This is a genomic window from Nocardia alni, from assembly GCF_019038435.1.
Lineage (GTDB): Bacteria > Actinomycetota > Actinomycetes > Mycobacteriales > Mycobacteriaceae > Nocardia > Nocardia alni.
This window is the reverse complement of sequence record NZ_JAGPOX010000015.1, coordinates 1-57,671: the sequence shown is the minus strand read 5'-3', so window position 1 is coordinate 57,671 and position 57,671 is coordinate 1. Positions and strand designations below refer to the sequence as shown.

53 protein-coding genes, 2 pseudogenes and 1 riboswitch (1 of these 56 running past the window's edge) are annotated in these 57,671 nt (G+C 66.3%); of the genes and pseudogenes, 33 read left to right on the top strand and 22 right to left on the bottom strand.

Annotated elements, in window-relative coordinates; all coding sequences use genetic code 11:
• From JZ791_RS08700 to purU, 3 genes are all read left to right on the top strand, one after another.
• Positions 1–142, top strand: partial view of a hypothetical protein gene (locus JZ791_RS08700; protein WP_216893682.1) — the 3' end only. The gene continues 1,217 nt to the left of window position 1, outside the view; only the last 142 of its 1,359 coding nucleotides appear in the window; its start codon lies beyond the left edge, outside the window; its stop codon occupies positions 140–142.
• 83 nt (positions 143–225) lie between these two features.
• Positions 226–1,122 (top strand): methylenetetrahydrofolate reductase, encoded by an 897-nt coding sequence (locus tag JZ791_RS08695; protein ID WP_216893681.1) that lies wholly within the window; start codon positions 226–228, stop codon positions 1,120–1,122.
• Positions 1,101–1,988 carry a formyltetrahydrofolate deformylase gene (gene purU, locus JZ791_RS08690; RefSeq protein WP_216893712.1) on the top strand — a complete coding sequence of 296 codons (888 nt, stop codon included), beginning with the start codon at positions 1,101–1,103 and terminating at the stop codon, positions 1,986–1,988. Before JZ791_RS08695 ends, purU begins: the two co-directional genes overlap by 22 nt.
• An 18-nt stretch (positions 1,989–2,006) precedes the next feature.
• Here purU and nicT read toward each other — a convergent pair whose 3' ends face one another.
• From nicT to JZ791_RS08675, 3 genes are all read right to left on the bottom strand, one after another.
• Positions 2,007–3,131: a Nickel transporter NicT gene (gene nicT / locus JZ791_RS08685; RefSeq protein ID WP_308162847.1), complete on the bottom strand. Its 1,125-nt coding sequence runs from the start codon at positions 3,129–3,131 to the stop codon at positions 2,007–2,009.
• A 61-nt stretch (positions 3,132–3,192) separates the two neighbouring features.
• Positions 3,193–3,336, bottom strand: a riboswitch (adenosylcobalamin (AdoCbl) riboswitch).
• A gap of 117 nt (positions 3,337–3,453) precedes the next feature.
• Positions 3,454–4,689 carry an amidohydrolase family protein gene (locus JZ791_RS08680; RefSeq protein WP_216893680.1) on the bottom strand — a complete coding sequence of 412 codons (1,236 nt, stop codon included), beginning with the start codon at positions 4,687–4,689 and terminating at the stop codon, positions 3,454–3,456.
• A 257-nt stretch (positions 4,690–4,946) separates the two neighbouring features.
• Positions 4,947–5,564 (bottom strand): TetR/AcrR family transcriptional regulator, encoded by a 618-nt coding sequence (locus tag JZ791_RS08675; protein WP_216893679.1) that lies wholly within the window; start codon positions 5,562–5,564, stop codon positions 4,947–4,949.
• A 219-nt stretch (positions 5,565–5,783) separates the two neighbouring features.
• Here JZ791_RS08675 and JZ791_RS08670 point away from each other — a divergent pair, with 219 nt between their 5' ends.
• Positions 5,784–6,389, top strand: coding sequence for an NUDIX hydrolase (locus JZ791_RS08670; protein ID WP_216893678.1), 606 nt, complete (start codon positions 5,784–5,786; stop codon positions 6,387–6,389).
• Positions 6,390–6,463: 74 nt separating this feature from the next.
• Here the strand turns inward: JZ791_RS08670 and JZ791_RS08665 are convergent, their stop codons facing one another.
• From JZ791_RS08665 to JZ791_RS08645, 5 genes and pseudogenes are all read right to left on the bottom strand, one after another.
• On the bottom strand, positions 6,464–7,675 hold the full coding sequence (locus tag JZ791_RS08665; protein ID WP_216893677.1) for an acetyl-CoA C-acetyltransferase: 1,212 nt from the start codon (positions 7,673–7,675) through the stop codon (positions 6,464–6,466).
• 38 nt (positions 7,676–7,713) lie between these two features.
• Positions 7,714–8,910: an acyl-CoA dehydrogenase family protein gene (locus JZ791_RS08660; RefSeq protein ID WP_216893676.1), complete on the bottom strand. Its 1,197-nt coding sequence runs from the start codon at positions 8,908–8,910 to the stop codon at positions 7,714–7,716.
• Positions 8,911–9,030: 120 nt separating this feature from the next.
• A pseudogene (locus JZ791_RS08655) lies at positions 9,031–9,320 on the bottom strand (LLM class flavin-dependent oxidoreductase); the annotation flags it as partial.
• Positions 9,321–9,515: 195 nt separating this feature from the next.
• Positions 9,516–10,397 (bottom strand): acyl-CoA thioesterase, encoded by an 882-nt coding sequence (locus JZ791_RS08650; protein WP_216893675.1) that lies wholly within the window; start codon positions 10,395–10,397, stop codon positions 9,516–9,518.
• Positions 10,398–10,663: 266 nt separating this feature from the next.
• Entirely contained in the window at positions 10,664–11,404 is a 741-nt protein-coding gene (locus JZ791_RS08645; protein WP_216893674.1) for a TetR/AcrR family transcriptional regulator, read from the bottom strand.
• 436 nt (positions 11,405–11,840) lie between these two features.
• Between JZ791_RS08645 and JZ791_RS08640 the strand changes: the two genes are divergently transcribed.
• The 7 genes from JZ791_RS08640 (at position 11,841) to JZ791_RS08610 (ending at position 18,951) form a co-directional block, all read left to right on the top strand.
• Positions 11,841–13,049 (top strand): CaiB/BaiF CoA transferase family protein, encoded by a 1,209-nt coding sequence (locus JZ791_RS08640; RefSeq protein WP_216893673.1) that lies wholly within the window; start codon positions 11,841–11,843, stop codon positions 13,047–13,049.
• 67 nt (positions 13,050–13,116) lie between these two features.
• Positions 13,117–14,475, top strand: a complete 1,359-nt coding sequence (locus JZ791_RS08635; RefSeq protein WP_308162846.1) for a cytochrome P450 — start codon at positions 13,117–13,119, stop codon at positions 14,473–14,475.
• Between the two features lie 40 nt (positions 14,476–14,515).
• Positions 14,516–15,649 (top strand): acyl-CoA dehydrogenase family protein, encoded by a 1,134-nt coding sequence (locus JZ791_RS08630; RefSeq protein WP_216893672.1) that lies wholly within the window; start codon positions 14,516–14,518, stop codon positions 15,647–15,649.
• Positions 15,646–16,899: an acyl-CoA dehydrogenase family protein gene (locus JZ791_RS08625; protein WP_216893671.1), complete on the top strand. Its 1,254-nt coding sequence runs from the start codon at positions 15,646–15,648 to the stop codon at positions 16,897–16,899. Before JZ791_RS08630 ends, JZ791_RS08625 begins: the two co-directional genes overlap by 4 nt.
• A 20-nt stretch (positions 16,900–16,919) precedes the next feature.
• On the top strand, positions 16,920–17,351 hold the full coding sequence (locus tag JZ791_RS08620; protein WP_216893670.1) for a Zn-ribbon domain-containing OB-fold protein: 432 nt from the start codon (positions 16,920–16,922) through the stop codon (positions 17,349–17,351).
• Between the two features lie 2 nt (positions 17,352–17,353).
• Positions 17,354–18,559, top strand: a complete 1,206-nt coding sequence (locus tag JZ791_RS08615) for a thiolase family protein (RefSeq protein WP_216893669.1) — start codon at positions 17,354–17,356, stop codon at positions 18,557–18,559.
• 242 nt (positions 18,560–18,801) lie between these two features.
• Positions 18,802–18,951, top strand: coding sequence for a hypothetical protein (locus JZ791_RS08610; protein ID WP_216893668.1), 150 nt, complete (start codon positions 18,802–18,804; stop codon positions 18,949–18,951).
• A 224-nt stretch (positions 18,952–19,175) separates the two neighbouring features.
• Here JZ791_RS08610 and JZ791_RS08605 read toward each other — a convergent pair whose 3' ends face one another.
• Positions 19,176–19,349, bottom strand: a complete 174-nt coding sequence (locus tag JZ791_RS08605) for a hypothetical protein (protein WP_216893667.1) — start codon at positions 19,347–19,349, stop codon at positions 19,176–19,178.
• Between the two features lie 227 nt (positions 19,350–19,576).
• Between JZ791_RS08605 and JZ791_RS08600 the strand changes: the two genes are divergently transcribed.
• Positions 19,577–19,780 carry a cold-shock protein gene (locus JZ791_RS08600; protein WP_216893666.1) on the top strand — a complete coding sequence of 68 codons (204 nt, stop codon included), beginning with the start codon at positions 19,577–19,579 and terminating at the stop codon, positions 19,778–19,780.
• A gap of 738 nt (positions 19,781–20,518) precedes the next feature.
• Here JZ791_RS08600 and JZ791_RS08595 read toward each other — a convergent pair.
• Together JZ791_RS08595 and JZ791_RS08590 are read right to left on the bottom strand one after the other, a co-directional pair.
• A complete protein-coding gene (locus JZ791_RS08595; RefSeq protein ID WP_216893665.1) occupies positions 20,519–20,875 on the bottom strand; it encodes a histone-like nucleoid-structuring protein Lsr2 in 357 nt (118 codons plus the stop codon).
• A gap of 590 nt (positions 20,876–21,465) precedes the next feature.
• The gene (locus JZ791_RS08590) at positions 21,466–22,104 is read right to left on the bottom strand and encodes an amidohydrolase family protein (protein WP_216893664.1); all 639 of its coding nucleotides are present in this window, start codon (positions 22,102–22,104) and stop codon (positions 21,466–21,468) included.
• A gap of 234 nt (positions 22,105–22,338) precedes the next feature.
• On the opposite strand from JZ791_RS08590, the gene JZ791_RS08585 reads away from it, so the two are divergent.
• Positions 22,339–22,725 carry a MerR family transcriptional regulator gene (locus JZ791_RS08585; RefSeq protein WP_216893663.1) on the top strand — a complete coding sequence of 129 codons (387 nt, stop codon included), beginning with the start codon at positions 22,339–22,341 and terminating at the stop codon, positions 22,723–22,725.
• Positions 22,726–22,733: 8 nt separating this feature from the next.
• Here the strand turns inward: JZ791_RS08585 and JZ791_RS08580 are convergent, their stop codons facing one another.
• Positions 22,734–23,495 carry an SDR family oxidoreductase gene (locus JZ791_RS08580; RefSeq protein ID WP_216893662.1) on the bottom strand — a complete coding sequence of 254 codons (762 nt, stop codon included), beginning with the start codon at positions 23,493–23,495 and terminating at the stop codon, positions 22,734–22,736.
• A 56-nt stretch (positions 23,496–23,551) separates the two neighbouring features.
• Here JZ791_RS08580 and JZ791_RS08575 point away from each other — a divergent pair, with 56 nt between their 5' ends.
• The 10 genes from JZ791_RS08575 (at position 23,552) to JZ791_RS44835 (ending at position 30,516) form a co-directional block, all read left to right on the top strand.
• Positions 23,552–24,142, top strand: coding sequence for a TetR/AcrR family transcriptional regulator (locus JZ791_RS08575; RefSeq protein ID WP_216893661.1), 591 nt, complete (start codon positions 23,552–23,554; stop codon positions 24,140–24,142).
• 166 nt (positions 24,143–24,308) lie between these two features.
• Positions 24,309–25,514: an alpha/beta hydrolase family protein gene (locus tag JZ791_RS08570; RefSeq protein ID WP_216893660.1), complete on the top strand. Its 1,206-nt coding sequence runs from the start codon at positions 24,309–24,311 to the stop codon at positions 25,512–25,514.
• 119 nt (positions 25,515–25,633) lie between these two features.
• Positions 25,634–26,071 (top strand): cupin domain-containing protein, encoded by a 438-nt coding sequence (locus JZ791_RS08565; RefSeq protein WP_216893659.1) that lies wholly within the window; start codon positions 25,634–25,636, stop codon positions 26,069–26,071.
• Positions 26,068–27,246 carry an aminotransferase-like domain-containing protein gene (locus JZ791_RS08560; protein ID WP_308162845.1) on the top strand — a complete coding sequence of 393 codons (1,179 nt, stop codon included), beginning with the start codon at positions 26,068–26,070 and terminating at the stop codon, positions 27,244–27,246. Before JZ791_RS08565 ends, JZ791_RS08560 begins: the two co-directional genes overlap by 4 nt.
• Positions 27,243–27,638, top strand: coding sequence for a hypothetical protein (locus JZ791_RS08555; RefSeq protein ID WP_254205390.1), 396 nt, complete (start codon positions 27,243–27,245; stop codon positions 27,636–27,638). The genes JZ791_RS08560 and JZ791_RS08555 overlap by 4 nt, the downstream gene beginning before the upstream one ends.
• A gap of 18 nt (positions 27,639–27,656) precedes the next feature.
• Positions 27,657–27,974 carry a WXG100 family type VII secretion target gene (locus JZ791_RS08550; protein ID WP_254205389.1) on the top strand — a complete coding sequence of 106 codons (318 nt, stop codon included), beginning with the start codon at positions 27,657–27,659 and terminating at the stop codon, positions 27,972–27,974.
• Positions 27,971–28,267: a WXG100 family type VII secretion target gene (locus tag JZ791_RS08545; RefSeq protein ID WP_216893657.1), complete on the top strand. Its 297-nt coding sequence runs from the start codon at positions 27,971–27,973 to the stop codon at positions 28,265–28,267. The genes JZ791_RS08550 and JZ791_RS08545 overlap by 4 nt, the downstream gene beginning before the upstream one ends.
• A gap of 4 nt (positions 28,268–28,271) precedes the next feature.
• Positions 28,272–29,651 carry a polymorphic toxin type 28 domain-containing protein gene (locus JZ791_RS44840; RefSeq protein ID WP_308162844.1) on the top strand — a complete coding sequence of 460 codons (1,380 nt, stop codon included), beginning with the start codon at positions 28,272–28,274 and terminating at the stop codon, positions 29,649–29,651.
• Between the two features lie 28 nt (positions 29,652–29,679).
• Positions 29,680–30,126, top strand: coding sequence for a contact-dependent growth inhibition system immunity protein (locus JZ791_RS08535; protein WP_216893656.1), 447 nt, complete (start codon positions 29,680–29,682; stop codon positions 30,124–30,126).
• 102 nt (positions 30,127–30,228) lie between these two features.
• Entirely contained in the window at positions 30,229–30,516 is a 288-nt protein-coding gene (locus tag JZ791_RS44835) for a WDGH domain-containing protein (RefSeq protein ID WP_254205388.1), read from the top strand.
• A 20-nt stretch (positions 30,517–30,536) separates the two neighbouring features.
• Here the strand turns inward: JZ791_RS44835 and JZ791_RS44830 are convergent.
• Positions 30,537–30,605, bottom strand: a pseudogene (locus JZ791_RS44830) (type II toxin-antitoxin system YoeB family toxin); the annotation flags it as partial.
• Positions 30,606–30,733: 128 nt separating this feature from the next.
• Here JZ791_RS44830 and JZ791_RS08525 point away from each other — a divergent pair.
• Positions 30,734–31,633: a LysR family transcriptional regulator gene (locus tag JZ791_RS08525; RefSeq protein ID WP_216893655.1), complete on the top strand. Its 900-nt coding sequence runs from the start codon at positions 30,734–30,736 to the stop codon at positions 31,631–31,633.
• Here JZ791_RS08525 and JZ791_RS08520 read toward each other — a convergent pair.
• Positions 31,611–32,228, bottom strand: coding sequence for an NAD(P)-dependent oxidoreductase (locus tag JZ791_RS08520; protein ID WP_308162843.1), 618 nt, complete (start codon positions 32,226–32,228; stop codon positions 31,611–31,613). The two genes, JZ791_RS08525 and JZ791_RS08520, sit on opposite strands and share 23 nt — an antisense overlap.
• Positions 32,225–33,016 carry an inositol monophosphatase family protein gene (locus JZ791_RS08515; protein ID WP_216893654.1) on the bottom strand — a complete coding sequence of 264 codons (792 nt, stop codon included), beginning with the start codon at positions 33,014–33,016 and terminating at the stop codon, positions 32,225–32,227. The genes JZ791_RS08520 and JZ791_RS08515 overlap by 4 nt, the downstream gene beginning before the upstream one ends.
• A gap of 332 nt (positions 33,017–33,348) precedes the next feature.
• Here JZ791_RS08515 and JZ791_RS08510 point away from each other — a divergent pair, with 332 nt between their 5' ends.
• From JZ791_RS08510 to JZ791_RS08485, 6 genes are read left to right on the top strand one after another with little or no spacing between them, the layout of a single operon-like run.
• Positions 33,349–34,761 (top strand): NtaA/DmoA family FMN-dependent monooxygenase, encoded by a 1,413-nt coding sequence (locus JZ791_RS08510; protein ID WP_254205387.1) that lies wholly within the window; start codon positions 33,349–33,351, stop codon positions 34,759–34,761.
• Entirely contained in the window at positions 34,758–36,389 is a 1,632-nt protein-coding gene (locus JZ791_RS08505) for an ABC transporter substrate-binding protein (protein ID WP_216893653.1), read from the top strand. Before JZ791_RS08510 ends, JZ791_RS08505 begins: the two co-directional genes overlap by 4 nt.
• A complete protein-coding gene (locus JZ791_RS08500; RefSeq protein WP_216893652.1) occupies positions 36,386–37,387 on the top strand; it encodes an ABC transporter permease in 1,002 nt (333 codons plus the stop codon). The genes JZ791_RS08505 and JZ791_RS08500 overlap by 4 nt, the downstream gene beginning before the upstream one ends.
• Positions 37,384–38,238: an ABC transporter permease gene (locus JZ791_RS08495; RefSeq protein ID WP_216893651.1), complete on the top strand. Its 855-nt coding sequence runs from the start codon at positions 37,384–37,386 to the stop codon at positions 38,236–38,238. Before JZ791_RS08500 ends, JZ791_RS08495 begins: the two co-directional genes overlap by 4 nt.
• Entirely contained in the window at positions 38,238–39,947 is a 1,710-nt protein-coding gene (locus tag JZ791_RS08490; RefSeq protein ID WP_216893650.1) for a dipeptide ABC transporter ATP-binding protein, read from the top strand. The genes JZ791_RS08495 and JZ791_RS08490 overlap by 1 nt, the downstream gene beginning before the upstream one ends.
• Positions 39,944–41,131: an acyl-CoA dehydrogenase family protein gene (locus tag JZ791_RS08485; protein ID WP_216893649.1), complete on the top strand. Its 1,188-nt coding sequence runs from the start codon at positions 39,944–39,946 to the stop codon at positions 41,129–41,131. Before JZ791_RS08490 ends, JZ791_RS08485 begins: the two co-directional genes overlap by 4 nt.
• A 183-nt stretch (positions 41,132–41,314) precedes the next feature.
• Here JZ791_RS08485 and JZ791_RS08480 read toward each other — a convergent pair whose 3' ends face one another.
• From JZ791_RS08480 to JZ791_RS08455, 6 genes are all read right to left on the bottom strand, one after another.
• Positions 41,315–42,802 carry a class I adenylate-forming enzyme family protein gene (locus JZ791_RS08480; RefSeq protein ID WP_216893648.1) on the bottom strand — a complete coding sequence of 496 codons (1,488 nt, stop codon included), beginning with the start codon at positions 42,800–42,802 and terminating at the stop codon, positions 41,315–41,317.
• A 234-nt stretch (positions 42,803–43,036) separates the two neighbouring features.
• Positions 43,037–43,351, bottom strand: a complete 315-nt coding sequence (locus JZ791_RS08475) for a hypothetical protein (protein WP_216893647.1) — start codon at positions 43,349–43,351, stop codon at positions 43,037–43,039.
• A 229-nt stretch (positions 43,352–43,580) separates the two neighbouring features.
• Positions 43,581–45,599, bottom strand: coding sequence for a polysaccharide deacetylase family protein (locus tag JZ791_RS08470; RefSeq protein WP_216893646.1), 2,019 nt, complete (start codon positions 45,597–45,599; stop codon positions 43,581–43,583).
• Positions 45,600–45,764: 165 nt separating this feature from the next.
• Complete coding sequence (locus JZ791_RS08465; protein ID WP_216893645.1) at positions 45,765–48,014, bottom strand: sensor histidine kinase; 2,250 nt, start codon at positions 48,012–48,014, stop codon at positions 45,765–45,767.
• A gap of 193 nt (positions 48,015–48,207) precedes the next feature.
• Positions 48,208–49,881, bottom strand: a complete 1,674-nt coding sequence (locus JZ791_RS08460; protein ID WP_216893644.1) for a DUF885 domain-containing protein — start codon at positions 49,879–49,881, stop codon at positions 48,208–48,210.
• Positions 49,882–49,948: 67 nt separating this feature from the next.
• Positions 49,949–50,908 (bottom strand): LysR family transcriptional regulator, encoded by a 960-nt coding sequence (locus tag JZ791_RS08455; protein WP_216893643.1) that lies wholly within the window; start codon positions 50,906–50,908, stop codon positions 49,949–49,951.
• A gap of 189 nt (positions 50,909–51,097) precedes the next feature.
• Here JZ791_RS08455 and JZ791_RS08450 point away from each other — a divergent pair, with 189 nt between their 5' ends.
• The 3 genes from JZ791_RS08450 to JZ791_RS08440 are packed head-to-tail and all read left to right on the top strand — an operon-like array spanning position 51,098 to position 54,474.
• Positions 51,098–51,787: a succinate dehydrogenase cytochrome b subunit gene (locus tag JZ791_RS08450; RefSeq protein ID WP_308162842.1), complete on the top strand. Its 690-nt coding sequence runs from the start codon at positions 51,098–51,100 to the stop codon at positions 51,785–51,787.
• A 2-nt stretch (positions 51,788–51,789) separates the two neighbouring features.
• Entirely contained in the window at positions 51,790–53,721 is a 1,932-nt protein-coding gene (locus JZ791_RS08445) for a fumarate reductase/succinate dehydrogenase flavoprotein subunit (RefSeq protein WP_216893642.1), read from the top strand.
• A 9-nt stretch (positions 53,722–53,730) separates the two neighbouring features.
• Positions 53,731–54,474, top strand: a complete 744-nt coding sequence (locus JZ791_RS08440; protein WP_216893641.1) for a succinate dehydrogenase/fumarate reductase iron-sulfur subunit — start codon at positions 53,731–53,733, stop codon at positions 54,472–54,474.
• A gap of 51 nt (positions 54,475–54,525) precedes the next feature.
• On the opposite strand, the gene JZ791_RS44825 is transcribed toward JZ791_RS08440, so the two are convergent.
• Positions 54,526–57,671 (bottom strand): acetyl-CoA carboxylase family protein (locus JZ791_RS44825; protein WP_438804492.1); only part of this gene is annotated, 3,146 nt, incomplete at its 5' end.

Sequence of the window (57,671 nt, the reverse complement as noted above, 5' to 3'; positions counted from 1 at the left end):
GATCGATGAGGAACAGGCCGTCGACGGCACCGAGGTCACCGTGGTCTGGGGCGACCCCGAGGGAGCCCGCCTGCGTCCCACCGTCGAGCCGCACGCCCTCAGAGAAGTCCGGGCGGTCGTGAGCACCCGGCCGCTGGTCTAGCGATCCGCCGCATCGCCCTGGTCCGCCCAGAGCTCCGCGCCGCACGCCCGGCGACACATGGCTTGGTTCAGAAAGAGAGTGTCATGACCGAAAATCCCTGCGATGCCATCGGCACACAAATACACCAGCGCATAACCGATTTGATCGCATCCGCGTCGCTGGAGGTGATTCCACTCGAAGGTGCGCGAGAAAAGGTGCGGGCGGCGCCGACGGGATCCACGGTAACGATCACGTGCTCACCGAAGTTCGGGCTCGAACGGACGCTGGAATATGCCACCACGACGGTTGCCGATGGCTACCGCGTGGTGCCGCATCTGGCGGCGAGGATGGTCCGGGACGAACAATCGTTGCGCCGATTCGTGTCCCGCGTCGTCGATTTGGGCGTGAACGACCTGTATGTGATCGGTGGCGACGCGGACGAGCCGTTGGGCAAGTTCTCCTCAGCTGCCGAGATACTCGACGCGTTGTCCGGATTCGCTCATGGGCTGGAGCGCATCGGCGTCGGATGCTACCCGGAGGGCCACCCGAAGATTCCGGACACTGACCTGCTGGAGGCACTGCTCGATAAACAGGTCCACGCCGACTACATGGTCAGCCAGCTGTGCTTCGACAGCGCCGCGCTGATGGACTGGATCGAGCAGATACGGGTGGCCGGGGTCCTGCTGCCACTGCGCATAGGTCTGGCCGCACCGATCAAGACGACGAAACTGGCGGAACTGTCGCTTCGGATCGGAGTGGGCCAGTCCATTCGGTATTTGACCAAGCAGCACGGAATGGTCGGCAGCCTGCTACTGGGCCGCTCCTACGCCCCGCAGGATCTGCTGCTGGACATGGGCGAGCGGCTGCTCGCCGAGGAGTTCGATATCGAAGGCCTGCACATGTTCACGTTCAACCAGGTCGAGGTGACCGTCGCGTGGCAGCGGCAGCTCACAGGACTGGCGTCCTCTCCCACACCGGAATGGCCGGAGAGATCAGCGTGATCGGGCAGCCCGGCGCCGGGCTGGTGCTCACTCTCTCCTGCCCGGACCAGCCCGGGATCGTGCTGGCGGTGGCCCGCTTTCTGGCCGACCACCGCTGCACGATCACCGAGAGCCAGCAATTCCGTGACCCCACACAGGCCCGGTTGTTCATGCGCGTGCAGTTCGAGCACGTCTACGGCCACGCGCCGGACCTACCCGAGTTGCGGCAGGGCTTCGCCTCGGTCGCGGGCGCCCTGACGATGTCGTGGCGGCTGACTCGAGCCGCGGATCCGCAACGTGTGCTGATCATGGTGAGCAAATACGGGCACTGCCTCAACGATCTGCTCTACCGCGCCTCGACCGGCGCACTGAACATCGTCGTGTCCGCCGTCGTATCCAACCATCCCGATCTCGGGGTGCTGGCGGACAACTTCGGGGTGCCGTTCCATCACGTGCCCGTCACCCCCGAGACCAGGGCCGACGCCGAGGCTCGACTGCTGGAACTGATCGCCGACCTGGATGTGGACCTGATCGTGCTCGCCCGGTACATGCAGATCCTGTCCGTCGATCTGTGCCACACGCTGGAGGGGCGTGCGATCAATATCCACCACTCGATACTGCCCAGCTTCAAGGGTGCCCGGCCCTACCAGCGGGCCCACGAGCGCGGAGTGAAGCTCATCGGAGCGACCGCCCACTACGTCACCGCCGATCTGGACGAAGGCCCGATCATCGAGCAGGAAGTGGCCCGCATCGACCATTCTCTGTCCGCGGATCAGGTCACCGCGCTCGGCCGGGACAACGAATGCCGGGCCCTCGCCCGGGCGGTCCGGTGGCATACCGATAATCGGGTGCTGCTCGACGGCGCTCGCACGGTCGTTTTCCGTTAGCCGCGACGATACGAGTCGCTATGTGTCCGTGGATGGTTCCACGGACGGCTCGGTAGCGCGGGCGGTCCAGCGGTCTTCCAGGCGGCCGAACCGCCAGACCGCGACCGCGACCATCCAGACGACCACGAACATCCCCGCGATGGTGAATCCCGCCTTGTTGATGTCGAAGTTGTTCATGAAGTTCCAGAAGGGCCCATCGAGGTCGAGTTCCTGGGACAGGACCTGGCACAGCTCGATGGTGCCGATCACGAACGCGACGAAGATCGACAAGCCGGTGACGATCATGTTGTAGTACACCTTGCGCACGGGTTTGGCGAAGGCCCAGCCGTAGGCGACGTTCATGAACATGCCGTCGACGGTGTCGAACAGGGTCATGCCGCCGGCGAACAGCAGCGGCAGCGCCAGCACCGCGTACCAGGGCAGGCCCTGGGTGGCCGCGGCGGCGGTCGCGGCGAGCAGCAGTACCTCGGTGGCGGTATCGAAGCCGAGGCCGAACACCACGCCGACCAGGAACATGTGCCGGGTCTTGGTGATCGAGTTCATCCAGCGCCGGAAGAACCGGTACATCAGACCGCGGTTCTGCAGCTGGCGCTCGAGTTCCCGCTCGTCCATCAGGCCGCGCCGCATGGATCGGAAGATCTTGACGATGCCCGCCAGGACCACCAGGTTCAGCAGCGCGATCAGGTACAGGAACAGCGCCGCGGCACTGGTGCCGATGGTGCCGCCGATGGTCTCGTAGGTGGAGTTCGGGTCGACCATCGCCCCGTAGACGGCCTTGGTGGCGATCACGATGCCCGCGCCGACGGCGACCAGGATCGAGGAATGGCCCAGGGCGAAGAAGAACCCGGTGCCCAGGGGCCGTTTGCCCTCGGCCATCAGTTTGCGGGTGACATTGTCGATCGCCGAGATATGGTCGGCGTCGAAAGCGTGCCGGGCGCCGAGCGTCCAGGCGGTGAACGCCACCCCGAGGCCGATACCCAGGCCGTTGTAATGGAAGTGGTGGGGCATGATGGCGAGCACGAAAATGCCCCAGCCGAAAAGGTTCATCGCCAGGATTATCAGGGCCATCCCGCCCAGCCTGGTTTGTTCCGCCCTGTTCAGGTTCGCGCGGAGCGTCCGCCACGCGGAGACGGTTCTTGTCACTGCCCATCCTCCCGATCAGACAGGGAGGATGCGGAGAGTTCTACCGGGACAACAGTTGTCGCGTCCACACGAACGCCCTTCATCCGAGGACCTGTGCCGACGATGAGGCTCAGGCGACCGGACTCGCCCCCGAGGGGGTTCACCGTTGCGGGACAGTGCCGGATTCACACCGGACTTCGCTGCGCCTCATCGGCCGCGGTAGTGTCCCGCGGCAGATTCGACGGTACCAGTCACCCGCCGGATGACCGGCACCGGCCGGACGCGCGATGAACAATGGGGCGATGCCGCCCGGACGGCATGCCCCACTTGTCCGCGCGCGGTGTCAGACGGCCTTGGCCTCGGGGTCCACACCCATCAGCTTGGCCAGGTTGCCGCCCATGATCTTCTTGCGGTCCTCGAGCTTCAGCTCGTCGAGTTCGTCGACCCATGTGACCGGGTCGAACAGACCCTCGGGGTGCGGGTAGTCGGAACCGAAGACGACGTTGTCGGAGCCGACCGTGTCGACCAGACCGAGCACATCCTCCTCGTGGAACGGATGCACGATGATCGAGCGCTGGAATGCCACCATCGGATCCTCGGCGAACGCATGCGGTGTGCGCTCGTAGACCCGCTGCAGGGTGTCGACCAGGGGCCGCACCCACGAACTGCCGTTCTCCACCGGCATGAACCGCAGCTTCGGGAACCGCGTGGCCAGCCCGTGGCCGATGATCGAGGAGACCACGTCGGTGATCCCGCGCGTCTGCGCGTGCAGGATCTCGCGGAATCCGTTCGTCTCGTGGCCGAACGGCAGGTACTCCCCCTGGTTGCCCTCCCACTCGTTGATGTAGCGCTGGTATCCGTCATCGGAGGCGTGCATACCGACCAGCACGCCGGATTCCTCGACGCGCTTCCAGAACGGATCGAACTCCGGCAGCGCGAACGAGCGGCGGGCGCCCTTGAGATCCGGCACCGGGGCGGGGCGGATCAGGATCACACGCGCACCCCGCTCCACCACGCGATCGAACTCGCGGATCGCCTCGTCGACGATCGGCAGCGTGATGACCGGCGTCGGGAAGATCCGCCCCTCGTACTCGTACGACCAGTGCTCGAACATCCACTCGTTCAGCGCGTGCACGACGGTGTGCGTCGCCTCCGCGTCGTCGGCGAGGCGCTCCTCCAGCAGGCTGGCCAGCGTGGGCCACATCAGCGCGCGGTCGATGCTCAGCTCGTTCATGAGCTCGAGCCGATCCTTGGGATTGAAGAAGCCCGGCAGCGCCTCGATGTACCTGGGCGGGTCGGCGAGGACCTTGTCGCCCTCCTTCGGCGCCTTGGTCCGGGACGCCGGATTCTTCAGCTTGAACTCGACCTCCTGCGCACCGGGAGGGGCGACCTTGTTGAAGGTCGGGTTGGGGATGTACTCGCTGATGACGTTCCGCAACGCGATCTTGGTGCGGCCGTTGACCTGGACGTACTTCACCAGGCCGGCATGACTGCTCGGCAGGTACTTGGTGAACGCGTCCGTGGTCTCGTACATGTGGTTGTCGGCGTCGAACACCGGGAAGTCCAACTTCCTGGACATGACCGTTACCTCCGGGCAACTCGTGGATCTCTGTATCCTCACGATAGCACTAAATTAAACACTGTCTAGTTATCTGCGAAATCGACAAAAGTTGCTGTCGGCGTGGGGAATTCGCGAAGACATGCAGGGGCGCATGCGCCGTGAGCTGCGGAGACGAGGGGACTTTACAGAGACACCATTAACGTCGTTAACCACGAACAGACCGATGACCTGGGGCGTTCGGCCGGAACACGAAGATCCGTGCCCGCACAAGGTTTTCAGCCGTTGGCGATGAGGACCTTCCACCCGGTGAGCAGGGCCTCCAGCTCGAGCTGGAACAGCCGCTCGGCGGCCTTCGGCGTCGCGCGGACGACCTTTTCGAGATTGGGCTGCTCGCCCTGGCCGCGCAGTCCGAGTCGTTCGTGCAGTGGCAGGCGCCGGAGGTTCATCATCGCCGCGCCGTAGGCCATGGTCTCCATGCTGTCGATGATCGGATAGCACAGCCGCTTGGGCACTCCGGACTCGAGCATCATGGTCACGATGTACTCGCGCGGGATATTGACGAGTACGCGCCCGGCGCCGGGCTGCATGAGCGGAGCGGCGTTCGGGTGCGTGAGCAGGGAGGTGCGATAGCGCGTCACCGACTCGACCACGTACTGCTCCCACGTGCCGCCGGGGATCCGGGGAATCACCTCACGCGCGAGCACCGTCTCGACCACGCCGCGCAGGATCTCCTCCTTGTCCGCGAAGTGGTGGTAGAGCGCCGCACCGGTCACGCCGAGTTCGGTGCCGAGCCGACGCAGGCTCAGCGCCTCGAGCCCATCCCTGTCGATGATGTCCAGCGCCTTCGTGATCACTTCCTCGCGATCCACCAGGGGGACCTTCGGACGTCCCATCCGTCAGTGTCCTCCAGTCGTCGGGTCGGTGTCGGAGCGGTTATCTAACAATGTAAAGTATTTGGCACGGGTGCACCATAGACTCGCGGGCCACCGGCGGTGGCGTATACGACCGGGTCCGGTCGAGGAGGACATTCGAGTGATCATCAATCATATCGCCGACCACCACGGATGGGCTGGGCCAGTCCGCCCTTCGAGCACATCGGTATCGTGCGACTGATGGTGTTCTCAGATCAGTCGGCCGGGTTGGTCGCGCAGCTGGCGAGTTTCGACCGGATCGCCGCCCCCCTGGACGGACGGCGTGCGGCCGCGGTGGCCATCGCACTGAGCGAGGAGCACGGCCGCTTGACGTTCTGGCTGACCAGGCGCACCTCCGAACTCCGCGACCACCCCGGCCAATTCGCCTTGCCCGGCGGCCGATTCGACACCGGCGAGGACGCAGTCGCCGCGGCGCTGCGTGAATTGCACGAGGAACTCGGCATCACGGCCGAGCGTGAGCAGGTTCTCGGCCTGCTGGACGACTACCCCACCCGATCCGGCTATGTGATGACGCCCGTCGTGGTGTGGATCGGCGACGAGCCCACACTGTCACCCAATCCGGCCGAAGTGGCCGAGGTGTTCCGGATTCCGGTCACCGATCTCGATGTGGAGCCGCGTTTCCTGGACATACCCGAGTCCGATCGGCCGGTCATCCAACTGCCGCTGCTGGACCGGCTGCTGCACGCGCCGACCGGTGCGATCCTCTACCAGTTCCGGGAGATCATGCTGCACCAGCGCGTCACCCGCGTCGCCGACCTGGAGCAGCCCGTCTGGGCATGGCGCTGACGGACCGTGCGCGGCCTCGGCACGAATCGATCCAGCTGGCGCAGTCGGCCCAACCCCGACCCCGACAATGCCGGTCAGGTGATCCGCTCGAAGATCGCCGCAAGCCCCTGCCCGCCACCGATACACATCGTCTCCAAGGCGAAACGCTGTGCACGGCGGTCGAGTTCGCGCAGCATGGTGGTGAGGATCCGCACACCGGTCGCCCCGACCGGATGGCCCAGCGAGATCCCCGAACCGTTCACGTTGAGCCGATCGAAGTCGCCCGCGGTGAGTCCCCACGCGCTGGTGCACGCGAGAACCTGTGCCGCGAACGCCTCGTTGAGCTCGATCAGGTCGATATCCTTCAGCTCCAAGCCCGCCCGCGCCAGCGCGGCCTGCGACGACGGCACCGGGCCGATGCCCATTCTGGACGGTTCGACACCGGCGACCCCCCAGGTCACCAGGCGCGCCAGCGGCCGGAGCCCGTGCTGCTCCGCCTTGTCCCGCGTGGTCACGATGCACGCGGCCGCGCCGTCGTTCTGACCGCTGGCGTTCCCCGCGGTTACCGTCGATTCCGCATCGGCCTTGCGGCGCACCGCCTTCAGCGCGGACAACGATTCGATCGACGCGTCGGGCCTGGGATGTTCGTCGCGGTCGTGCTCGACCTCGCCCCTCCTGGTCGACACCGTGATCGGGACGATCTCCTGCGCGAATCGGCCGTCCTGCTGCGCGGCCACCGCGCGGCGATGGGAGGTCAGCGCGAGTTCGTCCTGGGCCTCCCGGGTGATCGAGTACTCCTTGCGCAGGTTCTCGGCGGTCTCGAGCATGCCGCCGGGCACCGGATAGTGTTTGCCGCCCGCGGTGACCCGGCCGCGGCCGATGCGATCGGCCAGGGCCGTCGACTCACCGCGCAGCCCGAAGCGAAGTCCCAGCGCGTAGTGCTCGGCCTGGCTCATACTTTCCGCGCCGCCGGCGATCACCAGATCGCAGATACCGGTCTGCACCCGCATCGCGGCATCGATGACCGCCTGCAGTCCCGAACCGCAGCGCCGATCGAGCTGCAGGCCGGGAACCGTCACCGGCAGCCCGGCGTCGAGTGCGGCGACTCGACCGATCGCCGGCGCCTCACCGTTCGGATAGCACTGACCGAACAGCACATCGTCGACATCCGAACCGTCTATTCCGGTGCGCCGCATTAGTTCTCGAAGAACGGAACTGGCGAGGTCGGCGGCAGGCACATCTTTGAACATGCCCCCGTAACCGCCGACCGGACTCCGTAATGGCTCGCAGATCACCGCGTCACGCATCGTGCACTTCCTTCGAAATATATTCGGCGGCAACAGGATCAGCTCGGCAGCGCGTAGTCCTCGAGCAGACGCCGGCCGATGATCATGCGCTGGATATCGGCGGTGCCCTCACCGATCAGCAGCATGGGCGCCTCGCGATACAGCCGCTCGATCTCGAACTCCTTGGCGAAGCCGTATCCACCATGGATACGGAAGGAATCCTCGACGACGTCGCGGCAATATTCGGAAGCGAGATATTTCGCCATCCCCGCCTCGAGATCGTTGCGATTACCGGCGTCCTTGATCCGCGCGGCGCGCACGACCATCTGATGTGCCGCCTCGACCTTGGTTCCCATCTCCGCGAGACGGAAAAGAATCGCCTGGTGATCGGCGATCCGCTTACCGAAGGTCCGGCGCTGCTGGGCATAGGAGACGCCGAGTTCGAAGGCCCTGTTGGCGACACCGGCCGCGCGGGCGGCGACGTTGACGCGCCCGACCTCCACTCCGTCCATCATCTGGTAGAAGCCACGGCCCGGCACACCACCGAGAATCCGATCGGCGGCGATCCGGTAATCGTCGAACAGAAGCTCGGTGGTGTCGACCCCCTTGTAGCCCATCTTCTCGATCTTGCCGGGAATCATGATTCCCTCCGCGATCTCGCCGAATCCGGGCTCCTTCTCCACCAGGAACGTGGTCAGGTTGCGATGCGGCTTGTCCTGGCCCTCGGGGGTGCGCACCAGCACCGCGACGAGGTTGGCGGAACCGCCGTTGGTCAACCACATCTTGCGGCCGGTGATCGAGTACCCGTCGCCGGTCGGGGTCGCGGTCGTCTTGATCGCGCTGACGTCCGAACCGAGATCCGGTTCGCTCATCGAGAACGCGCCGCGCACCTCACCTGTCGCCATCCGCGGCAGATACTCCTGCTTCTGCGCACTCGTACCGTGCTGCAACAGCAGGTAGGCGACGATGAAGTGGGTGTTGATTATCCCGCTCACGCTCATCCACCCGCGCGAGATCTCCTCGACGACAAGGGCATACGTGAGCAGCGATTCACCGAGCCCGCCGTACTCCTCGGGGATGGTGAGCCCGAAGATGCCCAGATCCTTCATCTGCTCGACGATCTCGCTCGGATACTCGTCGTCGTGCTCGAGCCTGGTCGCGACGGGCAGGATCTGATTGTCGACGAACTTCCGCACAGCGCTCAGAATGTCGCGCTGCACATCGGTCAAACCCTCTGTGGCACAGAGCTTGCTCATTGTTGCTCCCATCAGCAGTCGTCGAGGATCTCGCGGAACCGACGCAGATCACACACCGGATCGTCGCCGACCGGCGTCACCTGGACAACGGTCACGCCGCGTTCGCGGCAGGCGGCCAACCGGGCCCAAAGCGGCGACATAGATGGGTATCTCGGAGCGCAAGGGCCGCTCGACGATCTTCAGCGGCTTGCCGAGTCCGGTCCCGCCGGGCAGCGGAATGCGGTAGCGGGCGCCGTCGTGTTCCAGGCGCTCCCGGCGCCAGACCTTGCGGCAGATCTCGATCACGTCCCGGGTCCGGCCCAGCGGCGCGTCGTAGGCAACGCCGTGCCATCCCTCGACGACCTGCGGACCGCTGACGCCCAGACCGAGGCTGAACCGCCCTTGGACACCCGGTCGAGACCGGCGGCGGTGCGCGAGGCCTCGTCGACATCGGCGGCCGGCGGAAGCATCACAGCCAATCGGAATACGGACATCACGGATCACCTCGGTAGTTTCAGGCGTCCCGCAGCCGCTGTGCCGGCTCGGCCGCCGAATCCGGCAGCCACGCCGCCCGGTGGCGCTGTACCGCGACTGGGGATCCTCGTTGTGCCCGAACCGCTTCCGGGCTACAGGCGTGCACGCTCCTCGATTGTGCTATCGGTTCGGCGCAGCGGGCGGATGAGCCCCTCCTGGGTGAACGAGGCGATCAGCTCGCCCTGTTCGGTGTGCACGGTGCCGCGAACGTAGGACATGCCGGCGCCGACCTGGGTGCTCTCGTGGGTGTAGAGCAGCCAGCCGTCCCAGGAGACGGGTTCGTGGAAGCTGACGCTGATGGTCATCGGTGCGGTGGACACCGTGAGATGCGCTTGGGCGGTGCCGATTCCGGGATGCGCCCGCATCGTCGTCGAGATGGCCAGATGTCCGGTGAAATAGGCGAGCAGCGCCTTGGCCAGATCGTCCCGGGCGGGGGTGGAGTCGTAATGCAGCCAGGCGTGCAACTCCGGCGGGCCGACCTCATCGGGACTGTTGATGTTCTGCACGCCGACGAACCGCACTTCACGCCCGCTCATCGGCATCGATGCGAGGTTCGCGTCGGCGGGCGCGCCGACATCGGGGCGCGCCGCGTGGTGGCGGATGACGTCGGCGGACGGAACATCTGCCAGCAGGGTCACGGTGACACAGGACTTGCCGTTCTGCCGAGCGGTGATCACGGCGGTCGCCATCGACCGGCCCTCGTGAACGACGTCGACGGAGAGCTCGACCGGTTCGCCCACCAGGACCGCGCGGGCGAACACCGCGTACGCCGAGCGGATCGACTTGCCCTGGAACCGTTTCGCACCGGCGACGATCGCCTGCGCCAGCACCTGGGTTCCCTCGACGACCTGACGGTCGTCCTCGCCGGCCAGTCCGGTCTCGCCGGTGAACCGATCGTCGCCCGCGGGCGCCGCATCGAACAAACCCAGCAGTCCGTCCACCGACCACAGCACGTGACCCGAATCTATGGTCATATCTCGATCATCTCTCGTCGCGCTCCGCTCATACCGCCCTCGCGGATACGGTATATCCAACCGATAGCCATACTGTAACAAATACCGTTCCAGCATCGAGCGATTCGGCGACTACCGGTACGGTCGCCGCCGGCCGATGCTAGAATGTCATTCTAGCATCGGCATAATAGCGCTACCGAAATTGAGAACGTTATTTCCCTCCGAGAGCTCGACCGGGTGGCCTTCGCCGTCGCCCGGGCGAACGTCCTGCCGGCCCGGCCCGCCGATCACTCATCGCGGGAGCCCCCCGCTCGCGGCGCCTGAGCCCTCTTCGATGACTTCAGTACCTGCTTGGCCCGGTCGAGCAATGCGTCCAGCCCGGCCTCGTAGACGCGGTCCTGCACGAGGCTGAGACTATGTCCCTCCGCGACGAATTTCGCCAGGATGGGCATGGCGTTCTGATCGATCGGCGGGATCATCTGCACCCCGACCGCCGTGTCGAGCCCCTCGCTGCGCTCCAGCATCGCGAAACCCCGGCTGTGCCCGGCGAGTGAGTAGTACGTCTCCAGTGCGTCCTGCGGGCTGAAACCCGCCCGCACGAGCGTGGCGAAGATGGCCTCGAGCCGCTCGAACGCGACACGGCTCGGATGGGCGCCGTACGAGGCGGTGTGCATGATCAGGAGATCACACAGTACCGGGTTGTCCCGGAACAGCTTTCGCATCTCCATGAAGTGATCGCGCAGGCGTTCGTACCAGGCGCCCGTGCCGGTGAACGGCAGTGCGATCTCGTACTGTTCGAGCGCACGGTCGCGCATGGACTCCAGCAGTTGATCCTTGCTGTGGAAGTACCAGTAGATGCTCGTGACCCCGACGTCCAGCCGTCGTGCCAGCGCCGGCATGCTGAGCTTCTCCACCGACACCTCAGCGGCCAGGCCGAACGCACCGTTCACGATCTCATCGACGGTGATCGAACCACGCTCGCGACGCTGCCGCCGCGGCGTCCGAGTACCGCTCGACTCCTGGCGCACAATTATCCTTCCGGTAAGCGATTCCGTTGTCATCGAACATGCCGTGGTGATCGAACGTAGCAGTCTTGTCGCAGGTGAATCCGCCTCCATCGGGTGCATCCCTGTCGATCCGGACCCGTGAAGTGCGGGAGACGGCCCGGGTCACGACCCGGCCGGTGTACTGACCGACTATACAGTAATGACTTACGGTAACTATTTCTATTTCTCCGGCCGGCACCACGATCCCGTGCGCGGCACGGGGATCCCACACCACCAGAACCACAGGCACACCTCCTGGGACTTTCGCCGAATCCCTTGCGGAAAGCACTTACGATAAGGTAATTCGATATAGTGGGCGTCGTCACAATCGCAGCCCGGAGGCCACCCACCATCCCACCCGTCACGCACCAGCCCCCCGTCACGGCACTCACCGACACACGCACTGGAGCACACGATGATGAGCAGGCCACTGGAGGGATTTCGCGTCCTGGAGGTCGCCATGTACGGGTTCGTCCCGTCGGCGGGCGCGGTGCTCGCCGACTGGGGCGCCGAGGTGATCAAGGTCGAGCACGCCGTCACCGGCGACCCGCAGCGCGGCCTGCGCCGGATCGGCGCCTTCGTCGTGGAGGGCGACCCGAACCCGAACATCGAACACGCGAACCGGGGTAAGCGCAGCGTCGGCATCGATATGTCCAAACCCGAAGGGCAAGAGGTCATCTACGAGCTGGCCAAGACCGCGGACGTATTCCTCACCAGCTTCCTGCCCTCGGCGCGAACCAGATTCGGCATCGACGTCGAGCACATCCGGGCGGTCAATCCGGCCATCGTCTACGCTCGCGGCAGCGGCCTGGGTCCGCGCGGCGCCGAATCCGACAGGGGCGGCTACGACATGACGGCCTACTGGTGCCGCGGCGGCGTCGCCGCGACGATCACCCCGCCCGATATCGAGGGCATGATCGGACCGCCCGGACCCGCGTTCGGTGACACCATCTCCGGCACGAATCTGGCCGGCGGAATCGCGGCGGCCCTGGTCAAGCGCGAACGCACCGGTGAGCCTTCCGTCGTCGACGTCTCGCTGCTGTCCAGTGGCCTGTGGTCGATGGGCCACACCATCGCGTTGTCCGCCTACGCGGGCGAGCCGCTGCTGGCCGGCCCGACCGGCTCACACGGGGCTATGGCCAATCCGCTGGTCGGCGTGTACGCCACCAAGGACGGGCGGCATCTGTCGTTCGTGATGTTGCAGCCCACCAAGTTCTGGGCCGACGTGTGCCGCCACATCGATCGGCCGGACCTGGCCGACGACCCACGCTTCGAGACCGTCGCCTCGATCGCCGAGCACACCGACGAGGCTGTCGAGATCCTGAAGGAGGCGATCGGCGGCCGGACCCTGGGCGAATGGACCGGACGCCTCAGCACCCTGGCCGGTCCGTGGGCACCCGTTCAGGACGCCCTGCAGGTGCTCGACGATCCGCAGATCCAGGCCAACGAGTACATCCGGACGGCCGGTGAACTCCGATTGGTCTCGAGTCCGGTCCAATTCGATGTCACCGCACCGGATCTGGCTCCGGGACCGGAATTCGCCGCCCAGACCGACGAGATCCTGCGGGAACTCGGCATGGACTGGGATCGCATCGTCGCACTGAAGACCGCGGGAGCGGTGACGTGATCGGCTCTCGTCAGGGCCGCAGCAACGGTACGACTACCATATTCGACCGAAGAATTGGAACACCGCAGTGAACAATCCTGGCACAGCAACGGAATCCGATACCCCGCGGCGCAGCTACCACTTCGACCGGCACACCCCGGAGTATCGGCGCCAATTCGAGACGATCACCAAGGATATGCAGGAGAAGTGTCCGGTCGCGTGGACCGAGACCTACGGCGGCCACTGGGTCGCGGCCGGCAACCGTGAGGTGTTCGAACTCGCCCGCTGCCCCTACGTATCCAATGATCGCGACCTGACCGGGGAGCGCCCCGCCTACCAGGGCATCACCATTCCCTCGGGCCAGGCCGCCATGCCGATCCGCAACGGAATCCTGGAAATGGACGATCCCGAGCACCGGTTGTATCGGTCGGTGCTCAACCCGTACCTCTCACCCGCCGCGGTGAGCCGCTGGGTTCCGTTCATCGACGAGGTAGTCCGCGCAAGCCTCGACGAGAAGATCGAATCCGGCCGGATCGATTTCGTCGACGAGCTGGCCAATATCGTCCCGGCCGTGCTCACTCTGGCCATGCTCGGTGTGCCGCTGAAGAATTGGGAGATCTACAACGAGGCGGCGCACGCCTCGGTGTACACGCCACCGGACTCTCCCGAAATACAGCGGGTCCAGGAACTGCACATGACCATGGGCACGGACCTCATGCAGAACCTGTACGAAATCCGCGAGCAGCCCCGGCCCGGCCTGATCGATGCCATGGTACGCATGCGGATCGATGGCGAGCCCGCGACGGAGCTCGATCTGCTCGGACAGCTCGGTCTGCTCATCGGCGGCGGTTTCGACACGACCACCGCGCTCACGGCGCATTCGCTCGAATGGTTGTCGCAGCACCCCGGTGAGCGCGAAACGCTCAGCCGGGAAAGGGATCTGCTGCTCGACTCGGCCACCGAGGAATTCCTGCGTTTCTTCACACCCGCGCCCGGCGACGGGCGGACGGTCTCGGAGAACTGCGAGATGGCCGGGCAGCAGTTCAAGGAGGGCGAGCGCCTGTGGCTGTCGTGGGCGATGGCGAACCGCGATCCCCAGGTCTTCGAAGATCCGGATACGGTGATCCTGGATCGTAAGGGCAACCGTCACTACAGCTTCGGGCTCGGTGTCCACCGCTGTATCGGATCCAACGTGGCCCGCACGGTCTTCAAGCGGATGCTCACGGCGGTGCTCGACCGGATGCCGGATTTCGTCTGCGATCCGGACGGCGCCGTACATTACGACACCATCGGGGTCATTCAGGGCATGCGTCATCTACCGGCGAGTTTCACACCCGGGCCCCGGCTGGGCGCGGGTCTGGAGGAAACCCTGGACCGCCTGCAGCGGATGTGCGACGAACAGGGCCTCGCCGCGCCGGTCACCGCGGGGCGATCGGACGCCGAATGACACCCGTCCGGGCCCGGGTGGCGGCGAAGGGAATCAACCCGTGCTGTTGGATGTGACGGCCGATCAGGAGTTCTTCCGGGCGACGACCGAAAAGTTCCTGCGCGGTCAGGTTCCCGCCGACGAAATACGGCGGTTGCGGCACACCGAGGCCGGATTCGATCCGGAGTACTGGCGGCGCGGCGCCGAACTCGGCTGGGTATCGCTGCTGGTCGACGAGGCGGTCGGCGGTGGCACCATCAGCGGTCGCCCGGTCGCCGAATTCACCCTCGTCGCCTACGAATTCGGGCGGCATGCCGCGCCGGGGCCGTTGATTCCGGCGAACGTCGTTGCGGCGGCGTTGCGGGACACCGGAACTCATCCGACGGTCGTCGGAGAACTGGTGGCGGGCAACGCGATCGGCACGTGGTGCCACACCGAGCCGATGACCCGCGACGGGTTCGGCGCGGTGAATCTGACCATCCGCCGGGACGGCACGGACCTGGTCCTCGACGGCGTGAAACGCCCGGTGGAATATGCCGGTTCGGCTCGCTACCTGCTGGTCACCGGGCGCATTGGCGAGGCTCTCACCCAGGTGCTCGTGCCCGCGGACGCCCCGGGCGTATCCATCACACCGCTGAATTCGCTCGACCTCACCCGCCGGTTCGCCACCGTCACCTTCCAGAACGTCCGGATCCCCGCCGATGCCGTGGTCGGCACGATCGGCGGTGCCGACCGGCAGATCGAGCGGCAGACGCAGCTCGCGCTGGCCGGACAGTGCGCGGAAACCGTCGGCGCGATGCAGACCGGCTTCGAGATGACGATGGAGTGGGCCGCGGACCGATATTCCTTCGGCCGGCCCCTGGCGTCCTACCAGGCGTTGAAACATCGCTTCGCGGACCTGAAGTCGTGGCTGGAGGCGGCGCACGCCATCGCCGACGCCGCGGCCACGGCCCTGGACACGCGGGCCGCGGATGCGGCCGAACTGGTCGGCGCGGCCAAGGCCTTCATCGGCGTGCACGGCGTGGAACTGCTGCAGGACTGCGTGCAGTTGCACGGCGGCATCGGCCTGACCTTCGAGCACGACCTGCATCTGTTCCTGCGCCGGGCCGCGGTCAACCGCGGCCTGTACGGGACGCCCGCCGACCACCGGCAGCTGATCGCCGACCGTCTCGTGGAGCAGGAAGGACTGGCATGAGCGTCGACATCGAGGACATCGAGGACTTCCGGCTGCGGGCTCGCACGTGGATCCGCGACAACCTGGGCCCGTACGTGCCGGAGACGGCCGCCGGGCTGCACAATGTCCCGCGCGAGGAGCAGTTGGCCGCGGTCGCCGCCGACCGCGCGCTCCAGCGCGCGCTCTACGAGGCCGGATTCGCCGGAATCGCGATTCCCGCCAACTACGGCGGCCAGGGCTTGACCGCCGCGCACCAGCACGCCTTCAACGAGGAGCTGTCCGGATACGAATACCCCAGCCGGTTCCAGGCCCCGACCATGTCCCCCTGCGCGGCGGTACTGCTGGAATTCGGTACCGAGGCGCAGAAGAAGCAGCACATTCCGGCCATGCTGCGCGGCGAGGAACTCTGGATGCAGTTCCTGTCCGAACCATCCGGAGGCTCCGACGTGGCGGCCGCGCTGACCACCGCGGTCCGCGACGGTGAGGACTGGGTGCTCAACGGCGCCAAGATCTGGACCACGGGCGCGTGGTGGTCGGACTGGGCGCTGTGCCTGGCGCGCACCAACTGGGATGTGCCGAAACATCGCGGGCTGACGGTGTTCATCCTGCCCATCCATCAGCCGGGCGTCGAGGTGCACCAGATCGAAATGCTCAACGGCGCCAAGGACTTCTGCCAGGAATTCATCACCGATGTGCGAGTTCCCGACACCGACCGGGTCGGCAAGATCGACGACGGATGGACCGTCGGCACCCGGTGGATGTTCCACGAGCGCATGCTGTTGAACTCCCCCTACGTCACCTATCCGGTCGGGACCGCGCGGGCGGGCATCACGACCTCGCCCGCCCGGATCGCCTCCGACGCAGGCGTTCTGGACGATCCCCGCATCCGTGACCTGATCGGCGAGGCGCACACCCTCGAACTGGTGAGCCGCGCCCTGCAAGAGCGCATCACCACCGGCGTGCGGTCCGGGAAACTCTCCCATCAGGCCGCGGCCATCGGCAGGCTGTTCGGCGGCGTCACCCATGTGCGCGCCGCGGCAATCGCTTTCGAGATCGCCGGATCCGGCGGCGCGGTATGGGACCAGGACGAGCACACCGCCGCCGCGGCCGGTGAGTCGTTCCTCATGCGGCAGGTGTCCACGATCGGCGGCGGCACCACCGAGATGGCCCGCAACGTGATCAGCGAGCGGGTGCTCGGCATGCCGCGGGAATCGGCGCCCGACCCCAACCTCCCGTTCCGGGAGGTGCCCCGCAGCAGGGGAACCCGATGACACGAGAAAGCCGAGAAACCATGACTTCATCGACAGAGGGCGGCACGAGCTCCGCACCGGCAGAGATCCCGCTGGTCGACTACCTGGCGCTCGAACCCGCGCCGCACCTGGTGGCCAATCGCTGCCGGCAGTGCGGGGCCCGGTTCTTCGACCGGCGCAACGCCTGCGCGAAATGCTTCGGGACCGAATTCGATTCGGTGGACATCGCGACCGAGGGCACGGTCCGGACCTTCTCCATCGTCATGGTGGCGGCGCCCGGCGTCGAGGTGCCGTACGTTCCCGCGGTCGTCGACTGCGACGGCACCAGCGTGCGCGCCAACCTCGTCAACATCGAACCCACCAGCGACCGCGTCAAACCCGGGCTGAAGGTTCGCCTGACCACCTTCCCCATCGGCGCCGACGCCACCGGCTCGGTCGGCGTGGGCTTCGGATTCGAACCGATCGGAGCATAGATATGAGCGTCGACTCCGTGTGGATCCTCGGCATCCACATGACCAAATTCGCCAAGCACAAGGACAAGGACCTGGTCGACCTGGCCAGCGAGGCGGCCCAGGGCGCTCTCGCCGACGCCGGGGTCACCATGGACAGGATCGGTGTGCTGGCCTCGGGCAATCTCATGTACGCCCAGACCGGGCTCGGGCAGCAGTTGCAGAAGCAGATCGGCCAGACCGGCATCCCGGTCTACAACGTCTCCAACGCGTGCGCCACCGGCGCCACCGCGCTGCGCACCGCGATCATGGCCATCAAGGCGGGCGAATGCGACTTCGGCCTCGCCGTCGGCGTCGAAAAACTCTCCGGCGCCGGACTTCTCGGGGTATCCGCGAAGCCGCCGCGCGCCGAGACCTGGACCCGTTCGGGACGCTTCGGTGCGATCGAGCCGCTGGACGGCCGCATCGGCACCGACACGATGCCCGGCGTCTTCGCCCAGATCGGTCTCGAGTACGAACACAAATACGGCGGAACCGATTTCGAACTGTTCGCGCGCATCTCCGAGAAGAACCACGCGCATTCGACCCTGAACCCGCTTGCCGCGTACCAGAAGCGGCTGACGCTCGAGCAGATCATGGGCGATGTGATGATCGCCTACCCCAACACCCGGCCCATGTGCTCGGCCAACACCGACGGCGCGGCGGCCGCGGTCGTGGTCAGCGGCGAGCGACTGCGCACGCTGTCTCTCGAACAGCGCCGGCGGGCGATCAAGATCTCGGCCTCGGTCCTGACCACCGATCCCTACGAGGAGGCGTGCCAGATCCTGCCCAACGTCAACACCCTCACTCGCAACGCCGCACAGACCGCCTACGAACAGGCCGGCGTCGCACCGGACGATCTCGACCTGGTCGAACTGCACGACTGCTTCGCCACCGCCGAACTCGTGCACTACGACAACCTGATGCTGTGCGAGCCGGGCAACGCCGTCGACTTCTTCAAGTCCGGGGCCACCTGGCGCGACGGCCGGACTCCGGTCAACGTCTCCGGTGGGCTCGAATCCAAGGGGCATCCGATCGGCGCCACCGGCATCGCCAATATCTGGGAGGTCGCCACGCACCTGCGCGGTGAGGCGGGGCAGCGGCAGATCGAGGGCGCCACGGTCGGGCTCGCCCATGTGATCGGGCTCGGATCCGCCTGCGGCGTGCACATTCTGGAGAAGGCTGGGGTCTGACGCCGCGAGATCTCGCCACAAGTGCGGCCCGCGGACGCACTCGCCGAAGCGATGGCTCACGGTGGGACCGGCGGTTTCGCCGGGCCGACGCGCTCGCGGGTGACAACGCCCGGACAACATCCCCGCAGCGGCCCTTGACGACGTCCCGCGAAGACAGGCGTGGTCGAGCGGTTGTCGCCGCTGTCGGTACCCCCGATTCGGATCGTGGACCACTGTGGAGGGCGCATGGGGGCAGGGAACCGGTGAAGCCGGCACGCACTGCTGGTGCCCGCGAGCCGGTGCACACCGTGCGCCCGGAAACACCGGCGCAGGGACGCGGCCGCCCGCGTGACGCCGACGTCGACCGCCGGATCATCGAGGCCGTCCGGCAGGTCTACACCGATCCGGCCTGAATCCGGCCATCACCGCCGTGGCCGGGATTGCTGTGCGCCCGCGCTATTTCCCACCCGCTGACCTGCACGGTGTCCGCCACGCCACCGACGAACTCATGGCAGACATCGTACGGCGATCCGGACGTCCCTACGTGAACTGCTACGCCACGACCTTCACGGCGGGCTGATACGAGCCACCCCCGGCTCGGAATATTCGGGTGGGCGCGGTGTCGCGCCGACCAGGCTCAGTGATCGCCGCCAACTGCGGCGGTGGAGGTTCCATCGTCCGGCATCGGGACGCCGGACCGAACGGCATTGCTGAACACCGGGCGGCTCACCGCGGCGGTCGCCGGGGTGGTGTCGAGGGGGCCGTCGCTATGGCTGAACAGGCTCGGCGACGGCGGATATTCATCATCCATACCTGTATCCTCCTCCTGGATCAGGCTCACAGCCAATCGAGCCCCAGTTCCGACCGGCGAGTTCGCCAACCTGGGGGGCGGCTCGGTCCCCGCTCCCACGCGGACCGGGTGTGTGCTACAGCACGCTTTTGGGAGACTGCGCCGGAATGTGGCATGATTGAGGGCGAGTACGGGTTGTTGAACAGATCGATCGCTCGGCTCACTACAGGAAAGTAACAAGAAAAGTAATGACGCAAGGCAGTGTGAAGTGGTTTAACGGCGAAAAGGGCTTCGGGTTCATCGCGCAAGACGGTGGCGGCCCCGACGTTTTCGTCCACTACTCCGAGATTTCCGGGTCCGGGTTCAAGTCCCTCGACGAGGGACAGCGTGTCGAATTCGAGATCGGCCAAGGTAAGAAGGGCCCGCAGGCCCAGCAGGTCCGCGCCATCTAGTAGCTGGCTGACCTGAACAGAAACCCGCGCAACGGCGCGGGTTTCTTGCTTTTCAGGGGACGCAGGGCCGCGGATGGCCAGCTCTGCGGCGCGTTCCCCGTCGACCCGACGAGAGACCACGACCCCACCCCTCCCCCGGGCGCACGAGCGAGACCACCACGGGTAGACCTGTCACGGGCACCTGCTGATACTCGGCCGGAGACCCCGCAGTAGTTTCGGGCGGTGCGGACGACAGCCGCCTGTCAGGTGTTCGGGCCGAGTACTCGGGTTCGTACCCGGGGTGACCATTGCACGTACTTCGACGTCCGTTCCATCGAAGTGACGGATATAGACGAATCGTCCGGTTTCGCCGTCATAGGGACCCCCACTGATCGTGGTCGCGCATGTGGCGAACTCGACGATCAACTGGACCATCTCATCGACGATCACCGGGCCTATCGTCGTGCGGTATCGGTCGGCCTGTTCGGGTGAGCCGGCGATGATCACGAAAACACCGATCACGGCGAGTTCGGCCCGTTCGAAGGGAATCTGAGATCCGCTGGGGCGCCGACAAGTTTCTCGAAGGTCGGCGGCGCTGCGTCGAGATCGGCGACGAACCGCCGGGCCCAGGTCTTCACTATCCGCACGTTCGCGAAGTCACTGTGCGTCGACCACGGTCTCACCGCTTCCGCGTACCGATCCGGCTGACCCGCTCTGCCTGACACCGTCGGGGCCAGGCAGCGGCGGCCGCGATCGGGATCAGGAGTTCCGTTTCTGGTATGCGTCGACCAGTTCCTTCGGCAGACGGCCCCGGGCCGAGACTTTGAGGCCTTCCTCTTGGGCCCAGTCGCGAATCTTCACAATCTCGACTTTGCTCAGCCCCGAGGGCTTGGGCGCGGCCGCGGAGGTGCGGCGAGCGCGTCCGCCAACCTTTCGGGCTGCCTGGACATACGGCTCGAATATCGCATAGAACTTGTCGCGATTCTTGGCGCCGAGGTCGATCTCGTATTCCACGCCGTCTATCGCGAATGTGATCGTAGGATCCGGTACAATTTGGGTGTCGATTCGATCGCCTGACACATCATCGAAGGTTTCCACCAACGTCTTTTTTGCCATTGCGCTAATCTAGCATTTCCCGGCCGGATGCGCCAAACATCGCATGAGTGCCCCCTGGGTAAAGTCATCCTATTGCCTTATGGAGCCGAGGGTGGACCATCCGCAAACCCGCTACCAGTGATCATGGTCGTTTTCCATACGAGCGCCGCCAAGGCGTTGCCCCCGGCACATCGGTTGTGTCGGCGGCACACCCGCCTGCCGGTTGCCCAGCCGGTCAACCGGCAGGCGGGTGGTCTCCAACGCCATCCAGGACAATCAGGGTCATCACGACACCTAATGCGCGATAATGCGCGCTGCGACATGGCGGCACATCTCCACGGAAAGTCGGGTAATACCCCTCCGCGGACATCGGTCCGGACGTCGCAATGTCGGAATTGGTCGACCGGGTAATCATCCCGAAAACACTCGGCAAACCGCTGAACGAGTTGCGAAACCTGCTGATCCCGGTCGGCCCGGACCGGCAGAGCCCGACATCACGGAGGCGCTCGCTCGTCCGCGGATCGCCCAGAACGCGCAAGCGATCCTGGCCCGCGCCGAATGACAGGAGAAATTGCCGCTCGGCGCTCAGCAGAGGACGTCGACCGCGCGCATCAGAGATCCAGGAGCTCCGCGAGAGTATTGCCCAGGACGCGATCACGCAGTTCACCCGGGGGCGTGTCCCGTTCCACCGCGACCCGCGCCAGGACAGGATCCCCATACGGAGCATCCGAGCCGAACACCGCGCGCTCGGGAACCTCCTTGATCGCGAACCGAACTGCGAACACCACGGGGGCCGTGGACAGTTCGATGTACATATTGGGGTTCTCCCGAACCAATTCGATCGCCGATAGCCAGTTGAGCCCGCCGAGTTGGCTGATCACCAGTGGTACGCGTCGATAGCGGCGGGCGAGACTGGCCAATATCCGCAGATCCTCCTGCGTGGTCGGGGCGAATCCGTGTACCACCACCGGTAGTCCCCCGTGCTCCGCCGAAGCTCGCAGGACCGGCTCGATCAGCGCGGCTCGGCCCGGCGGCGGCGTCAATTCTCCGATACCCCGCAATCCCCGGCCTACTACTTCACGCTCGACATAAGCTTCGACCTCCTTTGCGGGCAGATCCAGGCGCACGGTCCCGAAACCGATGAAACGATCCGGGTATGCCGCCAGCGCGGCGTCCAATTCCTGCCACGCCGAGCGATAGACGCTCTCGTCCTTCCCGCCACCCCCGAGCGCGGCAGTAAGCGCGCCCATCTCGGTGCGAAGCGAAATCTGCCCGCTCCGGATGCGGTCGAGTGGCGAACAGAACCGCACGGTCCACCCCGGCCTCGTCCAACAGTTTCAGATGCGTCCGCACCGGATCGTGCACATGACTATGGGCGTCGATGATCAAGGAATTGCCTCCTGTCGGGCCGCGGAATACAGCGACGGAAGCAGTGTTGAACGTTGTCACAGCGACAAGGTCAACACGAACAGGAGCACGGCCCCATGCTGATCGGTGAACTGGCCGAACGCACCGGCACCACCGAGCGGCAACTGCGCTACTACGAAAGCGCGGGATTGCTGACCGCATATCGCAGAGCGAACGGGTACCGCGACTACGACGACACCGCCGAAAGCATCGTCACCCGAATCCGAACGCTGCTGGCCGCCGGGCTCTCGATTCGACTGATTCGCCAGGTCATGCCTTGCGCGCTATCCGACGGATCGCTGCGCCCCTGCCCCGGAATCCTCGAAACACTGCGTACCCAGCTGACCCGAATCGACCAACGGGTAACCGAGCTGACGCAGGCACAGGAAGCCCTCCGCCGGACAATAGCTTTCGCCGAACATATCGAGGCGGCGGCGCCTCCGATCACACAGCAGTCGCCGTAAGCGTCGACTCAGAACAGGATGGTCATCCCCGCGTCCACATTGAACGTCTGTCCGGTGATGAAGCTGGCGGATTCACCGGCGAGAAAGGTGACGATCCCGGCAATCTCGCCCGGCCGGCCCCAGCGGCCGAATGCCGTTCGGTCCGCCAGGAATTGGGTGAAGGCGGAATCGTGCAGCATCCCGGCGTTGGCTTCGGTCGCGAACGGACCGGGCGCCACCGAGTTGACAGTGATGTGGTGGGTGCCCAATTCGGCTGCGAGACTTCGGGTCAGTCCGTCGAGGGCCGCCTTCACGACGCTGTAGGCGATGTCGCCCGCGCGGCCGAGCTGGCCGATGACCGAGGAGATGTTGATGATCCGGCCCGGCGTCTCTCGGGTGATCAAATCCTGGGCGATCAGACGGCTGAGCTGGTAGGCCGAGGTGACGTTGGTGTGGAACAGCCGCGTCAGGCCTTCCGGCGGAAGATCGCCCAGGCCGCGGCGGTCGCGGTGCCCGACGTTGTTGACAAGCACGTCGATGGGGCCGAGGTCGTCCAGGGCCCGCCGGGTTGCCTCCGGATCGGTCACGTCGAAGGCGGCCGATATGGCATCCAGGCCGTCGGCGCGCAGTTTCGCGACCGATGCGGCGAGTGCGTCCTGGGATCGACCATTGACGATCACCCGGGCGCCTGCCACCGCCATGCTGTGGGCCATCTCCAGGCCCAACCCGCGCGCCGATCCGGTGATCAGCGCCGTACGGCCGGTAAGTGTGAATGGAGACGTGCTGGTCACTTCGGCCAACCTTCACTGAAACAGTTGTTTCAGTGAGCGTATCGTATCGTCGGGATGTGCGGAACGACCAAGGCGCGCCCCCGGCTCATGTCCAGCCCGTCCCCTCGGCCCGCCGGATCGAATTGCTGGCGGCGTGCTACGGCTACGCTCTCGATCACGGTCTGGCCGGGGTATCGCTGCGGACGCTGGCCGCAGCGGTCGGCAGCAGCCCGCGAGTGCTCCTGTATCTGTTCGGCAGCAAGGATCAGTTGATCCGCGAGGTGCTGGCCCACGCCCGGCACCGGGACATCACCCAGATGACGGCCGTGCTGGAAACGGTCGATCCCGTCGGGGAGGACACCTATGGCGCTGCGGCGCAAAGGATATGGGAGTGGTTGTCGGCGCCGGAGCAGCGAGCGATGACACGGCTGAACTACGAGGCGTTCCTGCGATCGGTCGGCCACGATCCAGGCCCCTGGGCGGGCTTCGCCACCGAATCCATCAACGACTGGAAGGATTTGCTGCTCCGCCACCTGCCCGGCGTACCCATCGACGTGGCTCAGGCCCGCGCCACTCGCTCGCTGGCTCTGATTCGCGGTCTACTGCTGGAACTGCTCGCCGACGCCGACCCCGTCCGTGTCACCGCTGCGACACAACAGGGCTGGTGAAAATAGGCGACACCCGGACAGGACCGCCGCAACCCTGCCGATGATCTTGTAGCGTTCCGGATACCGCCGCGAGCGGACCACCCCGTTCAACCACGACTGCGGAGGCTCGGCAATGGCGGCACAGGCGGACCGGCGGCGTACACGAGCTGCGATCGCGGGAGCGGCGATGGCGATCACCATCGCCGTGGGTATTCCCGCTACGACCGCCGACGCCACGCCGGCTGCCCCGGGCGGGCTCGGTTTCTACTATCCGCCAGCAGATCTCGTTGCCGGTACCCACGGCTCGGCGATCTGGACGCGACCCATCAACGGCGATCCGGGCATCCCCGGCGCCCACAACTACCTGATGCTGTACCGGTCGGTGGACCTGCGGGGACAACCGGTCGCGGTGTCGGGGACACTGGCGATCCCCCAGGGCACCGCCCCCGTCGGCGGGTGGCCGCTGATCTCCTACGCCCACGGAACCGCCGGCGTCGCCGATATCTGCGCCCCATCGCGAGACACCGGCCCCTCTTTCCTCGACCACGACTACATCTCGCTGCAACGGGCCATGCTGACGCGGTTCGTCGCCGCGGGCTACGCGGTCGCCGCGACCGACTACCAAGGTCTGGGCACCAGCCAAGGTTCCGGCGGTATCGCCCGGCACGGCTACCTGATCGGCGACGCCGAACAGCGAGCCGTCGCGGATATGGCGCTGGCCGCCCGCGCCGTCGACCCAGCGATCGGCTCCCGCTGGGTGGCAATGGGTCATTCGCAGGGTGGCCAGGCGGCGGTGTTCGCCGACGCGCACTCCCAGCAGTGGGCACCGCAATTGCACCTGCTCGGCGCGGTGGCAATGGCTCCGGCTTCACACATCGGCCTGGGTATCCGCGCCTCGGCACTCGCGGCGAATGCCGGTCTCGCCGCGTCGACGGGCAGTATCGGACAAGGCGCCGTGTCGTTCATGCCGTTGTTCATCCGGGGCGCTCAGACGATCGCCCCGACCGACCCGGCCCGGTACCTGACTCCGGCAGCATCGGCGATGCTGCCACAAGCGGACAACCGCTGCATCGACCAACTGCGCGAATCGAATTCGTGGGGCGATCTCCCGCTGTCCCAGGTGTTGCGCCCGGGCGCCGACGTTTCGGCGCTCACCCGGATCCTCGATGCCAACGAGCCCAGCAACCTGGCCTTCTCCACTCCCCTACTGGTACTACAGGGCCGCGCCGACACCACCGTCGCACCCACGGCCACCGACGCCATGGTCGCGCGGCAACGGCTGACCGGACAGCCGGTCGAGTACCGCAACTATCCGGGCGTCGACCACCGCGGCCTGCTCGCCGCGAGCGCGAACGACGCACTGGCCTGGGCGAATACGCGATTCGGACGGTAGCGGATCGGTAACCTGGAAAAGTACAAATGTTTTCTCAACAGTGAGAATGGCTTACTTTTCATCCATATCGACCGAGCAACACAAGGTGTCCCATGGATGGAATTTCACAGGCTGTGCGAGTGATCGCAGCAGCCGATGTCACAGAGAAGATCGGACGCCAAGGGCAGCATCTGATACCCTGCATCACCAGGGAAACCTGTGGGAGCCAAGGCATTTCAGCCGGGATGGTGAACATGGCCGGAGGGAAGGTGTCACAGGCCCACTACCACGCCGACAGTGAGATCGTCGTCGTGTGTATGCGCGGAAGGGCGGCGACGCTCATCGGGCCGGAATTGACGCCGTATCTCCACGGGCCGGGTGAATTCATCTATATCCCTGCGGGGGTGGTGCATGTTGCGGTAAATCTCAGTAAAACCGACGATCTGGTCGCGGTGGAAATGCGCACCGACCCCATGTTCAACGACGACGTCGTGCTGACCCCGGAATACGACGCCCCAGTGGTGGACGTTGTGGCACGGCTGCGCCAGCAGCTCACACCGGTGAGCGCCGGCCTGTGATCACCAAAATAAGCCGGGGCGGCGCCGCGGTGAGCAGTGGACCGATAGACGATATGTTCGCGGCGTTGTCCCGCCGTCCCGACGTGATCTCGTTCGCCGTCGGTGCGCCGGATCCGGCACTGCTGCCCGGCGAACTCGTCGCCTCGCTGACGGCCGATGCGTTTGCGGAGTACGGGAATTCGATGTTGCAGTACGGGTCGACCCGGGGATTTCCGCCACTACTCGACAAAGCGCAGACGCTGCTCGCGGGACGCGGGGTAACGTGCTCGCCGGACCAGCTGCACATTGCGACGGGCGGATCGGGCGCCTTGCACAACGTGTGCATGGCGCTGCTCGACCCGGGCGCCGTGGTGCTCGTGGAAACCCCGACCTACGGTCCCGCGATGAAGGTGTTCCGCAGTCACGGCGCGATCGTCGTCGGAGTCGAGTCCGACGCGTACGGCATCCGACCCGAGGCACTGGATGCCGCACTGGCACAACACAATACCGCCTTCGTCTATCTCCTGCCGACCTTCCAGAACCCGACCGGCCGCACCATGCCGACCGAGCGCCGCCGGCAGGTGAGCGAAGTGATCATCCGGCACGGCGTCATGGTGGTGGAGGACGACGTGTACGTCGAGCTGCGGTACCGGGGCGAGCCAGTGCCGGCCTTCTGGGCGAGCGCGCCGCACAACACCGTGTACATCACGTCGTTGTCGAAAACCCTTGCGCCGGCACTGCGAATCGGTATCGCGGCGATGCCGCTCGATCTCTTGGACCACGTCCTTGCCCTGAAGCAAGGCATCGATATGCAGACCTCGACCTTCAACCAGGCGATCGCCGCCACCTTCCTCGGCAGTGCGACAGGCGCGGCGCACGTGACACGGACCGTGGAAAGCTATGCGCTGAAGCTGGCGACGCTCACCACCGCGCTCGGAAAGTATCTGCCTCCCGGCTTCTCCTGGAGCGAACCCGAGGGCGGAATGTTCGTATGGATCGAGGGCCCTGGCGATTTCGACGCCGACGCACTCATCGTTCCGGCATTGGACGCCGGAGTGGCGTTCCTGCCCGGCGCGACGTTCTATGCCGACGCCGACGCGCCGCGCAACGGAATCCGCCTGAGCTTCGCGAACGTGCCGAACTCCGAGATCGACAGTGGCATAGAACTGTTGGCTGCCCTGTGCAAGGCGTCATGAGCATCGTAGGAGTCTGGGAAGTCCACGCCGAAGGCGCACCATTCGAATACCACGTCATGACATTCCATGCGGACGGCACCATGCTCCAGTCGAATCCGGACCACGGAAACCGCACCACCAGCGATAGCAACGGCATGGGCGCCTGGCACGCCGACGGACCACAAGTATCGGGAGCGTTCCTGGAATTCACCGTCGACCGAAAGAATCCGGACGCGATACACAAAGGAATCGTCCGCTTCGAATTAACCATGCGCGACAACGAATTCACCGGCTCCGCAACCGCAATGTTCTACGAACCAACCGGAACCCCCACCCGAGGCCCCCTCACCTCCCACCTCACCGGCACAAGATTCAACCCAGCCATCCATCCCCCGACCGCACCGCCACCATAACTGGTAAAGTGCCTGCGTATGAGCGGGAGTGGGGGTCCGAACCTTGCAGTGGTGCCCGAGGACGTCGCCGCAATCGGCCGATATATCTACAGTGCCGCGGAAAACCTGCGCTCGGCGCTGGCAGCCACGGGCCGTGAGGTCGAAGCCTTGACCTCTGGGTCTTGGACCGGCAGCGCCGCAACCACATTCGGCCAGGGCTGGCACGAATGCGCGGACGGCGGTAACCAGATCATCGACGCCCTGACCGACATGGCCCAGAAACTCGGCATCACCGCGACCAACTACCGCGACCGCGACAACCGAACAGCGACGCACATCTCGAGCCTGAACCTGTGACCGACGAATACGGCGTCGATCTCGAACACCTCGACCAGGTCGTGGCCCACCTGAGAAACCTGACCGGATTCCTCACCGACACCTTCGACGAGATCGACCGCCGCATCCACACCCTGCGCGAGGGCAGCTGGGAAGGCGCCGCCGCACAGGCCTACACCCAGGCCCACACCCAATGGATCACCGGCGCACGAGAATTCACCCGAGGAGTCACCGACGCCACCCACGCCGCCCGTGACGCGCACGGCCACTACACCCACGCGGTAGACATCAACGGCACCATGCTGAACGGCTGACGCCGTGGCCCCCACCATCAAACTCGACCCACACACCTATTACGCCGCCGCGAAATCGCTCAGCCTGCTCGCCGACCAGACAGTCCTCCCATTCCTGGCCCTGCACAACGCCTTACACGACAACCCCGGCATGGCCGGGAACTACAGCGGCGTGCAGACCTGGACCACCCCCTACGACACCCAGGTCGAGGACTTCCACCAATCGTTCACCACCTACACCAACGCGCTGCAACACTTCGGTGACGTCCTGAACGCGGCCGGATACAACTGGGACATCGCCAACTACAACGCCGACACCAACCCGACCAAGGGCCCCGCACCCGACAAACCCAGCCCCGCCACCGAACCACTGATCAAATCCGGTCTCACACCCCCACCCTCGGCGAAATCCGGCGACACTCGCCCCGGCCTCGACGAAGGCCCCCTGCACGGCCTGTTCGCCAAGATCACCCACCCCGTCCCCAACGGCGACCTCGGCAAACTCACCGCCACACACGACGCCTGGACCGCCTGCGCCCACCACGACGCCATCACCAACGCCGCAGGCCACATCAAACAACTCCGCGACACCTTCACCGACACCGCCACCATCGACCCCCACCTGACCGCGATCCAGGACCACCTCACCACCCTGTCCACAGCCGCCGACCACCTCGCCCGAGCCTCGAACTCCCTCGCCACCGCCGTCAGCGCCCACCGCGACCAACTCCAATCCCTGCGCACCACCCTCAGCCACGACCGCAACCAAGCCCTGATCGCCATCGGCGCAACCGTCGTCGCCTTCGCCGCCCTGTGGTGCGTCACCGTCCTCGCCACCGACGGCCTCGGCGCCGCAGCCACCGGCGAAGAAGCCGGCCTGGCGGGCGCAGCCACCGACGCCGAAGTCACCACAGCCGCCACCGCCATCAGCAGCGACATCGCCACCAGCACCTTCCCCTCCCTCCTCGCCGAGGGCAGCGAAACCTTCAGCGCCATCAGCCAATTCACCAAAGCCGACGCCCAACTCCTCGCCATCCAAGCCCTCATCGTAGCCACCACCAGCGCTGACAGTGGTGGTAGCAGCACGGCGGACACCGGAGAGGCGGACAAGGCGGGGCAACCAACTCCGACGGACCGGATCAAGGAGCACCTGACAGACAGGGACCTCGATGCCGCACGTCGCGAACTGAAGGGCGAAGTCGTCGCCCGGAAGCCGGATGGCACACCATGGGACCACGTCGACGAGGTGAAGAACGCACAAACCGGTCTGATAAAACGGATCGCTCAACTGAACAAGCGCCTCAGTTGGCCAGGTCTATCCGATCAGGAACGTCCGCTTGTCGAAGACGAGCTATCCGAGGCCAGCCGATTACTCGACCACAGTGAGCAATTCGTACCGCGATAGAGTAGCAAAAGAGACCTCACGAGGAGATATGGACGACGCCATCATGAACCAGAGTCTCGAGCAGGTGGAGGGCAAAGCTTGGCCTGATCCACCGCCCGATGCCACGCGCCTGATAAAGTCGGTGCACTCCTTGCGCCGCAAGCCGATCAGTCGGCTCAGTGTTGAAGATTTGCGAATTATGCTGGGGCAGCGCGAAGGCCTTGCTGTTCTCGCACCTCGAGCGCTCGATATCGTCGAGGAAAACCCTCTGGCAGAGGGTGACTTCTACCCAGGCGACCTACTTGTGGCAGTATTGAATATTCCCGAGGATTATTGGTTCGAGAACCCCGAAGCGGTCGCCCAATTATGCACAGTCGTCGAGAATACATTAGAATTGGACGACCTCGAATTTCACTTTCCGCCCGAGGACGATATTTGGGTGAGCATCAGCAGACTGAAGCGTGCGGGGATAATTAAATCGGATCTCAATCTGTAATTAAATCTCAAAGCGAAACGCGAGGCTGTTCGAGATGTACACCTTGCGATGTCACGCTGGAACTGTGTCATTGTCAATCGTTCATAGCGGCGGAGGCCGATCATGTGCGACCACATCTACCGGGAGCGGGCGCATCTGGTGGCTCACCTCGCCGCCATCTACCCCAGCGTGCTGGTATCCGATCCGGATGAGCCCGACGCACCTACGGTCGTCACCGTGTGGCTGCCCACCGGTCCCGCAGGCTGGCATGTCAGGCCCCGGGATCTCCATCTCTTCGATCATGTCCCCCCTGGCGACAATCACTACGACGGGTACAGCACCGAAGAAAAGTATCGGCGCCTCGATGAGGCGACCAAACAACTGGCGGATATCAGAAGCGGGCGGTCCTGACGTCGTCGGCGGTGTTCCTGGGTAATCCGGCGCGACCAGTGGCCAGATAGCTGGTGCCGCAACTGCGCCGGCTTACCGATCCCCGAGAACGGGCCCGTCCGGAGCTGGGGATCGTCCTGAGCGGACGTGAGCGGCCGGCGAGCCCGCCGGACCGTGGAGGTGGCGCTCGTAGGACTCGGGGCGCAATTGGCGGGCTGCTCGGATTACCGTGGTGCATGTGGATCTGAATCTGCTTACTGCGTTGGATGCTCTGTTGGAGGAGAACAGTGTGCAGGCCGCTGCTGAGCGGTTGCATCTGTCGGCGCCGGCGATGAGCCGGACGTTGAGCAGGATTCGGAGGTCGACCGGGGATGACATTCTGGTGCGGACCGGGCGCACCATGGTGCCGACGCCGCGGGCGTTGGCGATCCGGGACGAGGTGCGGGAGTTGGTGCGGCGGGTGGGGGATGTGTTGTCGCCGGCGAACACTCTGGATCTGGGGACGTTGCGGCGCACGTTCACGATTCAGTGTCATGATGCGCTGGTCGGCAGGCTGTACGTGGCGTTGTCGGCTACCGCGGTGGTCGACGCGCCGGGGTTGAGCCTGCGTTTCCTGTCCGAGTCCGCCGTCGATACTCCGGACCTGTCCCGGGGGCGGGTCGATCTGGATGTCGGGTCGGCGGCGCCGTCCTCACCGCAGATCAGTCACGAGGTTGTCGGGCACGACGAGTTGGTCGCGGTGTTCCGGGAAAGCCACTCGCTGGCTCGGGAATTCACGCCCGAACGGTTCGCCGCCGCCGATCATGTGATCGTCTCGCGCCGCGGTCGGCTGCGGGACGGTGTGGATGCCGCCCTGGCCGAGCGCGGGCTGCGGCGCCGGGTGGTCGCGGCGCTGCCGTCCAGCGCGATCGCCCTGCGTGCGGCCGCGCAGGGCGATGTCGTCACCGTCGTCGCACGCGACGCCTGTGCGCCCGCGTGCGACGAACTCGGTTTGCGCACACAGCCACTCGGCCTCGACCTGCCCGCCGTACCGGTCGTGCTGTCCTGGCACAGCCGATACGACACCGATCCAGCGCACATCTGGCTGCGCACGCACTGCCGCGACGCCCTGGCGGTCAACGAGGCAGCGGAACCATGATCTGCCCGCGGGGGCCGTCCTGGACGGCGTCGAGCATGGCCGCGGCGACGGTCGCCCGGCTGACCGCGGCCGGAAACAGCCGCCACGGAGTCTGATCCAGCGGCACCGTGCGCCGGGTGGGACTGACCGGTCCTTTGGTGAGCGGCCCGGCGTGCATCACCGTCCCGCCCGCGGCGAGGATGGCCGAATCCGCGCCGACCTTGTCCGGCAATTCGGCCCGCATCAGCAGGCCCAGCAGGTTCCGGGTCACGAACCCGGCAACCGCCGCGGACCCACCCGTGCCGAGCGCACCGATCGAGACGATCCGCTCCGGCGCCGCGGCGGTGATCGCCCCCGCTCCGGCACTCAACACCCCGGGCTTTTCCCCCTCGGCTGTTCCCAAAGCCGACAAGACAATTCCCCGACCGTCGAGAGCGGACGAGATCGCATCACGATCCAGGACGTCCACCGCGACACGGGTGAGCCGGGGATCCGCAACCTCGATGCGCTCGGGATGACGGCACAGGGCCACCACGTCATAGTCGCGGGCGATCGCCTGGCGGGTGAGTTCGAGTCCGACCCCACCGGAGGCTCCGAGGATGGTCACCGTGGTCACTGCCCGACCTCCGCCAGCGCCTCGAGCGCGGCCGCGTGCACCCCAGGGGCCGCGACCAGCACATCCGTGCTGTCGATACGCCACGGCGCACCCGACACAGTACTGACCACGGCGCCGGCTTCGGTCGCCAGCAGCGTCCCCGCCACAGTGCCGGGGAGGTCCGGGTCGTACTGCCAGAACAGGTCGTAATGCCCCGCGGCCACATCCAGCATCGGGAACATCGTCGGAACCGTGTTGCGCACCAACATCGCCCGATCGGACATGACAGCGAAGGCACGCCCGAATCGCTCGTGCACCCGAGGGCTGTTGCCGGCCTGGGATGCCGTCGCGATCGCCGCGTCCAGCCCCGTTTTCCGCGAGACGCTCAGGGCTCGACCGTCGCGGTACGCACCCTCGCCTTCGACTGCCGTGTAGATCACGTCGTCAACCGGCCGGCTCACCACGGCCAACTTCGGCACACCGTCACTGACCAGCGTGATGATCAGCCCCCACTCCGGCAGGCCATGCACGAAATTCACCGCGCCCTCGACACCGTCGACGATCCACCATTCCCCCGACGGCACGTCGACACCGTCCCGATCCTCATCGAACCACCCGATGCCCGGGTGCGCATCGTCGAGCACTTCCTTCAGCACTGACAACGCCGAGTCCTCGATCGCCGTCCCGATCTGGAACATCGCGGCCCGATCGGCCGGACGAGAATCCGGATCATACTGCCGCAGTAGGCTTTTCCCCGCCCGCCGGGTGGCGTCCACCACCGCGGGCAACATCTCACCGTACGAACCCATCGCCGTCTCCTCGCTCGATTCCCCTGCCGCGAATTCCGCGACATCTCCAGTCAAGCCGCAGTCAGCGCATGCATCAAGTGCATGTTTGCTAACTTATGATTTACCTTGGTGCAGTTATCAGGCTGGCACGAGGCTCGGCCCGCTCCCTGCGAGCTCCTCGCCCCGAACCTGCCGCAGAGACAGGTAAGCATGAAAGGAAACACGCAGATCAACCCCGCGAGAAGCGCGTGATATCCGCCCGGAAGGGCATTTTCGAACCTTCTGATTAAAAGTATTCCGAGGCGCTTCCGCCCGGTGCTACCGTTCCGGAGTTGTTTAGTTAGCCTAGCGAATTGAGTGTACGAGTGCCGCGCGAATTGCTGTACAACGCCTTTCTGCATTTGACTCCGAACCACCACAGCCATGGTTACTGGCGCACACCCGAGGGACAGGTACAGTACGGGTACTCGAAACTCGAACCGTACGTCGACGTGGTGAAGACGCTGGAGCGCGGACGTTTCGACACTCTGTTCATCGCCGATGTCTCCGGCGTCTACGATCTCGAATACGGCGACGGCACCGCATCCATTCGTGCCGGATCGCAATTCCCCGAACCCGACCCGATCACCATCGTCTCGGCGCTCGGTTTGGTCACCGAACACCTCGGCATCGCGGTTACGAGCAATATCATCCAGGCGCACCCGTTCGCCTTCGCCCGCCAACTCTCCTCGCTCGACCACTTCACCAACGGCCGGGTCGCCTGGAACATCGTAACCTCCTACCTGCGCAACGGATTCCAGAACTTCGGGCACGACGACATCGTCGGCCACGACGAGCGGTACGAGTGGGCGCAGGAGTACGTCGACGTCGCCTATAAACTCTGGGAGAAATCCTGGGAGAACGGCGCCGTCCTGCACGATCCGGCAACGAACCGATTCTTCGACCCGCAAAAAATTCACCGAATCGATCACGTAGGAAAGCGATACCGAGTCGCCGGCCCGCATATCGTGGAACCGTCACCACAACGCACCCCGGTACTGTTCCAGGCAGGAAATTCCCGTGCCGGGCGCGAATTCGCGATACGCAACGCGGAAGTCACATTCCTGCCGTCCGATACCCCGGAGACCGCGCGACGCGATATCGCGATCCTCGACGATCTCGCCCGCGCCGAGGGCCGCGATCCGAAGTCACTGAAGAAGATCGTGCAATTGGCGGCCGTCATCGGATCGACCGAGGCCGAGGCCAAGCGCAAACAGCAATACCTGTTCGACAATACCGATTTCACGGCCCTGCAGGCGTTCTACAGCGGTGGCAGCGGAATCGATTTCTTCAGCATCGACCCCACCACCACACTCGCCGAACTGCGCGAACGCGCCTCGGTCGGCGAGCACGTGCGCTCCATACTGCGCGCGGCCGCCGACGCCGACCACGGCAACGGCACACCGGTCACCTGGGGCGACTACCTCCTGCAGCACGCACTGCGGCCCGGCCGGTTCGCCGGGACGCCCGAACAAATCGCCGACGAGGTCCAGCGCTGGGCCGATGCGGGCGTCGACGGATTCAACGTGGTCCCGATCACCACCCTGGGCTGGTGGGACGAATGGGTCGACCATGTCGTCCCGGTGTTACAGCAACGCGGTCTGGCCCAGCGCGAATATCATCCGGGAACGTTGCGCGACAAGCTCTTCCGCGACGGCGACGCGATCCACAGCACCCACCGAGCGCATACGGTCGCGCTCGGCGCGCACGCGGCGTCCCAGTTGTGAGATCCCCGGTACGACACGGGCGACGCGCGGGCGCGCTCGCCGCGACACTGCTGCTCACCGCCATGGTGATCGCCGGATGCGGCAGCCCCGCAACGGTTTCCGGACCGACCCACCGGGTCGACAACGGCACCATCACCTACGCCCACTATCAGGAACCCCCGTGCCTGTGGGGTGGATGGGTGCAGCAGGCATATCTGGCACGCCAGGTCTTCGACTCGCTGGTCAGCTACGACCACGGAGCCATCAAGCCGTGGCTGGCCACGTCCTGGCAGGTCTCGCCCGACCGTGAAGCGGTCACCTTTTCGCTGCGGCACGACGTTCGTTTCACCGACGGAACCCCGTTCGACGCCAACTCCGTGGTCGCCAACGTCCACTACTGGCTGAAAAATCTCGGCTGGGTGAGTTACGCCTTCCTGACCGGCGCCCAAGCCGTCGATGACTACACCGTCACACTGCGACTGAGCGAACCCAACCCGGAGATATTCAACGAACTCGCCAACGGCCACTTCGGTATTCAATCCCCCAAGGCGCTGACCGAACATACCGCCGCACAGAACTGCACGGCTCCCGTGGGCACCGGCCCGTGGATCGTGCAGCAGTGGAAACACGGGCAGGAGATCGACTTCGTCCGCAACGACGCCTACAACTCGGCCCCGGCCAACGCCCTGCATCAGGGACCGGCCTACGAGAAGCGGCTTGTCTGGAAGTTCGTGCCCGACGCCACTACCCGCTGGGGCTCGCTGCTCACCGGCCAGGCCGACGCCGTCTACGACATCCCCCCGACACAGTGGCGGACCGCCAACCGCGATTACCACGTCCTGAACTTCGTCGCCACGGGCCGTCCGCAGAGCCTCACCTTCAACACCGCTCAGGGGCCGTTCACCGATCCCCGCATCCGCCAGGCATTCGTCCACGCCATCGACCGCACCAGAATCGCCGCGGCGGTCTTCAAAGGGTCGGTGCCGTTCGAGAGCAACGGCTCACTGAGCGAATCCACCCCCGACTACCTCAACGTCGACAGCAGCCTGCCCTACGACCCCGCCGCGGCGAACAAACTCCTCGACGACGCCGGGTGGACCCAGCGCGACAAGGACGGCTACCGCATGAAGAACGGTCAGGTCCTACGAGCCAGACTGCCCTACGGCCTCGGGTCGATCATCACGCCCGACGGATCCACCGTCGTGCAGATCATCCAGGACGAGGTGCGGCAGGTCGGGATCGAACTGCAACTCATCCCGCTGACGCAGACACAGCAGTTCGGCGGCGCCTACTCCCAGCCGGACCAGGAGGAGATCAGCTTCGGCTACTGGGTGTGGCCGTCCCCGAGCATTCTCTACATCACCTACAAGGCCGGTAAGCCGAACGCGCCCAACGGAAACAACACCGCGTTCTTCGACGACCCGCGGATCGAAGCGCAAATACTCGATGCCCAACGCGATCCCGATCCGGCCGAGCGCGCCCGCAAATACGACGCCCTGCAGAACTGGTTCCAGAACCAGGCCGTCGCCGTGGGTCTGTACGACTACACCTACAACCTCACCGTCGGGCACAACCTCAGAGGCGTCTGGCAGGACAGCGGCAACGGGCTGCCCGTATTCAGCGACGCCTATCTCGTGGAGCCGTCATGACCGTCACCATCGCATCGGCCGCACCGGTCGAAACGGCGCCACCGCGTCGAGCCGGCGCCATCGTGCGCGCCGCCCTGACACGCATCGCCTCGGCGATCTTCGTGCTGTGGGGCACCATCACCGTCACCTTCCTGGTACTTTCGGTGCTCCCCGGCGACCGCGCGACCATCCTGCTGAACATCCGATCCGGCCAGACCATCCAGCGCACCCCTGCCGAACTGGCGCCGATCAACGCCGAATACGGGTTCGACCGGCCCATTCTCGTCCAGTACTGGAACTACTTGTCCGGTCTGCTGCACGGCGACTTCGGTCAGTCACTGCAACTGCAGCGCCCGGTCGCCGACGTCATCGGTGAGCAGATCGCGCCCACCCTCATCCTCGCCGTGGCCGCACTCGTACTCGCATGGGTGCTCACGGTGCCGTGGACCCTGCTCACCGCCGGCCGCCGCGGCCGCGCCGCCACCGTCGGGTCGATCGTCGAAACCGTCACCGCGGCCCTGCCCCAGTACTGGGTAGGCGTACTGCTGCTCATCGTGCTGGCCATCCATCTGCGATGGTTCCCGGTGATCGGCGGCACGAACCTCGCGGGCACCGTGCTGCCGGTGATCACCCTGGCCATCCCGCTCGCCGGATTTCTCGGGCAGGCCACCCGCGCGGAATTCGACCGCGCCATCGGGCAGCCGTTCGCCCTCACCGCGCGTTCACGCGGAATGAGCGACGCCGGAGTGCGGGCCCGACATGTCCTGCGGCACTCCCTGATTCCCGGCATCACCCTCACCGGCTGGGCGATGGGCAGCCTGCTGTCCGGCGCCGTGCTCGTCGAGGCCGTCTATGCCAGGCCCGGACTGGGCAACGTCCTGGTCAGCGCCGTGACCTCCAAGGACTTTCCCGTCGTATCCGGGATCGTGATCTTGATCAGTTTCGCCTACATCCTGATCAATCTGGTGATCGACGTCGTCTATGTGATCGTCGACCCGCGACTGGAGGCCCGTCGATGAGCGCACCCGCGACCCTGCCGTCACCCGCGCGCCGGACGCGACGCACCCGCCCGCCGACGATCATCGCGGCATCCGGGCTGGTCACGCTGTTCTTCGTCGTCGCCGCGGTGCGCCCGGGACTCCTGTCCACCGATCCCCCGCTGCACACCGACCTCGACCACGTACTCCAACCGCCCTCGCTGACCCATCTGCTCGGCACCGACGATGCCGGCCGCGACCTGTACAGCCGAATCATCTGGGGCGCAGGCGAATCGCTGTCCATCGGAGTCGGCGCGATCGCGGTCGGACTGGTCATCGCCGCGGTCCTCGGCTTCGCCGCCGGGATCGGGCCGCGCGTACTGGCCGAACCGGTCAATCGCGTCCTGGAGATCATGCTCGCGTTCCCCACCCTGCTGCTGTCACTGCTGCTGGTGACGCTGCTCGGGCCGTCCGCGCAAAGCCTCGTCATCGCCGTCGGCGTCGGCACCGCCCCCGGCTACGCGCGGCTGATCCGGGCACAGGCGCTCGGGGTGCGCGATTCGGGATATGTCGAAGCCGCGCGCGCCCTGGGCCATACCCGGCGCACCATCTTCATCCAGCACATCGCCCCCAACACACTGCGTCCGCTGCTGGCCCTGTTCACCCTCGGCATCGGCCAGTGCGTGGTCTGGGCATCCGGGCTGTCGTTTCTCGGACTCGGCGTCGCCGCGCCCGCATCCGAATGGGGCGTGCTGCTCAACGAGGGCAGGACCGAGATCCTGTCCGCCTGGTGGCTGGAGGTGTTCCCCGGTATCGCGATCGTGCTGGTCGCCCTGGGTGTCACACAGATCGGCCGCTATCTCCAGGACCGCGCAGAAGGGATCACCGCCTGATGTCCACCCCCGACACCGACCGCGGATTGCACGTCGAGCGCCTGCGCGTGGGTTTCCGTTCCCGGCACGGAGATACCGTGCCGGTGGTCCACGACCTGTCCTTCCGGCTGCGGCCCGGGCGCTGCCTGGCCCTGGTCGGCGAGTCCGGCTCCGGCAAGAGCGTCACCGCACGCACAGTGCTCGGGCTCGCCGGAGACAACGCGATCGTCGAGGCCGACGCGCTCACCCTGCACGGCGAAGATCTGCTCGGCGCGACCGAGCGACGATGGCAGCGAATCCGCGGTACCCGTATCGGATTCATTCTGCAGGACGCCCTGGTCTCCCTCGACCCGCTGCGACCGGTCGGCGCCGAGATCGGCGAAAGCATCAGCCTGCACGAGCGCCTCGGGCGCACCGCCCGCCGGAACAAGGTGTGGGAACTGCTCGGGCGGGTCGGCGTGCCCGAGCCGGCGCTCCGGGCCCGGCAGCGCCCCGGCGAACTCTCCGGTGGCCTGCGCCAGCGCGCGCTCATCGCCTCCGCGATCGCCCTCGGTCCCGATATCGTCGTCGCCGACGAGCCGACCACCGCACTCGACGTCACCGTTCAGGCGCAGGTCCTGGGCGTGTTGAAGGAGTTGCTCGACGCGGGGACGGGGGTGGTGCTCATCAGCCACGACCTCGCCGTCGTCGCCCAACTCGCCGACGACATCCTGGTGATGCAGGGCGGGCGGATCGTGGAGTCCGGCCCCGCGGCCGACGTCCTGGCCGATCCTCGCCACCCGTACACCCGGCAACTGATCGATGCCGTACCGAGCGAGCATACGAAAGGCATGCGCCTGACTCGTGGCCCGGCCGTGCACACCGCGGCCACGCTGTTCCCCGACAGTCCCAGCCGCACAACCGATCCCGGCGAGATCCTGCTGGAGGCCCGCCATGTGGTGAAGTCTTATCGCGGGCCCGACCGCGTCACCCGCACCGTCGTCGACGACGTCTCCTTCGAGCTGGCGCGCGGCGAAACCCTGGGCGTCGTCGGCGAATCCGGCTCCGGCAAAAGCACTTTGGCGCGGATCGCGCTGTCGCTGGTCACCCCCGACAGCGGCGAGATCCGTTATCGCGGCACGCCCCGGCCGCAGGGCGACAACGCCGAGCAACGGCGCATCCGGCGCGCGATATCGGTTGTCTACCAAGACCCGCTCAGCTCCTTCGACCCCCGCTGGACCGTCGCCCGCATCCTCACCGATGCCATCCGGCTCGGCGATCCCGCGCATGCGCGCCGACCGCGGCCCCGCGCACTGACCCTCCTGGATGTCGTCGGCCTGGGCGAGAAACAGATCGACGCCCGGCCGGCCACCCTGTCGGGCGGGCAGCGTCAGCGCGTCGCCATCGCCCGCGCCCTGGCCACCGGCCCGGAGATCATCGTCCTGGACGAGGCAGTCTCCGCGCTCGACGTCTCGGTTCAGGCCCAGATCCTCGACCTGCTCACCGATCTGCAGGACCAGCTCGGCCTGAGCTATCTGTTCATCTCCCACGATCTGGGCGTCATCCACCACATGAGCGACCGGGTCCTGGTCATGCAGGCCGGACGGGCGGTCGAACAGGGCGGCGCCGATCGGATCTTCACCGACCCCCGCGAGCCCTACACCCAACGGCTGCTCGCCTCGCTGCCCCGGCTCGAATACGCCCGGCTGCACAACACCCGCATCGACAATCAGGAGAGCATCGGCGTATGAGCGAACGCAGTGTCAGGACGATCCGCGAACATGTCATCGCCGTGGCCGCTGAGGCCCGTGCGGAGGCCACTGACCGTGAGCGCCGGAACATCTCACCCGAACCCCTGGTGCGTAGCCTCATCGAGGCCGGGATCGGAGCGCTGCGCGTGCCCATCGAATTCGGTGGCGCCGACGGCAGCGTCACCGATCTGGCCGAACTGCTCGTCGAGGTGGCCGCTGCCGACTCCAACCTCACCCAAATCGTGCGCGGGCACCTCGGATTCGTGGAATTCCTGCGTCTGCAAGCACCCGGCGAGGGCCGCGAGGAGTTGCTGAGCGCCGCGGGTCGTGGCGAACTGTTCGGCCCCGCGGCCTCGGTCAAGGCGCCGGCGCAGCCCACGCCCGGCGCGACCTCCCTGGTCGACGGCGACACCAGGCTGACCACATCCGGTCAGGCTCTGCGAGTTTCGGGCACGAAGTACTACACCACCGGCAGCCTCTATGCCGACTGGATCAACGTCCTGGTCCCGGTCGAGCAGGGCTACGCCGAAGCCGTCGTGCGCGCCGATGACCCCGGCGTCACCGTCACCGACGACTGGAACGGTTTCGGCCAGCGCCACACTGCCAGCGGTACAACAGTTTTCGACAACGTGCCGGTAAGTCCAGGGCACGTCTTCGCCCGCACCGACGCCGACGTGGACGCCTACCTCAACGCCTTCTACCAGTTCGTCCATTCGGCCACCCAGGCAGGCATCGCCCGCCGTGCCGGTGAGGATCTCGCCGAGATCGTGCGCCACCGCACCAGAACCTATCCACTGGCCCCGTCGCCGCAACCACAGAACGATCCGCAGGTGCTCGCCACCGTCGGGGAAGTGATCGCGCGGGGCTACACCGCCCGCGCCAACGTCGCAGCCCTGGCCGCCACCATCGATCGCTACGCGGCGGGCGCCACGAACCTCACCGATATCGTCATCGAATCGGCCACCGTGCAGGTGATCAACTCCCGGCTCGTCGGCGAGGCCACATGGCTGCTGTTCGACGCCGCCAGCGCATCGGCCGTGGACGCCGACCTCGCCCTGGACCGGCACTGGCGCAACGCCCGGACCATCTCCTCGCACAACCCGTCGATCTACAAGGCCCGCATCATCGGCGACCACGCTGTCAACCAAAAACTCCCCCGGTCACCATTCAGCAGGACCGAATAGATCTCGACCACCTCGTCTACACCATCGGCTCGGCGCCGGGAACTGGCCGGCGCGGATTTCCCGATTGTCTCATGTTCCACCAGATCTCGACCTTGCTCAGGCGACGGATCACTGACAACTCCCAACGGCCGTGTATGCCAGCGGGATCCGGCACTACGTCATGATCGACCTTGAACGGTTGGTTCAGCCCGCAGTGAGGTCCGCGAGTACGGCGCGGCGCAGCAGTTTGCCGGTGTCGGTGTGCGGCAACGACTCCCGGAACACGACCGTCTCGGGCGTCTTCGCGCCGCGTAAACGAGTGCGCACGAGTTCGCGTAGTTCGTCGCCGGTGACGGCTGCGCCCGGCCGCAGCACGACCGCCGCGGCCAGCGTCTGCCCCCACTCCTGGCTGGGCGGGCCGACCACACAGACCTCGGCGACGGCCGGATGGGACAGCAGCACCTCCTCGATCTCCGCCGGGGCGATGTTCTCCCCGCCCCGGATGATCGTGTCGTCGGCGCGGCCCTCGATGTACAGATAGCCCTCGGCGTCCACGCGGCCCAGATCGCGGGTGCAGAACCAGCCGCGCGCGTCGAGCAGGCTGCCGGTGGCGTATTCGCCGGAGATCTGCTCGCCGCGCAGGAAGACGATGCCCGACTCGCCCGGCGCCAGCACGCGACCGTGTTCGTCACGCACCTCGATCTCGACCGTGGGCAGCACCTGTCCGGCCGAGAACAGTCGTGCGCGAACCAGCGGGTCGGGCGAGTCGAGGGCGGCACGGTGGTCCTCGGGGCCGAGCACGGCGATCGTGGACGCTGTCTCGGTCAGGCCGTAGGCGTTGACGAACCCGACCTCCGGGAAGCGTGTAAGCGCTTCGCGCAACACCCTTTCGGAGATCTTCGCGCCGCCGTACGACAGTGATCGCAGCGTGGGAACCGCCGCGGCGCCGGGCCCGCGGGCGACGACCGCGTCCACGATCCGCGCGAGCATCGTCGGCACCACCATCGCGGAGGTCACCGCCTGCTCCCCGACCGCGGCGAGCCACGTCTGCGGGTCGAAGGCGCGCAGGTAGACCAGCCGCCGCCCCGCGAACAGATTCGACAGCATATTCGCCACACCCGCTATGTGGTACGGCGGAACGGACACCAGTACCGCCTCTTCGGTTGTGGCGCTGCCGAATTCGACCGTGTTCAACAGGTAGGCCATCAGGTGGCGATGCCGCAGCAGGGCCGCCTTCGGGGTCGAGGTCGTCCCGCTCGTGTACAGCACGACCGCCACGTCGTCCTCGTCGAACAGGGCCTCGACCGGCGGCTCAGCGGCGGGAAGTCGCTCCAGCCACCGGTCGAAGACCAGCACGTTCGCACCCGCGGCGATGCGCGGTGCAGTCGCGGCGTCGGCCAGCACCAGAGCCTCGGGCTGCCGGGCCACGAGCGCGTTGAGCGCGGCGTCGTCCAGCCGGTAGTTCACCGGCACGAACGGCACCCCGGCGCGTGCCGCGGCCAGCAGGGCCACCGGCAGCAGCGGATGGTTCTCTCCCGCGTACACCAGCGCCCGGTGTCCATGCAATGTCACCGCCGCGCGACCGACAAGCGCCCCGAGCCCGGCGCCCGTCACGCGGCGCCCGGAATCGCCCAGCAGCTCGCGATCGGCGAATCCCGACTCGATCATCTCGATCAATGCGGACAGATGCACGGATCACACCCCCCACACGTGTGATCGGCTGTCACGCAACCGAAACGACGCCAACTCCGAGACTTCCACCGGACGATTCATAATTCGATATCAAAACTCCCGCTGCGCATCCCCGTGCCGTTCTTCCGCTCACCGGAAGCGCGGCAACTCGGCAACCGAGACACCAGCGCACACTGGATCGCCGCTCGGCGAGCGGTACCGTGCCGCCGACGCGGTACCCGACGGCACCGCAGATCAGTCCGAAGCGAAAAGTGGCGCGGCCTGTTTGATCCTCAGCACCTCTCCCGCGATAACGGGCATACCGAAACCGGACTTGGCACAGAGTAATTCGATGGTTTCCGTGAGGTTGACGTACCGCCTGCCGAGCGCCGTGCCGCTGTTGGCGGGCGCGGAAACCTTCGCGGTCCAGGGCCTTGCCGCCGGAGAGAGCGCCGCCGGGGCCCCGCCGATGATCAGCTCGATCGGCTCGGCCGGCGCTCGCACCACGACGAACTCCGTCGTATCGACGGCACTGAAGATTCGGACCCCCGGCATGAGGGACAGCGCCATGTTCTCCTCCTGTCGTCATCGACAGATGGGTCGTGGCGATACGCGACCCGTGACGCACCCCGATTCATACTATGGGGTCGCGCACAGGACCTGAGCCCCCGTCCCGCTGAGTAGGAAATACCAGGTCAGCAGCCACAGTGGTGTTCGGCGACTCGGCACTCACGCCCGTCGGCGCTCACCACGGTCGGGCGTACCCGGCAAGGAGCTTCGATAGCGTGGTCTCGGCCACTCATCGGGTCTCGCCCGCCAAGGCATCCGGTTCCCCGGCGGATTCGCGCCCGAACTCGATATCCACGAGCCTCCGTGCTTCCCGCAGCCAGGTCGCGACCTGTTCATCGGTGACAGGCCCGGCCCCGATGATCATCTCGGCATGCGTGCCGGTCAGTGACAGTCCGATGAGATGTCCATGCCCTGCGGCAGTTTCGCCATCCACCGCGACGGTGACCTGGTCGGGGTCGAAACCGACCCAACTGGACCGGTTTCCGTACCGGCGACCGGCAAAGCAACTGCCCCCGACCGCAATTCCACGATCTCCACTGGACAGGGCATTCAGATAATCCGGGGTCAGGAAGTTGTCGAGGGTGCGGCCGGGTTCCATCCCTCGCAGGCAGACCACCAGGCCCGGTATCCCGTCCAGCAGCGCGTAGCGGCGGCCCCACGCGGTATCACCCGGCCGGTACAGGTCGACGACGGCGCCTTCCGAACAGTGCGTTTGCCGGGGGAACCATTCGTCATGAGGGTTGTCGCGATCGGTCAGGGCGCCGGGGTGTGCGGCGGGCAGGTCCATGAACCGGTGCAATTCCTCCTGGTAGTTCCAATCATCGGCGGGATTCCCCACCACCAGCGAGCAGCCGGAGCTGTCGCGGTGACACATGAGGGTGAGCCGAGCTCCCCATCGGGGAGAGACCACACACCAGAACCGATCGCCGGCGAGCACCAGTTCGCTCTCACCGTCGCCGTCGATGTCCACCTGCTCGGCACGCGGAGCGCAGCCGCCGCCGGCCGCCCAGTGCGCCGCGGCGACCAGGGGCCGGGCCAGGGCGGCGTGTGCCGCGGTGGCCCGCACCCACGGCGCCAGATGCCGCCGCGATCCGTCCAGACAGCCGAATACCGGATCGCGCCAAGCGGTTTCGTGCTGTCCGATCATCAGCAGGCGATAGGCCAGGACGAGCAGCTCGCACGCGCCGCGATGCCAGGCCAGCTCTCGCCGTGCCTCGCGGATCGTGGATTCCACCGACTCCAGCAGCTCGGCATACGGAACCCACTTCGGGTCGCGGGACCAGCCGGTGAAGTCCGAGCCCGCGGCCCAGTCGATCTCGAGTTCGTGATACGAGCCCGCGGGAATCGGACCGCGCTCGGTGAAGTGATGCCGGTCCAGCCAGGAGTCCAGCTCGACGAGTTCGATGAGCTCACTGGTTGCCAGCCACGCCAATAATCGCTCGTAGTCGGCAATCGCCGATTCCCAGCCACCGACCCCTGCCGAACGTTCCATGTCGTCGGCGTAGACCAGTAGGATATTTTCTCCTTCAGCGGCGCGGGCGGCAAGGTCGGCAAGCATTTTCAACAGAAAATTCCATTGCCGGTCCGAGCGAGGTGGAAACAGGTATCGCAGATACGAGCAGATCGGCACCATCGTCAATCTCCGCTCACCGGCTACCACCGTGCGTGGTCGCAGCGATTCCGGATCGACCATGCCCGAGCGATACACCGGCGGGCGGTTCCGGTCTTTCCAGCGGAAAGGACCGACCGGGCCGGCATCCGGCGTCGTGAGTATGCGATCGTCCACCAGTACACGGCGATAGGGACCGCACCGCATTGCGGGATCGGTGAATATGTCGAACAGCTCCGGCGACCATACCCGCTCGGGCAGCCACGCGGTCCGTATCGCCGCCGCCTCCATCCCGAAGTGCTCGATCATGAGATCCGCCGCCGTGGTCAGTTGCAGCCGATTCATCGCAGGTGAGAGCGTCGGCATGATCGGTTCCGAGTAGGTCCCGCCCACCAACTCCATTCCCTTGCCGCCGACGAAATTCCGGATTCTGGCGAACTGATCGGGCCGGTGCCACAGCATCGTCTCGAGCAACGTCCCCGACAGATGCAATGACATCGGGACCTCGTATGCGCGATGCAATTCCAGAACATCCAGATAGCCCGCACAGACCTCGGAGATTCCGTCCCGGTGACTGTAGCCGTCGGTGATCATGAGCTGATTCGCGTGATGCACGATACTCAGTGCGATTCTGGCCATTGCGCTTTCTCCTGTCGATTCGCCGAATCGGCGCGTGGGCGACACGTCGGCCTATGGAGCACAAAACCGGTCAGAGTGTGTGACTGCGGTACCGCGAACGCGAGAGAGTTTCCATTGAGTGGGATAAACGTACGAACCGTTACATCGCTGGAGCCGAAACGAATACTAGTCGGATTCCCAGGACTGGCCCACCGGCCGGGCCTGCTGGTCGAGTTCGGCGCGGCGGGTGCCGTCCGATCCGTTGGCGACGATCGTCACCAGCGGCTGACGGCCGGGGCGTTGAATCCTGACGATCACCGATCCGTCTCGGGCGCGGTCCAGTTCGGTGACGGCCTGCGTGTGGACGCGGCGCCGGATGATCGGGGTGACGTCGTCGAGTCCGTGTTCGTCGTAGAGCAGGACCTGGACGCCGCGGCGACGGGCGGCGCGTGCGGCGGCGACGACGGGCGGCAGGGCGAGCTGGGGAGCTCGCAGCGCGTCGCGCAACTCGGCTTCCTGGAGTGCGCACTCGTCGCGCATGGCGTCGATGGGTTCGGGACCGGCCAGCAGTTCCAGCAGGGGCCGGGTGAGCGCGCCGAGCCGATGCAGTTGCCGGTCTCGCTCGGCGACGACCGCCGCGTCGGCCGCTTCGGCGGCGATCCGGTGCAGGGTTTCCTCGCGCAGGTCCAGGATCGTGCTGGCGACCGGGCGGATGATACGAGCGAAGAACGTCGCGGCGAGCAGCGGCGCGAGATAGAGAAAAGGGATATCGAACCCTCGTGCGCCGTGCGCCAGCAAGCCGTTGGCCATCGTGAATTCGGCGAAGACGACCAGGATGGCGAGCCAGGCGAGACCGACACGGCCGCGCAGGCACATGAAGGTGCACACGGCCGAGGCCGAGCCGAGCGCCCACTCCTGCACGGTCGTATTGTCCGACATCGATACCACGGTGGAGACGATCGCGTACGGCGCCGGACCGCCCGCCACGAGGATGGCGAGTGACACCCCGAGCGGCGGCGGGTCGCCCGGCACGGCCAGCACCGCTCCCGCCGCACACGCGGTGAGGACGAGGCAGGCCACGGTCTGCCACGGATCGGAGAACAGCGCCGGGGTTGCGGCGAAAGAGACGGCGTAGGCGACCAGGAAGCACCCGACCATCACCCACGCCGCGGGTGTGCGCAGCCCGAGCAGGGTTCGCATGCCCAGCGGGGCAGGGGGTTTCGCGTCCGGCCCGCCGTGTTCCTCCAGCACCGTGCGGCGATCGATCATCGGGCCCGACCAGCTCAGCCGGACCGTGGCCCCCGCGCCGGGCCGGGAGATTACCGAGGAGGCGCCGCCGTCCAGCTGTCGCATCCTGGCCTCGATGCTCACCGCGATGCCGAGCCGGTCCGGACGGGCCACGGTGGTGTCGAAGCCGACGCCATCGTCGGCGACGACGACCTGGAAGCCGTCGCCGTCGATGTGAATATCGATGTGCCGGTGGGCGGCGGATCCCGCGTGCCGCAAGCTGTTCCGGACCGCCTCGCCGGTCGCCGCGGCGGTGACGCTCACCGCCGCGGCGGGGAATCCCCATCGGTCGGCGCCGGCCTGGACGCCGACGGTGACCGGCAGGTTCGAGTCGATATGCGATACCGCGGCACTCAATCGAGCGGCGGTGTCCTGTGCGTCCAGCGTTCTGCCGAACGGATGCTCGAGATCGTCGAGGTAGTTCAGCGCGCGCAGTGCCTGCCGCCGCACCGTATCCCGGGCGCCGCCACGCGCCGCGGTGAGCAGCGTGGACATCACCCAGTCGTGGGTCAGCGCGGCGAATCGCTCGCGTTCGGCCGCGCGACCGCGAAGGGCCGCCGCCGCGGCCGCGCCCTCGAAGGCATCGGTCTGGATCGTGTCGAGTATCCGCCCGGTTCGGATGAACATCAGCACGCCCGCGACGAACAGGGCACTGTAGCCGTAGGCATAGAGCAGATCGGGCACGAAGGGCACGTTGACCTCGGGCGCCCGGCCGCTGTAGTTGATTATCGTCGCCGTCACCGCGTCGACGGCGAGCATCAGCAGGGTCGTCCTGGCACTCCAGACGACCGCCGCGGCCAGACCTGCCAGTGCGGGCATATCGGCCAGCCACTCATCCGCATGCAGCGCGACCCCATGCCACGCGACCAACCACGCCACGATGGTCACCGGGTAGCCCACCGCCGCGAGCACCGCGGCCCGCCGCATCCACACCGGATCGCGATGAAAACTCAACGCGCCCACACCGAGCCCGGGCACGAAGGCGACGACGAGGGCGAACGGCGTCCACCACACCGAGACCACCCCGGCCTGGTCTTGCAGATCGGGCAGGATCAGCACCAGATCGGCGAGGTAGCCGACGGCGACGAGACGACCGCACAGTCGAAGGAACCGATCGGCGATGGCGACGCGACCTTCCACCATCGCCATCACTTGCCCTCACCTGCTCATCGGACGGTTAACCGCAGTACTATACCCGCTGGTAGAGGATGGATCCGATGTGGTCGCCGCACTTGCGTCACTCGAACGCAAGTCGCAGGGCCCCAACCCTTCTCACCGGTTCATCGCCGCGGGGAGCCGGGGCGGGCGCTGCGTCGCCGCGGATGCGATCGCGATGGCATGATCACAGTTTGGCGAGTTCACGCTCCAGATCGTCGAGGCCCAGGGAACCCATGGACAACGCGGCCATATGCCAGGATTTCAGGTCGAACGCCGCACCCCCGGCCGCCTCGGCGGCGGCACGCCCACGCAGCCAGGCTCGTTCACCGAGCTTGTACCCGATCGCCTGGCCCGGCCAGCCCAGATAGCGGATTATCTCGCTGTCCAGCATCGCGGCGGGCACACCGCAGTTCCTGCCGAAGAATTCGCGAGCGGGGCCCGGCCGCATCGGTTCGCCGGGCAGATACGGGGAGTGGCCGGGAAAATCGAGTTCCAGGTGCATGCCGATATCGAGGACGACGCGCAACGCGCGCAGCATCTGCGCGTTCAAATAGCCCAGGCGCTGACCGGGATCGGTGAGATAGCCGAGTTCATCCATCAGCCGCTCGGCATACAGCGCCCAGCCCTCCAGGTTCGCGCTCACCCCACCCAGGCTCACCTGATACTTCGAGAGCGAATCGGCGCGGTAATTCCATTGCGCCAGTTGCAGATGATGCCCGGGCACGCCCTCGTGGTACCAGGTCGACACCAAATCCCAGACCGGGAATCGGTCGCGCCCCAGGGTGGGCAACCAGGTGCGGCCCGGACGGGAGAAGTCGAGCGAGGGTGCGGTGTAGTACGGGGCCGCTGCCGATCCGGCCGGGGCGATCCTCGACTCCACTCGTTTGATCTGATCCGCCAGATCGAAATGAGTACCGTCGAGATCGGCGACGGCGCGATCCATGAGCGCCTGCAACCAGATTCGCGTCTGCTCGACGCCCTCGATTGCCGGACCGTCGGTCTCCAGCCAGCGCATCGCCTCGCTCGGCGTCGCCCCGGGGAGAACCCGCTGCGCCTCACCGCGCATCTGCGCGGACAGGTCGTGGAATTGTTCCCAGCCCCACTCGTAGGTGTCCCGCAGATCCAGATCCGCGCCGAGCCAATACCGCACCCAGCGGCTATAGCGTTCCTCGCCGGCCGCGTCCGGGACCTCGGCGGCGGCAGGCAGATAGTCCGTGCGCAACCAGTCACGGATCCCGGCGACCGCACCGGCCGCGGCCACCGCACCGACTTCCAGCTCCGAACGCATGGATTCCGGTGCGGGAGAGATGAATTCACCGAACCACCCACCGGGCCGGTCGCCCTCCAGCCATGCGCCCAACTGCTCGATCACCGTGGTGACCTGCCGGGGCGCGGACAACAGCCCCTGCCCGACTCCGGCGACCAGCGTGTCGTTGTACCGCTGCACGGCCTCGGGCATCCGCGCCAGCCGCGCGCTGATGTTGCGCCAGTCCTCTCGCGTCTCGGTGGGCAGCGTCATGAAGATCGACCGCAACTCGTCCAAGGGCGACATGATGTTTCGGATCGAGCGGAAGTGCTCACCGGCATCGTGCACCGCAAGTTCGGCCGTCAGGCGTTCACGCAGCAGACTCGCACATCGCTGTTCGCCGGGGTCGTCGGCGACCTCGGCCGCGTCCAGCTCGGCCAGAGTCTTACGGGCCTGCCCGGCGGTGGCGTCGTAACCCGCGGGAGAGTAGTCCGGCAGCCGATCATCGGCGGGATCACCCAATCCCAGCGACACAGCGATGAGCGGATCCAGCTGGGCGATCGACTCGACGTATCGATCGGCGATCATGCGCGGTGATGTCTCGGCAACCATGGACGCCATTGTTACCTCGTTCGTCTCGGCGCCGCAGCGAGCTTCGCTGTAATCCTCGCTGCGGGAATCAGCGAACTGTCGGGTCGAGGAGGGTTTCGACGCCCGGCGGGAGGCTGTGATCGGCGGTCGCGGCGCGCAGGAAGTTCTCCAGCGTCGCGCGAAAAGCGGTGGCGGCGTGGGTCGGTGCGACGTCCTTGCGATGGGCGAGCGCGACCGTGCGGCGCAGAGTGCCCGAATCGTGCCCGTCCAGCGATAACGGCGTGCCGCGCAGTCCCGGACGTCCGGCCAGGACCATGCTCGGGACGACCGCCACACCGAGCCCGACCTCCACGAACCGCAGGACCGCGTCCATCTCCCCGCCCTCGACCGCGAAGCGGGGTTCGAATCCGGCATGGCGGCAGGCCGCGATCGTCGCCTCGCGCAGGTCGTATCCGGGCCGGAACATCACCAGCGGGCGGTCCCGCAGGTCGGTGATGCGCAGGTGGGGCCGGTCCGGCAGGGAGTGGTCGTCCACCCGCGCGGCGACCGCGAGGTTTTCGTGCAGGATCGGGGTGGTGGCCAGGGGCGTGTCGGTGGCCAGCGGCAGGATCACCAGGGCCAGGTCGAGCTCACCCCTGGTGAGATCCCGCACCAGGTCGCGGGAGCCGCCCTCCTCCACCACCAGCCTGATCCCGGGGTAGGTGTCGCGGAAACGCCGCAGGGTGTCGGCCACCAGTCCGGCGCACAGCGACGGGGTTGCCCCGAGCCGGACTCGGCCGCGCCGCAGCCCGGCGAGTTCCTGCACCTCGAGCCGTGCGGTGTCCACGTCGGCGAGGATCCGGTTGGCGAGCGGAAGCAGCGCTTCACCGGCCGGGGTGAGGGTGATGTTGCCCCGCGCGCGGCTGAACAGCGCGGCGCCCAGTTCGGTCTCGAGCGCCTGGATCTGTTTGGACAGCGAGGGCTGCGCGACGCCCACCGCCTCGGCCGCCCGGGTGAAGTGCCTGGTCCGCGCCACGGCCAGGAAGTACGACAACTGCTGCAACTGCACAGTCGATAGCGTATGACCATGGAATCACGCACTTCGATTCCACGTGGTCCCCCTGTGAACCGCCTCACGCGGCGAATCCTCTACACGTTGTAGTAATTCCCGCCATAGCTCGCTCCATAGGCTGAAGCCATCGACACCAGATCGCCGTGGACTTGGACCGGGTGAGCGGCCCGGACATATTTTCCGGTGGTGGCTCTCGCACTCTCTACGCCGTATCGCTCGACGGTCGGCAAAAAGGCCGTGATGGCGGTGACCGGCGGCATTCTCGTGCTGTACCTGGTCGCCCACATGGCCGGGAATCTGAAGATCTTCCTGGGGGCGTCCGACTATGACCAGTACGCCGCCTGGCTGCGCACGATAGGCGAACCCGCGTTGCCGCACCGATGGTTGCTGACCGGAATCGAGATCGTGCTGACCGCGAGCGTGATCGGGCACATGTGGTCGGCGGTGTCCCTGGCTCGCACGGCGCACCTGGCCAGGCCGGTCAAATACGCGGCCCGCAAGAAATCGCACGCCAGCGGTTATGCCGTGCACACCATGCGATACGGCGGAATCGTCATCGCGGTGTTCATCGTCTGGCATCTGCTGGACCTGACCGTCGGCGCGGTGAACCCGGCCGGTGGCGGGGCGACGCCGTACGCCAAGGTCGTCGCCGATTTCACGCCGTCGCGGTGGTACATCACGCTGTTCTACGTCGTGGCCGTGGTCCTGGTGGGCGTGCACCTGCGACACGGAATCCGCAGTGCGGCACAGACTCTCGGCCTGCTCAACGGCCGCAACGCCACCGGCTACAACCTGCTCGCGGCCGTCGTCTCGACGCTGCTGGTCATCGGCTTCCTGGCCGTCCCGATCTCTGTCACCGTCGGATGGGTGAAATAGTCATGAGCTTCTACACCACGGGCGAGCCGATCGCCGACACCACATCACCTGCCGGACCGATCGCCGAGCGCTGGACCACCCGCAAGTTCGAGGCCCGGCTGGTCAACCCCACAAACAAGCGCAAGAAGACGGTGATCATCATCGGCACCGGCCTGGCGGGCGCCGCCGCCGGCGCCACACTCGGTGAACAGGGCTACCGGGTCATCCAGTTCTGTTTTCAGGACTCCCCGCGCCGGGCCCATTCGATCGCCGCGCAGGGCGGCATCAACGCCGCCAAGAACTACCGCAACGATGGCGACAGCGTGCACCGCCTGTTCTACGAGACGGTCAAGGGCGGCGACTACCGGTCGCGGGAATCGAATGTGCACCGCCTCGCCGAGATCTCCACGCAGATCATCGATCAGTGTGTGGCACAGGGTGTTCCGTTCGCGCGAGAGTACGGCGGTCTGCTGGACAACCGTTCCTTCGGCGGCACCCAGGTCTCGCGTACCTTCTATGCCCGCGGCCAGACCGGGCAGCAATTGCTGCTGGGCGCGTACCAGGCGCTGCTGCGTCAAGTCGACACGGGCACAGTCGAATTGCACGCCCGGCACGAAATGCTCGACCTGATCATCGCCGACGGCGTGGCGCGGGGCGTGGTCGTGCGGGATCTGACCACCGGACGGATCGCCTCCTATACCGCCGACGCCGTAGTGCTGGCCTCCGGCGGCTACAGCAACGTCTATTTCCTGTCGACCAACGCGATGGGCTCGAACGTCACCGCCGCGTGGCGTGCCCACAAACACGGCGCGTATTTCGCCAATCCGTGCTTCACCCAGATCCATCCGACGTGCATCCCCGTTTCGGGCGAACATCAGTCCAAGCTCACGCTCATGTCGGAATCGCTGCGCAACGACGGTCGCGTCTGGGTGCCGGCGAAGGCCGCCGACCACCGCGAGCCGGGCGACATCCCCGAACAGGAGCGCGACTACTACCTCGAGCGCGTATATCCGGCCTTCGGCAACCTGGTCCCGCGCGACATCGCCTCTCGCGCCGCGAAAAACGTCTGCGACGAGGGGCGCGGCGTCGGGCCCGGCGGGCTCGGCGTCTACCTCGACTTCGCCGAGGCGATCTCCCGGCTCGGCCTGGAAACGGTAGAGGCCAAGTACGGCAACCTGTTCACGATGTACGAGCGGATCACCGGCGAGAACCCGTACCGGCGGCCCATGCGCATCTACCCCGCCGTGCACTACACGATGGGTGGCCTGTGGGTCGACTACGACCTGCAATCCACCATCCCCGGGCTGTTCGTCATCGGCGAGGCCAACTTCTCCGACCACGGCGCCAACCGGCTCGGCGCCTCGGCCCTCATGCAGGGCTTGGCCGACGGGTACTTCGTGCTGCCCACCACCGTCGGCGACTATTTGGCCCGCGGGCCCGTCGGTGAGGTCCCCGACAGCGCGATCACCCAGGCGCAGAACCGCGTCACGTCGCTGATCGACACACTGCTGTCGATCAAGGGCGACCGTACCGTCGATTCGTTCCACCGCGAGCTCGGCCACATCATGTGGGAGTACTGCGGTATGGAACGCACCGAGGAGGGTTTGCGCAAGGCGCTCGAACTCATTCCCGCTCTGCGCGAGGAGTTCTGGCAGCGCGTCACTGTGCCGGGTTCGGGCGCGGACCTCAATCAGTCGCTCGAACGCGCGGGCCGGGTCGCGGACTTCCTCGAACTGGCCGAGCTCATCGTCATCGACGCCCTGCACCGCACCGAATCCGCGGGCGGCCACTTCCGGGCCGAGTCCCAGACCGACGACGGTGAGGCCCTGCGCGACGACGAGAACTTCTCCTATGTCGCCGCATGGCAGTGGAACGGTTCGGGTGAGCTGCCGGTCCTGCACACCGAGGCACTGAATTTCGACTACGTCCATCCGGCCACCCGGTCCTACAAGTAAGGAGCAGCCGTGAAGCTCACACTGCGCATCTGGCGTCAACATGGACCGCGGACTCCGGGCAGGCTGGTCGACTATCCGGTCGAAATCTCCCCCGACGCTTCGTTTCTGGAGATGCTCGACGTCCTCAACGAGCGACTCACGCGCGAGGGCGAGGAGCCCGTCGCCTTCGACCACGACTGCCGCGAGGGCATCTGCGGCATGTGCTCACTGGTCATCGACGGAACACCGCACGGCCCCGAAAAGGCAACGACCACCTGCCAATTGCATATGCGCAAGTTCTCCGACGGCGAGACCATCACCGTAGAACCTTGGCGTGCCAGGGCATTTCCCGTCGTCAAGGATCTAGTGGTCGACCGCTCGGCCTTCGACACCATCATCCGAGCCGGCGGCTACATCACCGCACCGACCGGCACCGCGCCCGAGGCCCATTCGATTCCCGTGCCCAAACCCGACGCCGACGACGCATTCCAAGCCGCCGAATGCATCGGCTGCGGCGCCTGCGTGGCCGCCTGCCCCAACGGTTCGGCCATGCTGTTCACCGCCGCCAAGGTCACCCACCTGGGCCTTCTCCCGCAAGGCCAGCCCGAACGCTATTCCCGCGTGGTCGCCATGCTCGAGGCCCACGACGAGCTGGGCTTCGGCGGCTGCACCAACACCGGCGAATGCACCGCCGCGTGCCCGAAGGAAATCCCCCAGGACGTCATCGGCCGTCTGAACGCCGACTTCCTACGCGCGGCCAGGAAGCACCGCTGACCCGATCGGCCCGGCCCCACACCCAACGGATCACTGTGTCGGGGCCGTGGTTCACCGCAGCGTCGCAATCCAGCGGCGAGTATCCGCCGGATCGATGACGTCATCCAATTCGCCGACAGTCGCCGCGGTCAACGCCTTGCCGCTCTCGTAGGCCGCCTCGACGAGGCTTTCATAGGCCGACTGCCGTGCCTGCGGATCCTCGATGGCGGCCAGCTCCTTCGAAAATCCGAGCCGCACAGCGCCTTCCAGCCCCATACCGCCGACTTCGCCGGTGGGCCAGGCGACGACGAAACGCGGCGCACGAAACGATCCGGCCGCCATAGCCTGTGCGCCGAGCCCATACCCCTTGCGCACGATCACGGTGCCGAATGGGACGCTCAGCGCGGCCGCATCGATGAACAACCGACTGAACCGGGTGACCGTCGCATCCTTCTCCGCATCCGGCCCCACCATGAAACCCGGTGTGTCACACAGCGATACGATCGGCAGTCCGTGCGCCTCACACAATCGCAGAAATGCGCTCAGCTTGTCGGCGGCGGGTGCGTCGATCGCGCCGCCGAGATGATGGCAGTCATTGGCGATCAATCCGAACGGCCGGCCCTGCACTCGAACCAGGGCGGTCACCACGCCGACGCCCCAGTCGCGGCGCAGCTCCAGCACCGAACCGATATCGGCGACGGCCTCGATCGCCGCTCGGATATCGAAGGCTCGCAATCGATTCCGCGGCACCACATGCCGCGCCAGCCGAGGATCGGGGTCTTTCCAATCATCCAGAACGCCTTGGAAATACGACAGATAGCCGCGGGCCAGCGCGACGGCCTCGGCCTCGTCGGCGGCCACCAGATGAACGACCCCATTGCGGCGCTGCACCTCGATCGGGCCGATGTCCTCCGGTGCGTAGACGCCCAGGCCGCCGCCCTGGATCATTGCCGGCCCGCCCATGCCGATATTGGCGTCGGGGGTCGCGATCACCACGTCGCACATTCCCAGCAGCGCCGCGTTTCCGGCGAAACACCGGCCGGACACGATGCCGATCAGCGGCACTCGACCCGACAGCCCGCCCATCACACGGAACGTGGTCACATCCAGCCCCGAGATGCCGCCGTGGTCGGTGTCACCAGGCCGCCCGCCGCCGCCTTCGGTGAAGAACACCACCGGCAGGCGCTGTTCGTGCGCCAAGTGCAACATCCGGTCGGTCTTGGCGTGGTTGCGCACCCCCTGGGTGCCGGCCAGCACGGTGTAGTCGTACGACATCACCACCGCCCGCGCCCGCTCCTGCCCGAAACGGTCGGCATTGATCGTCGAGACCCCCGCGACCAGCCCGTCGGCCGGGGTGTTGGCGATCAGATCCTCGGCACTGCGCCGCGCTCGTTGCGCCGCGACCATCAGCGAGCCGTACTCGACGAAACTGCCGTCATCGACCAGATCGCCGATGTTCTCACGAGCGGTGCGCCGCCCCAACCGATGTCGCTTGGCCACCGCCTCGACCCGCACCGCATCCCCGGCGGTTTCATGCCGTCCCCGCACCTCGGCCAGATCATCTCGCTCGGCATCCAGATCCACCTCCGCCGCCGCGACCTCCTCCCCGTCGTGCTCAGCATCGACCCAGACCAACAGCGGATCATGTGGATCGACCACATCGCCGGGCGCGACGAGATGCCGCACCACCCGCAACGCACCCTCGGCCCGCAGCACATGCTGCATCTTCATCGCCTCGAGCACAACAACTTCCGCCCCGGGAGCAAGCACCACACCGGGCGCGGTCAGACTCACCACGGTCGCCCCCATAGGCGTCCGCAGCGCCCGCTCATCCTCGTCGGGCACCGCCGACCTCGGAGGCGTCACCACGACGTCAGTATCCGCCGCTCCACGAGCCCCGATCACCGAATGCGTATCGGCAGTGGATTCGTCAGCACGCGTTCCCCTATTGCCGAGTCCGCTGCCCCCACCAGGCTCGGTCGTGGCGTGCTCAGGATCATCCGCAACCCCGGACGGATTCGGCGGGGTATCGGGCGATTCAGCCAGAAAGCGCCCGTATTCTGCTGCGTGAGTGAGCAATTCATCGAGATTGCGCTCGAACCAGGAGGTATCGACCGGATCGGTCCGTGGCAGCGTGTCCAGAATCGCCCGCAACACCGCGATATTCGTGTCGACGCCGACGATCGCGGTCTCCCCGAGCGCATCCGAACAGCGTTGCAGCGCGGCCGGATACGACGATCCCCGGGCGATGATCTTGGCAAGCAGTGAATCGAAGCGAGCGCTCTGCCGCATGCCGGGATGGGCGGCGGTATCCACGCGAACCCCGGATCCGGTGGGCGAGGCGAACTGGGTGAGCACACCCGTGCTGGGCAGAGGGTCGCCTGCCGCGCTGATGATTTCGGCGTTCACACGAGCCTGGATCGCATACCCGCGAGATCCCACGGGCAGGTCCAGGTCGGCGAGGCTCTCTCCGAGCGCCAGCCGGAACTGGATCGTCACCAGGTCGACACCGGTCACCTCCTCGGTGACGGTGTGCTCGACCTGGAGGCGCGGATTGACCTCGAGGAACCAGGTCCGATCATCACGAACGAGGAATTCGACGGTGATCACCCCGCGACATCCCACCGACTCCGCGATCGCCACCGCATCGCGATGCAACCGTTCCCGCACCGCCGCAGGAAGATTCGGCGCCGGCGCCACCTCGATCATTTTCTGCCGACGACGCTGCACACTACAATCCCGATCACCCAACGCGATCGCGCGCTCACCATCGGCCACGATCTGCACCTCGATATGCCGCGCACCGGTCACCAGCGCCTCGGCGTACACCGTGTCGTCCCCGAAACCCACCCGCGCCTCGGCCCGGCACTGCTCGTACGCCTCGGTGATCTCCGCGGGATCGTGCACCACCCGCATACCGCGCCCGCCACCACCCGCACTGGCCTTGACCATCACCCCATCCGGATTCGCGGCCAACAACGCCGTGATCGCCTCGAGCGCCTCGGCGACCGTCAACGCGGAGGTAGCCGCGATCACCCCGACCCCGGCCAGCTCGGCCGCAGCACGCGCGGCCACCTTATCGCCGAAGACCCGCAACACCTGCGGATCCGGACCCACGAAAACCAACCCGGCCTTCGCGCACTCCTGCGCGAAATCGGCACTCTCACTGAGGAATCCATACCCCGGATGCACCAACGCCCCGGCCCCCTCCGTACCAG

Bases quoted from the DNA above. Each gene is read 5' to 3' on its own strand.
- JZ791_RS08670 (WP_216893678.1), top strand. From the start codon at position 5,784: ATGGTGTTCTCAGATCAGTCGGCCGGGTTGGTCGCGCAGCTGGCGAGT.
- JZ791_RS08585 (WP_216893663.1), top strand. From the start codon at position 22,339: ATGCTGATCGGTGAACTGGCCGAACGCACCGGCACCACCGAGCGGCAA.
- JZ791_RS08550 (WP_254205389.1), top strand. From the start codon at position 27,657: ATGAGCGGGAGTGGGGGTCCGAACCTTGCAGTGGTGCCCGAGGACGTC.
- JZ791_RS08515 (WP_216893654.1), bottom strand. From the start codon at position 33,016: ATGGGTTCGTACGGTGAGATGTTGCCCGCGGTGGTGGACGCCACCCGG.
- JZ791_RS08650 (WP_216893675.1), bottom strand. From the start codon at position 10,397: ATGACCATAGATTCGGGTCACGTGCTGTGGTCGGTGGACGGACTGCTG.
- JZ791_RS08460 (WP_216893644.1), bottom strand. From the start codon at position 49,881: ATGGTTGCCGAGACATCACCGCGCATGATCGCCGATCGATACGTCGAG.
- JZ791_RS08555 (WP_254205390.1), top strand. From the start codon at position 27,243: ATGAGCATCGTAGGAGTCTGGGAAGTCCACGCCGAAGGCGCACCATTC.
- JZ791_RS08640 (WP_216893673.1), top strand. From the start codon at position 11,841: ATGAGCAGGCCACTGGAGGGATTTCGCGTCCTGGAGGTCGCCATGTAC.
- JZ791_RS08680 (WP_216893680.1), bottom strand. From the start codon at position 4,689: ATGTCCAGGAAGTTGGACTTCCCGGTGTTCGACGCCGACAACCACATG.
- JZ791_RS08605 (WP_216893667.1), bottom strand. From the start codon at position 19,349: ATGGATGATGAATATCCGCCGTCGCCGAGCCTGTTCAGCCATAGCGAC.
- JZ791_RS08570 (WP_216893660.1), top strand. From the start codon at position 24,309: ATGGCGATCACCATCGCCGTGGGTATTCCCGCTACGACCGCCGACGCC.
- JZ791_RS08485 (WP_216893649.1), top strand. From the start codon at position 39,944: ATGAGCGAACGCAGTGTCAGGACGATCCGCGAACATGTCATCGCCGTG.
- JZ791_RS08675 (WP_216893679.1), bottom strand. From the start codon at position 5,564: ATGGGACGTCCGAAGGTCCCCCTGGTGGATCGCGAGGAAGTGATCACG.
- JZ791_RS08470 (WP_216893646.1), bottom strand. From the start codon at position 45,599: ATGGCCAGAATCGCACTGAGTATCGTGCATCACGCGAATCAGCTCATG.
- JZ791_RS08490 (WP_216893650.1), top strand. From the start codon at position 38,238: ATGTCCACCCCCGACACCGACCGCGGATTGCACGTCGAGCGCCTGCGC.
- JZ791_RS08445 (WP_216893642.1), top strand. From the start codon at position 51,790: ATGAGCTTCTACACCACGGGCGAGCCGATCGCCGACACCACATCACCT.
- JZ791_RS08665 (WP_216893677.1), bottom strand. From the start codon at position 7,675: ATGCGTGACGCGGTGATCTGCGAGCCATTACGGAGTCCGGTCGGCGGT.
- JZ791_RS08620 (WP_216893670.1), top strand. From the start codon at position 16,920: ATGACTTCATCGACAGAGGGCGGCACGAGCTCCGCACCGGCAGAGATC.
- JZ791_RS08625 (WP_216893671.1), top strand. From the start codon at position 15,646: ATGAGCGTCGACATCGAGGACATCGAGGACTTCCGGCTGCGGGCTCGC.
- JZ791_RS08615 (WP_216893669.1), top strand. From the start codon at position 17,354: ATGAGCGTCGACTCCGTGTGGATCCTCGGCATCCACATGACCAAATTC.
- JZ791_RS44835 (WP_254205388.1), top strand. From the start codon at position 30,229: ATGTGCGACCACATCTACCGGGAGCGGGCGCATCTGGTGGCTCACCTC.
- JZ791_RS08500 (WP_216893652.1), top strand. From the start codon at position 36,386: ATGACCGTCACCATCGCATCGGCCGCACCGGTCGAAACGGCGCCACCG.
- JZ791_RS08695 (WP_216893681.1), top strand. From the start codon at position 226: ATGACCGAAAATCCCTGCGATGCCATCGGCACACAAATACACCAGCGC.
- JZ791_RS08495 (WP_216893651.1), top strand. From the start codon at position 37,384: ATGAGCGCACCCGCGACCCTGCCGTCACCCGCGCGCCGGACGCGACGC.
- purU (WP_216893712.1), top strand. From the start codon at position 1,101: ATGGCCGGAGAGATCAGCGTGATCGGGCAGCCCGGCGCCGGGCTGGTG.
- JZ791_RS08535 (WP_216893656.1), top strand. From the start codon at position 29,680: ATGGACGACGCCATCATGAACCAGAGTCTCGAGCAGGTGGAGGGCAAA.
- JZ791_RS08600 (WP_216893666.1), top strand. From the start codon at position 19,577: ATGACGCAAGGCAGTGTGAAGTGGTTTAACGGCGAAAAGGGCTTCGGG.
- JZ791_RS08660 (WP_216893676.1), bottom strand. From the start codon at position 8,910: ATGAGCAAGCTCTGTGCCACAGAGGGTTTGACCGATGTGCAGCGCGAC.
- JZ791_RS08475 (WP_216893647.1), bottom strand. From the start codon at position 43,351: ATGGCGCTGTCCCTCATGCCGGGGGTCCGAATCTTCAGTGCCGTCGAT.
- JZ791_RS08595 (WP_216893665.1), bottom strand. From the start codon at position 20,875: ATGGCAAAAAAGACGTTGGTGGAAACCTTCGATGATGTGTCAGGCGAT.
- JZ791_RS08590 (WP_216893664.1), bottom strand. From the start codon at position 22,104: ATGGGCGCGCTTACTGCCGCGCTCGGGGGTGGCGGGAAGGACGAGAGC.
- JZ791_RS08465 (WP_216893645.1), bottom strand. From the start codon at position 48,014: ATGGCGATGGTGGAAGGTCGCGTCGCCATCGCCGATCGGTTCCTTCGA.